Genomic DNA, 57,671 nt, shown 5'->3' with positions numbered 1-57,671 from the left:
TAGGAACTTTATAGCTTGCTAGTTTCCCAAAAAGAAAGCCCTTACATTCTTCCTCAATGTTTTCTACAGGTTGAGAGAGGACAATAAATGCTTTTACGGTTTCACCCCATTCTGGATGAGGAACACCTACTACAGCCACTTCTCCAATACTTGGGTGGGTAGTAAGAAGCTCTTCTATTTCTTTTGGATAAATATTGACGCCTCCAGAAATGATCATATCTTTTTTACGATCCACTACCCATATATACCCGTCTTCATCGTATCTAGCCATATCGCCTGTATATAACCAACCATCTTTTAAAGCCTCAGACGTTTTTTCCTCGTCCTTATAGTAGCCCTTCATGATGCTCTCACCTTTAAGAACAATCTCCCCGACTTCTCCGGGCTCGACAGGTTGACCCTTGTCATTGAATATCGCAATCTCTGTGCCGAGAGCTGCTCTTTTTCCAATGCTCCCTGCTTTATGTTCGTGCTCTTCTGCTAACAATAACGTTCCACTTGGCCCAGCTTCAGTAAGACCATATACGCAATATAAACTGTTCGTTTTAAAGCGTTGTTTGACAAACCCAACCTCTTTTTGTCCCAGAGGGGCTCCGCCATACACCCAATACTGCACAGAAGATAAATCATAGTCTTCGAGATTTGGTTGTTTTGCTGTGAACAAATAGGCCACTGGCGCACCAAAGAAATGGGTCACTTTCTCCTCGCTTACAAGTTTTAATAGAAGCTCTGGCGTGAATGTTGGTGCGACAATATGTGTAGCGCCTACAAACGTTCCAGCTACTAAAAATAAATGAAGTGGAGCTGAGTGACTTAAAGGCATTAAGTGTAAGATTCTACTCTCAGGCTTCATTGTCATTTCCACTGCCATCATTACAGCAACGGTTAAGATGTTGCGATAAGTAAATACGACTCCTTTTGGGTTTCCTGTAGTCCCCGAAGTATAAAGCATCGTTGACTCATCATCTTCTTTCAGACTGCAAAGTACCTCCATATCTCTTCCAGAGTCAAGCAGCTCCTCAAAGCTTTCCCAGTGTTCTACTCTTTGTCCAGTTTTATAGAGAGCTAAGGTAGAATGCAATTCAGGTAAGTCTTTTACTTGGTCAAAAAGCCATTCATGAACAAACAAAGACTTAGCATCACTATGAGTAAGAATGTAGGATAGTTCACTAGCCGTTAATTTTGCATTAACAGGCACAATGATTCCTCCCACTCTTAAAACGGCAAAATACGTTACAATAAACTCTGGCGTATTCGGCATATATAAAACTACTTTATCACCTTTTCCAAACCCTTTTTCCAAAAGAGCATTAGCCAATTTATTTACACGACTGTTTAATTCCTTGTATGTTAATCTAACGCGGTCAGAAACAACTGCCTCCTGTAATGGATACTTCCTCGAATTCCGCGAAAGTAGTTCAGAAATATTCATCTTCATTTCCCCTTATTAGATAATTTCTTTTCAAACTCGTTTAATAACTCTTCCATCTCCTCTTTTAACAATAAAAGCTCCTCTATTCTCTCATTCACCTCCTTAATCTTTTCCTTCCCAAACTCGATTGTTTTCTCTAATTGAACTTTACCGGAACGATCTTTATCAAAAAGTTCAATCATCTCTTTGATTTCATCTAGATGAAAACCATACCGCTTTCCTCTAAAGATCAGTTTTAGTCGGGTATATTCCTTTTTCGAGTAGGTTCTTCTACCACTTTCTGTTCGTTCTGGTACTAAAAGTCCAAGCTCTTCATAATATCGAATGGTCCTTGTACTTACATTAAATTCCTTTGCTAAATCGGAAATTGAATAATTCACTACTACCACCATCATTATTGTAATTTTCTGATATTTATTGTACCATTTACGTTAACGTAAACTTCAAGATATATAAAAAAAGAGAAATATATCTTGATTTGATAACTATAATGATAGTATAGTTAACAATTATGTTAAAATTAGCATAACTCAATAATTAGGTGTTCTAAATATGGAACTATTTCTGCATTTTTGTTATGATAGAATATATTTAGATAAGGTGTGTGAGATTAGATGATCGGTGATCGTGTAAAAAAGCTCCGTCAAGAAAAGAAGATGTCCCTATCTGAGCTTGCTGAGAGAGCCGGGGTAGCAAAATCTTACTTGAGTTCTCTAGAAAGAAACTTACAAACTAATCCTTCTATTCAATTTCTTGAAAAAATCTCTGCTGTACTAAATGTGCCGGTAGACAATTTAATACACGAGCAACCTAATCAAGATGATCTAGATTCTGAATGGCTCAAAATTGTTAAAGAAGCCATGGATTCTGGCGTAACAAAGGATCAATTTCGTGAGTATTTAGAGTTCAATAAATGGCGTGTTAATCAAAACAACAAATAGAAACCTGTCGTTTACGATGACAGGTTTTTTCATTTCTAATTAAAAATGCTCAAAAAAAATAAAAGCATCTCTCAAAAGAACAATCATCCCTTAAGAAACACTAAATTGGTTACCTTTTTTTTGTTCTTCTATCTCAGGAATTCTCAGCTACTAACTCCCCTACTCCTCTACTGTTCAGAAATTCTCTAATCTCATCTTTCTCAATTCCTAGACTTTTTGCTTCTAAGATCAGCTGCATCCATTCAGAGTCAAGCCCCTCGATGTTTACTTTTACATTAATCACATTCTTCCCCCCAAATTACTATTTGCACCCCTACAGCTAATCGCCTTAGTCCAATGAACTCAACTTTCTAATACCTGAGACATTACTTCCAATTTAGGTTTGCTTTGTTTCTGAGCATCATGGCTCATTCTTTCCCATCCCCTACCCATATTTTACCTCTTTTTACAACGACAAAGTGTAATATTTTGTCAATTCCAACTATTTTGTGAACCCTTTTTTACTACGATTCTCGTCATGCTTCTACATAAATCTTTTTTATCAGTAAGATACTCCTATGTATATTAGGAATATTGAATCATAATGAATGATGATTCATTATAGATATAGTCTGTTCTTGTCGATAAATACTTTTCCTGCTTCCTTACGAATGGTACTTTAGTCATTGACATTTTTGGGGACATGCTTATAATACGACTTTAATTTTTTCTGTAAAGGCAATATATGAATTCGTTCAAATGTAATAGCATCAAAGAATGGATAATCTGTTAGGTCATTCCCGCATATCGGGCAGATCCACTCTCCAAATTCGCTACTGCTGTATGAAGGTCTATGGCACTTATCACAATTCTTTCTATACACGGGCATCACCTTTACTATTTATTCTTTGGGATAGTAAGAAATACTTAGAATCGTTCTTTTTACTCACTTGTTTTGTTCTATATAAAGAATTATATATAATATCATGCTCTTAATTAAACCTTGAAATCAGCCATTTTTTCTCTTTAACGAACAAAAAACACTGATATTCTTCCAAATCCTTTCTTTATCTTACGATTTCAATTTTTAAAAAGCACAATTCCGTTTCTTTTAGTGAACAACACCTAGCCATATAGCCTGTAGACTTATTTACCATCTATACTATGCTTAATATAAAAAAATCAGCCCATACTAAAGGACTGATTTTTTGTATATTTTAGACTATCTCTGGACGTCTAGAGATCAACCCAATTTTCTATATAACTTTAAATCTCTCAGACAAACATATGTCAATACGCATTTTTAAATATTATGTGAATATTATTTGTCTATTTTGTGACAAATAGCATATAATGGAAGCAATAATCGTTTTATGAAGGAGTGAATTCATATGACAGTGGTACATGTAATTAACTACACGTTTCCTATTGCTTTCATGCTTTTCTTTGGCTTTTTCATGGATCGTATGTGTAAACCCGAGCCAGCTAAGAAAGAAGTTAATGAGTAATCTTTAGAATCAATCACTTTCGGTGATTGTATTTTTTTGTGTATTTATAGGAATAAAAAAAGACTAGCTGCCAAAGCCTAGTCTGCTGTTCTTGGTAATATTAAGATTTCAACTCTTCGATTTTTCCCTCTTCCTTCAGCTGTATCATTTGAAGCAATTGGTTTAAATTCACCAAAGCCTTTTGCACTAAACCAACTAGGATCTAATTTATCGTTTTGAAGAGTAATCTTCATAAAGTTAATTGCTCTCATTACACTTAACTCCCAATTCGATTCAAACCGAGCATTTCTAATTGGTACGTTATCGGTATGACCACTAATAATGATATTTCTTGGTGGGTTCATAACGAGTAATTCTGATATTTCTTTTGCAATTTGTAGATCCTGCGTTCTAACCTCGTCGCTACCTGATTCAAACAGTACATTATCTCTAATCGAAACGAGCAGTCCTTCATCGGTTAACGAAGTTTCCAATTTGTCAGCTAAATTTTTCTTTTTTATATATGCATTTACTTTTGCTTGAATGGATTGAAGTTCTAGTTGATCAGCCTGTTGTGCCTTTTCAGCACCATCCGGTTCTGGAGTAGTTGGTTCTTTTTCTTTCTCCTGTTCATCCATTTCAGTTGCCCCTTCTTGAGGCATTGGACTAGGAAACTCCATTACTCCTGTTCCACCAGTAAAGACTTCATTAAATGCTTTGGACAAAGCTTGAAACTTTTGAGCATCTACAGAACTCATTGCAAATAGCACGATAAATAAGGCAAGAAGAAGAGTTAACAGGTCCGCATATGGAATAAGCCATGATTCGTCTACATGTTCCTCATGATGATGCTTTTTCCCGCGCTTACTCATCCTTCTTTTCCCCACTTTCTGCTAAGATTTTTTTCCGCTCTGCTGCAGGTAAATAGGAAGCTAATTTTTGCTCGATGACCCTAGGGGCTTCTCCTTCTAAAATAGATAAAATCCCTTCAATCATCATGTATTTAATTTTTGCTTCTTGTTTAGATTTTCTCTTTAACTTATTAGCAAATGGGTGCCACAATACATATCCAGTAAAGATCCCCAGTAGTGTCGCGATAAAAGCTGCACTAATGGCATGACCCAATCCTTCCGTATCATTCATATAACCTAATGCAGCTATTAAACCTACAACCGCACCAAGTACCCCTAAAGTTGGTGCATACGTACCCGCTTGAGTAAAAATAAGTGCACCCGCCTGATGTCTTTCTTCCATTGCCTCAATTTCTTCTGATAAAACATCACGAATATAATCCGCACTCTGCCCATCAACAGCGAGTGATAGTCCATTTTTCAAAAAATCATCTTCGATTTCATTTGTCTTTGCCTCAAGTGCTAATAAACCTTCTTTTCTAGCTAACTGAGCCCAATCGGAAAACATTTTAATTAGGTCAGGAGGATTCATAAATTTCTGCTCTTTAAAGATGATTCCAAATAACTTTGGTACTCTCTTAATCTCATTCGTTGGAAATGCAATCGTAACTGCCGCTACCGTTCCTAAAATAATGATTAAAATGGCTGCAGGGTTAACTAGAGCAGAGGGACTAACCCCTTTAAAGACCATCCCTACACCTACCGCAATAATCCCTAAAATCAAACCTATCAATGACGTTTTATCCATTATGTCCACCTGTCTTTTCTTACGGCTGTATTCGTAGATTTTTGTTTTGTACTACTTGTGAGCCTGGCCCATTATCTAGTTTTCATTTTAATGCCAATTAGTTATTATGTAACATGACAAATTACCTAATTTTAAGACTCTCATGTTATTTATTTCGACAATTTCCACTATCTCTTTAGGCGATCATCAAAGAATTTTAAGTTTTTTAGTAAAAAAAGCCCCCATTGTTCGCTTCTAAAAGGCAAAAGCAGCGCTCTTGGGGAGAGAGCACTGCTTTTCATTGTTCTATTCCTTTTAAAAATTGTAAGGGGGATTACTATTTTTAGATTGGGTTTAGTTTGTGAATTACTGAACAAGTTGATTATAACACTTGCGGTTTGTTATTGGTATGAAAAATTTGTGAATTATTTCACAATATTGATTGGAGGTTAACCTCGTGTAACTTTTAGTCAGTTTCTCTCAGTATAGAACTAGGTATTTTATTTTTGGTGCTCTATATTTCCAAATTCCTCTAAATATAAATCACTATATCTTCATTGTGGTGTTCTATAATTCACTTTTCTCCAGATATAAATTATGGTATCTTAATGTTAGTTTTCTATATTTCCAATCCCATGATTTATGCTGCAGTTCCCAACTGTTATGCGGTGTTTATCTAAAATTATGCGTCATTTCAACTATTTTCTGCGGCAAAAAACTGGGTTTATGCAGCAATTTTAAGCTTTATGCGGATTTGTATGTATTGGTATAAACTAGAGATTGGAAAATTGAACTCCTCTGCAATACCACGCTAACCACCTGACCTCTATCCACCTACTACCAAAGACTCTCTCCATAACAAAAAGAAGCCTAAAGATTATCTCTTCAGACTTCGCTCCACTTATAGCTTAAACTTGTCGACCTTAGTTTTTAACTCTCTTGATAATTGCTCAACATAATGAACATTTTCAACAATCTGCGAAACAGCTATTGATTGTTCGTTTGATGAAGAAGCAACTTCTTCCGTTACTGCCGTATTTTCTTCTATGACTGCAGATACTTGCTCAATTGCACTTAGGACGTTTTTCGAGTCTTCTTGGATTTTTGTAAAAATGTGTTCGATTTGTTTTGTGTCCAATCCGGTTTGTTCTACCTTTTCTACAATAATATGAAGTGCTTTTTCCCCTTTATCAATTAAGCCTTCTTGCTTTTTAACAGCATCTAAGTTTGTTTCCATCGTGTACACCGTTTCGGTAGTCTCCGTTTGGATATGACCAATTAGTTCAATAATTTTGTTTGAAGCTGATTGTGTTTGCTCTGCTAGTTTCCTTACCTCACTAGCAACGACTGCAAAGCCTTTGCCATTTTCACCTGCTCTTGCCGCTTCAATCGCTGCATTTAAAGCAAGGAGGTTCGTTTGATTCGCAATATCTGATATGACCGTAATAATTTCTCCTACTTCATCAGAGCGTTTCGCCAAACTTTGAACCACTTCAGTTGCAGAGCTAACGGTTTTAACCAATTCATGAAGCTGACCGGTTGCCTGCTGCATCGCTTCCATTCCCTCTGCAGCTGCCTTTGATGAGATTTCAGCGTTTTGTACCGTCTTATCTATTTGTTGTTCACCATTTTTCAATAGAGATATCGTATTGTTCATCATTCCAAGAATATCATTTACTTCTTCAGACTGCTTGTTAATTCCAGCTGCAGCCTCCCCCATCGATTGTGAGATTTGTGAAGATGCATCACTAGTAGTTTTAACATTCCCAGACAACTCAACCGTTGTCCTCGTCATATGTAATGTGGTTGTATTAATATCAGAAATAAGTTGTTTCAATTCTGATGCCATATCTCTAAATGTGTTAGACAGTACACCAATTTCATCTTTCCTAGTTGTATCCACGATTACATTTAAATCCCCAGCTGAGATTTTCTTCGCTTGACTCGTTAGCTTTATTAAAGGGTTAGTCAATACTCTTGAGAATACATATATAACCCCAATGCTTATTAATAAAAACACGATCGTCATAATAAGCATATTTCGTTTGTTTGATTCTAATAGATTATAAATTTCTGTTGCATTATAATCTACTCCTACTACACCAATTACTTTACCCGCTTCATCTTTAATAGGTAAGTAGGTTGATAATAAGGCACCATATTCATCAGAGGTTAACTCTCCTCCACTGACTTTTCCTGTATTAAAGGCCTGTACCATTTTAACGTACTCAGAAGCTTCTTCTTCCACATCTCCTAGTCCTGATGCGTCCTCACTATCTAATGGCATTCCATCCACGACATAAAAATATTCTCCATCAATCTTAGCCATGGTATATATGTATTCGAGTCCATTTGCTTCTCTGATCTCATTTAACTTCACTCGAAGTTCTTTATAATACTCATTTTCTTGTTGATCAACCACTAAGGTATTAAATTCTGATACATCAATATTTTTAAGCGCGTATTCTCCTATCATTGTTGCCTGCTTATCTAGAGACTCAATTACGAGTTTAGTAGATGATGAGTACACAATGTACCCGATTAGTCCTCCCATAATCATAATCAAAAGTGAAAAGACTACTATCATTTTGGTTTTTATACTTTTCATCGTTGCTCCCCTATTTCTCGCTACTAAATTTTGGAATAAAGAAATTATAAGCCAATTTTCGCTAATAAAATAGTCCTATTTTCTACATTTTTTGATAAAATAAAATGAACACTTATTCACATACAGGACAAAATGCCGATATAGTAGTTAAAAATGAGATTAGGGGGAGATTTGTAGTGGAGTCTATTCAAACACTTAGGCGGAGCGATACGCGCAAGAAAAATACGTTAATGCTATCAACGTTTTCAGTATCACTCATTGCAGCGGCTGCATTTACGATTTTAAATGGGGATGAATTACTAAAAACAATCTTTTACTTAAGTGAGTTATTTTTGTTTATAGCCTTTTATTTTATCTTTCAAGTAGCTCTAAAGAAAGAAACTATCTTTCCTTATGCATCTATACTGATGATTTTTTCTTTTACCTATATTAATCTAGCAATTTACGGTGGGTCTGGTACGATGATGATGGTCGTTCTATTTCTCGCGATCTTCTCTGCTATTCATTTTGATTTAAAACTATTTTCAATGGGATACTTAATAGGCTTAGCCGCGTTTATATTAAATAAAACAACTGCGCCTGAATCAGAACAATTCTTAAATGAAGTGTTTTCTGCTGCGTTGTTAGTATACATATTGACTGGTATCGTTCTTTTCGTCTTAATTAAACTAAATGGAGAACAGTTCAAAAATCTTGAGAACTTCTTAGCCGCTTCTGAAAAAGAACAGGAAAGAAAAGAAGCTCATAGCCAACTTCTACAAACTGAAGTTGGGATTATTACGGATAGCCTTAATAAAATTAACGAGCAAATCCAAAATCATTTAACCTCTCAAGGGGAAATGAAAACAGCCGTATCTGAAATTTCTGCTGGTAGTCAAATTCAAACCGAACAGATTAACCATATTGCTGAGAATGCTGAATCTACGAAATCAAAAATGGATGAAATGTCACAACTATCGATTGCTCTTTCGGAAGAAACTACTTCAGCTGCGAATGCATCTCGAAGTGGTGCTGCTAAAGTCGAAGATCTACAAAAAGATATGCATGAGTTAGCGAGTTCCATCAGTGATTTAAGCGAAACCTTCTCTAGCTTAACGAGAAAAATTGAAGAGACAAACGGATTTATCGTAAACATCCAAAACATTACGGAGCAGACAAATTTATTAGCATTGAATGCTTCCATTGAAGCTGCACGCGCTGGGGAAGCTGGCAAAGGATTCTCTGTTGTTGCTGAGGAAATTCGTAAGCTTGCGGAAATTACAAGAGAGACCGCTGTTCAAATTACTGAGAACCTATCTGATGTTAACGCTACAAACTCATCAGCTTTTAGTAAAATGAATGCGAGTAGTGCTAAATTCCAGGAAAGCCTTCAAGCAGTTGATGATGTATCAGGTATTTTTAATCAAGTAGGTACTACCTTGAAGAATTTAGACAGCCAGTTTAATAAGTTTAAAGACTCTGTACTGAATGTAAAAGCTGATTCTACTGAGGTTGAGGCGGCTACGAAGGAACTTGCAGCGGTTATTCAAGAAGCGACTGCTGGATTAGAGGAAATGAACGCAACCATTGAAACACTGAACGAAGACCAAGCGAAGATTGCTCAATATGTTCATGAAACGGCAGCTTCTGCTGAAAAAATCAAGAGCATGGAATAAACGTATAAAAACGAAGTCTAGGACACAGCCTTGACTTCGTTTTTTTATTAAAGGCTGTTTTCGAATAGTTTGTTGCTATTGTTATATGGTCTCATGATAGGGTTCCATACTACTTCGTGGCACCTTTTTTTTCTAATTTGAAGAAAACAGCACCAATGCAGGTTCAAAGTACTTAAAAAGCAACGAATTTTCCTTATTAAAATAACTTTTTATTTATTTTTTCCTCGTAATTTCTAAACATAGCCGAGTTCGTTTTTCCACGTCTTTTTTCCATCATGCTGTTAAACCGAAGTAGCTTCTCGTTTAATTTCTTTTGAAGCTCCTGACGTTCTTCACTGTTTTCACAGCATTTTATTAAATCCTCAATCGTCATAATTTCTTGTTTTAGACTGTCTTGCTCAGGAGAAAAACCAGCATTTCTCATCACTCGATAGGCCATACGCAACTCTTCCGGTACATGGGACAAATCATCTGGCTTTAATGGTTTTCCGAACCCAGGGAGGTTTTTGAATTCACCGTTCTCATATGCTCTCTTGATACGATCTTCTGAAATGATTGTTGAAAAATCCATACGCTCCCCCTCCCTTTCTATCTATTATATCCTCATTTCATATTAAGTACGAAATGTTTGGGCATTCCATTGCATTACTGACCCGGAACCCAATTAGCTGGTACCCCTTCACCTGTTTGCTGATTATGTTGAAAAGCTTGAAGGAGTCGTACATGCTCATGTAAATTCCGACCTATCTCTTTTGGATACACTAGTTTTGCCGATATCACTTGTTCGGGGTCCACAAACACTGATGCTCGAAAAGAAGCACCCGTTGTATCATCTAACACTCGATACGCTATACTAATTTCATGTGTTCGATCACTAACAAGTGGATACGTAATATTTTTCAAGGAGGGTGATGATTCTTTAAACGTCTTATGTGCGTACACACTGTCTGTGCTTATTGCAAGTAGGTGACAATTTAAAGCCTGTAAATAAGGATGAATAGCAGCGACCGCTGCCAATTCCGTATGTCAAACGAATGTAAAATCACTGGGAAAAAAAAATAATAATACCCATTTGCCTTTAAAGTCATCTAGATTGATCTTTGTAATTTGACCATTATGGAAAGCACTCGCAGAAAAAAGTGGTGCTTGATCATCTCTTGTCGCACAAAAAACTTGAGATGTTTCCGTAAAATCCTTTGCATATAAATTGCCGCTCAACTGATTCCCCTCCTTTTATTTTTTCTCACTATGTTATTCATATGCCTCAATATGAATGAACTGTCCTATTTTTTTATTTGGGTCCTGATTAGAACCGAAAACAACCAAGATTCTTCATGCCTTGTACATAGAAGTGACCAATTCGGAAAGACTAATGTTGTAGAAAGGAGAGTGGAAATATGAGCCGTGGAGTAGGTTTTAACCATAAAAGAAAAGGTCATCCAGGAAACTTTCCTGAAAATACAATCGTTGAAAAGAAACAAAAAGAGCGTATTGAAGATGAAGAGTTGCTTGTAACCCAGCAAGCCTTCAAAAATCGAGTACAAACCAAAGAAATGGATTAGAAAATATAAAAAAGAATGACAAACTTCTGATTTTGTCATTCTTTTTGGCTTATTTTTAACTAGTGTGAAGCAGATATCAATCAAATTTTGAAATTTATCTAACAAAATTCAATATATATGCACGAATTCGGGCAACATATGCACGATTTTTCAGTCTTTATCGATTATTCGACAAAACCCGGTGTTACCCAACTTAACTAAACCCAACTGTACCTTAACCATTCTGATACGCGTTCAATATCTTTTGAAAACTGCCGATCCTTCGCAATGGTAGGAACAACCCTCCTTGCCTCATCAAAGTATTTACGCGTTGACGATGCCATTTTATCTACCCCTCTAAACTCAACAGCCTGTAGAGCACAGATTAGTTCAATCGCTAATACATGGTTTACATTTTTAATGATGTCGTATGCATGCCTTGCAGCAATCGTCCCCATGCTCACATGATCCTCTTGATTTCCGGACGACGGGATGCTATCCACACTCGCCGGGTGAGCTAACGTCTTATTTTCCGAAACGAGAGAAGCGGCACAGTATTGTAGAATCATCGCTCCGGATTGAAGACCGGGCTCTGGACTTAAAAATGGCGGAAGATCACTCAATTGAGGATTGACAAGCCTTTCAATTCTTCGTTCAGAGATATTGGCTAACTCAGCAATCGCAATTTTCATAAAATCCATCGCAAGGGCTATCGGTTGACCATGAAAGTTACCGCCAGAAATCACTTTCTCTCCGTCATCAAAAATTAACGGATTATCCGTTGCCGCATTGATTTCGATCTCGAGTTTTTCTTTTACATAATCCAGTGCCTGTAAGGAAGCACCATGAACCTGCGGGATACACCTGATGGAATAGGCATCCTGGACTCGCAGTTCGCCTTGTTTTGTAATCAGATGACTATCAGCTAGGTAATCTCTAATTCTTCTGGCCACATCAATTTGTTGTACATATCCCCTAGCTAAGTGAATATCTTCATCAAACGCGTCAATAATTCCCCTCAACCCTTCTATCGTAAGTGAAGCAATCCACTCACTTTGGTATGCGATGCGCTCTGCCTCTAAGTAGTCAATGACCCCCATCGCTGTCATCGCTTGAGTCCCGTTAATTAACGCTAACCCTTCTTTCGCTTCAAGAGTAAGAGGACTAATCCCTTCTTTGCTTAATGCATCGTTTGCAGAGCAAATCTCTCCTTTGTAAAACACTTCCCCTTCTCCCACTAACACAAGTGCCAAATGTGACAGCGGCGCTAAGTCCCCACTTGCCCCTAATGAACCTTGTTGGGGGACAACAGGATGAATTTCGTTATTGATAAGTTCTATTAAACGCTCAATTAACACAGGTCTAACACCCGAAAAACCTTTTGCTAACGCATTGGCTCTTAGTAAAAGCATGGCTCTAGAAACCGTTTCAGGAAAAGGATCTCCTACTCCACACGCATGAGACCTAATAAGATTCAGTTGCAAATCCTTTACATCGCCTTGGTCAATCAATACATCGCTAAACTTGCCAAACCCTGTATTGATCCCGTAAACCACCTTTTTATCAGCCACAATCCTTTTTACTGCTTCATGACTTTTTTCCACCTTTTGAGTACTTTCACTAGCCATTCCTACTTTTTCTTTATGGAAAACTACTCTTCGTACTTCTTCTAGCGTTAACGAATGTCCGGTTAAAACAACCATTGCCTTGCCTCCCTACCATATTAGTGAAATAAAGAAAAAGGCTGCTTCCTAACAACAGTTAGAAAACAGCCTTTTAAAAACATCTATTTGACGAGCTTGTATGCTTCTTTTCATAATTATCATCCTATTTTTTTTCTTAATATATGTTTCATTTAATTAATCTGTCAATCTAATATATATGAAGCGAAATCAATATTTAACATCAAATTTTTCAAACGTGTACCCAAGCAAAAGATTTAAGTGAAAGAGACAGGCTTTGTTCGCCTGTCTCTATTTACGAAACTGAGTAAGGACAAGACCGTGTCCCACTTCTATATCTCGAACTTTTTCAAAGCCCAACTTCAAATAAAGGGTCACTGCAGGTGTATTTTTCGCACCAGTACATACAACCATTCCTTGAGATGGAATATGTTCCTCAACATGGCCAATTAATTTTCGAGCAATCCCTTTTCGGAAATGATTGGGGTCCACCATCACCCGATGAATATCAATCTCGTTATCTTCTAGTTTATAGGAAAGAGCCCCTACGATTTCTCCCCCCTCATAATAACCAATAAACGTTTCCCCACAGTCCATCAACTCTTGTAAACTCTCCTTAAGGGGCGGAATCTCATATGTACCAATATATTCAGCTTCCACCTTATAAGATTCCTTTTGCATGGTTAATACTCGTTCCGCTGTCTTTGAGTCTGTTATATCCATTTCTACCATTGTTGATAGATCCATATATTCATTTAGTTTTTCCAAGATCAGCCTTGCTCTCCCTTCTAATTCCGGAAAGTCATGGAAGGCGAAAAACTGTAAATCTAGCCCTTCGTCGTCCCGAATTTGCAAGTTCCCATCCCATTCTTCCGCTACAAAGAGGGCAATCACATTGTAAACTTGGTCACCATTCGGGTATTGAAAATAGTAATCTTCCCCCGATAAAACATCTAATTTTCTTAGTTTTTTTACGGTCAAACCGGTTTCTTCGAATAACTCCCGCTGAGCGACCTCTTCAAATGTCTCTCCTAATTCCATTCCCCCGCCCGGCAGTCCCCAATTTTGGGTATCCTTTCGGAGCTGTAATAAAACTTCCTTTTTCTCATTAAAAACCAATATTGTTGAACCTGGTGAGAAAATAGGATTACTCCCTACGAAACTTCTCATCTCTTTTATATAATTTTTCACAAAACGACCTCCCCAATGATTTAATCATAATTCCTATTTGGAAAAATTTACAGTTTTATTTACGTGATTACCATTCATCCTAGAATTCCGTTATACTAATGAAAGCAAACTGAAATCAAAGGAGAAATTATGAAATCACTTGTACTTGCGGAAAAACCGAGCGTGGCACGTGAAATTGCACGCGTTCTTGGTTGTACCCAATCTCATAAAAGCTATATTGAAGGAAATCAATATATCGTAACATGGGCTCTCGGCCACTTAGTTGAGTTAAAAATGCCTGAGCAATATGATAAAAATTTTCAAACATGGAGACTCGAGGATCTTCCGATTGTTCCTGAACGAATGGGACTCCAGGTAATCAGACAAACGAGTCATCAGTTTAAAGCAATCGACTCGCTTGCAAAACGGAAAGACATTAAAGAATGCATCATCGCAACCGATGCTGGTCGTGAAGGGGAGCTTGTCGCTAGATGGATTTTAGAAAAAGTTCACTGGAAAAAGCCGATCCAACGATTATGGATCTCTTCACACACGGACCGTGCGATTCGGGATGGATTCAAGAAGTTAAAGCCTGGAAAAGACTACGAAGCTCTCTATGCTTCAGCCGTTTGTCGAGCAGAAGCCGACTGGCTCATTGGGTTAAATGTGACGAGAGCGTTAACGACGAAATACAATGATCCATTATCAGCAGGAAGAGTCCAAACTCCTACCCTATCGATGATTATGGAAAGTGAAAAAGTCATCCAAACGTTCGTCCCTAAAGAATATTGGACGATTAAAGCTGACATTGGGCCTTTAAAGGCTGATTGGGAACAAAATGGGGAGAAGCGTACATTTCATTCAGAAACAGCAAATCGTGTTGTTTCCAAAGTGAAGGACCAAAAGGCAACCGTTGCTAGTGTTACCCGAAAAGAAAAAAGTGAGCAACAACCATTGCCATACGATTTAACTGAGCTTCAACGGGATGCAAACAAACGCTTTGGATTTTCTGCAAAAAAGACATCCTCTGTTCTGCAAAAATTATATGAGCAGCATAAGCTTGTTACCTACCCAAGAACCGATTCTCGTTATCTAACGAATGACATGGAAGCAACAATGTTAGACCGACTACAAGCGATTAGTTCTGGGTATAGGGATGAGGTTAAACCGTTAATCGCCAATAGAGGGAAGGTACTGGCTAAACGCGTTTTTAATAACGAAAAAGTCACCGACCACCATGCAATTATCCCAACTGAACAACGGTTAAACCTTAGCGACCTTTCTACAGATGAAAGGAAATTATATGACCTTATCGTAAGGCGTTTCTTAGTGATTTTTTATCCTCCTTATAAATATGAGGTTGTTCATGCTGAACTAGATGTAAACGGGGAAACATTTGTTGCAAGAGAAACTGTCACGTTAGATGCTGGGTTCAAAGCGCTATCAAAAGGAGAAGAAGAGCAGCAGCAAAGCCTTGCTTCTATTCAAAAAGGACAATCTTTTTCTGTTAAAAGTGTTAGCTCAGAAAAGAAATTGACTGAGCCGCCGCTTCGTTATTCTGAAGCAGATATCCTTTCTCAAATGGAGAAGTACGGACTCGGTACTCCTGCAACAAGAGCTGATATCATTGAAAGAATTTTAGAAACGGAAGTCGTTGAACGACAGAACGGTAGACTCTACCCTACTGCCAAAGGTAAGCAATTAATCGAACTCGTAAATGATGAGCTGAAATCTCCTGAGTTAACTGCAAAATGGGAGAAGGAACTTGAACAAATCTCACGTGGAAAAAGTGATCCGAAAGCATTTTTACGAAACATTCGATCGTTAACTGGTCAGCTAATCTCTGAAATTAAGAAGAGTGATAAAAAGTTTAGAGCCCACAACTTAACTGGCTCAAAATGTCCTGAATGTGGAGAGTTCCTAAAAGAGCGTAAAACAAAAGAAGGTAAGGTTCTTGTTTGTTCGAATCTTGAGTGTAACTACCGTAAGCGCAAAGATCCGAAACTATCTAATCGTCGCTGTCCGCAGTGCCGTAAAAAGATGGAAATGCATAACGGGAAGGCCGGACTCTATTTCCAATGCCGCCCTTGTAATGTCGTGGAGAAAGCTGAAGAACGGAAGAAAGCCGTTAACAAACGCGAAGAACGCAAGCTTGTACAGAAGTATACGAAAGATGATGATTTTGGAACAAGCTTAGGTGATTTATTGAAAGCAGCAATGGACAAAAAAGATTGATTTTTGTTGAAGCCAAGCCTCTTTTTAGTGAGGGTTGGCTTTTCTATTTTACCGTAGTTAGTTTGAGCTAATGTTAGTGACAATTTTGATTGGTTTTTTGCTAAAACGGGTACTAAAACACCTTTTTCGTTCCCATGTTCTTTAAGCTCAATCTGGTACTAAGCTACTTTATTAGTACATACTTTTCGTACTGCAAGTTATTTTTTTGCACTAAGACACCCTATTAGTACCTTCTTTGCATGACTTTTAATAGAAATCGGCATCAACACTTTTTTCTAAAACGTTAAGAATATGTAAATGTTTCTTCTCTACTTGGAAAACACTATGTATGCATGTTATATTTTTAATATCGGTTTCCGATATCAATATACGATATCGACATTCTAAAATATGGAGGTGAAAGTTTGGAAGAGAAAGTTTTACGAAAGCTTTTTCTTGGTTTTATACACATACATGTTTTACATCATGCAAAGGATCATCCTATTTACGGTTCATGGATGCTCGAGGAACTGAGAGAGCATGGATATACGATTAGTGCTGGGACTCTCTATCCGATTCTTCACTCTATGGAATCAGATGGATTGCTTGCAAAAGAAGAAAAAAATGTAGGCGGAAAAATAAGAAAATACTATACGACTACCGAAAGAGGGAACGTTATTTTGGTGGAAGCACGAAAAAAAGCCTACGAACTTTTTAAAGAAATAAAATAATTAGGCTGTTTTCTTCAGATCCGTCCTTTTTATAATCGAAAATGTTATTTTTTCTTCGAAATTCACACATTTATAATCGAATTTTTCAATTTATCGATTATTCGACAAAACACACTCACACATCAACCATAAAGAAGGTGATCTAATGGAACAAAACAACACAAAAGGAGGCTTTAAGTCTCTTCTAGAAATTCTACTTGTATCTACTAGGCTTGGATTCACATCATTTGGTGGACCAGTCGCGCATCTAGGTTATTTCCATACTGAATACATTCGCAGAAGGAAATGGATGGATGAAAAAAGTTATGCTGATTTAGTGGCGTTGTGTCAGTTCTTGCCTGGACCAGCTAGCAGCCAAGTCGGAATCGGAATTGGTGTCATGCGTGCAGGTGTCCTCGGTGGAATTGTCTCCTTTTTAGGTTTTACCCTTCCATCGGTTATTGCCCTTATATTATTTGCACTTATACTTCAAGGTCTTAATATTGGCGATGCCGGTTGGATTCATGGGTTAAAGGTCGTTGCTGTCGCAGTCGTAGCACATGCCATTATTGGAATGGCCGAAAAGCTTACGCCAGACCTAAAAAGAAAGGCGCTCGCTTTATTTGCATTAGTGGTCACTCTTTTGTGGCAAACCGCCTTTACTCAAGTTGGAGTTATTTTAGTATCAGCTTTTATCGGTTACCTCTTATACAAACAACATAAAGAGGAAAACCAAGCGGAAGTACATTTCCCAATTTCTCGCCGTTTTGCGGTATTGTGTTTAGGTTTATTTTTCGGACTACTTTTTCTATTACCATTTTTGAGAGAAGCTACTTCTTTAAGCTGGGTTGCGATGTTTGATAGCTTTTACCGGTCAGGATCACTCGTATTTGGTGGGGGCCACGTTGTGTTACCATTACTAGAACGTGAATTTGTTCCGACTGGTTGGTTAAGTGAGGAAGCATTTTTAGCAGGTTATGGAGCAGCACAAGCGGTTCCTGGTCCCCTGTTTACATTTGCAGCGTACCTTGGAGCGGTAATGAACGGTTGGCAAGGTGGACTATTAGCAACGGTCGCGATTTTCTTACCAGCATTTTTACTCGTTTATGGTACGCTACCTTTCTGGAATAGCTTGCGTCGAAATCCAAAAATTAAAGGGGCCTTAATGGGAGTAAATGCAGCTGTTGTTGGAATCTTAATTTCTGCTTTTTATCAGCCTATCTTCACTACTTCCATCTTAGCACCTATCGATTTCGCTTTCGCTGCAGTACTATTTAGCATGCTCGTGTATTGGAAGCTGCCACCATGGATCGTGGTATTAACAGGAGCAATCGGTGGTTGGCTACTCACATTACTATAATAACGAAGAAGTCAGCAGAGGACTGCTTATGAAACAACAGTCCCTTGCTGACTTCTTTTTACTTGGTTTCTTCCAGAATTTTTAGCGTCATATAAAGCGGCATCTGCAAGTTCGATTAACTGTTTGGGTTCTTGATGGTCATTTGGAATGACAGTAGCTAAACCAACACTAATAGTAACAATAGGCTTAACGGTGGAATTGATATTTGGTATCTCTAGCGTCTCTATTTTAGCTCTTATTGTTTCGGCAATAAAATACGCCCCATCCTCGTCTGTTTGAGGGAGAATAATGGAAAACTCTTCTCCTCCATATCGAGCTACAAAGTCCCCAGCTCTATATGTCGATGTTTTTAATGCTGCTGCAACCATTTTTAAACACTCATCACCTTGTTTATGTCCATACGTATCGTTGTAAACTTTAAATTTGTCGATATCTAACATGATGAGCGAGAGTGGCTTCCCGTCTCTTGCTGCTCGTTTCCATTCCTTCTCAAGCGTTTCATCATAAAAACGCCGGTTAGGAATTCCTGTTAGTCCATCAAGCTTCGAAAGTTCTTCTAACATCTGATTGGCACGCATTAGTTTTGCTTCAGCGTTCTTTTGTTCCGTAATATCACGAATAATCCCCAGTATAGCAGGCTCACCGTCATAATCAATGAGCGCTACCCCTACCTCTGTATGAACAATTCTCCCATCTTTTTTGACAAACCTTAACTCTACGGTTGAAGAGTTTGTTCTATCATTTTGAAAGGCGAGCGTCATATAGTAGGCAGCTTTAGGTTTATCCTCCTCATGAAGAAAGTGATAAAAGCTCTTCCCCATAATCTCTTCTTTAGTATTCGCCCCTATTAGAGCTACTGCTCGGTCATTTACAAATTCAATTCGATGTCGACTATGCACAAAAACGACTTCAGGGTATAGCTTTATTAAGCTCTTGTAACGCTTTTCACTTTGACTCAGTTGATGTTCCGCTATTTTTTGCTTCGTTACATCAAGTGCAATCCCAATTGATCCCACTACCGTCCCATTTCTTTTTATTGGTGCCGTAATAATGTTTAGATGGACAATTTCACCTTTTTGATGGATCAATCTAACATTGATGTTATCTGGCTCCCCGCTATTAACTTTTTCAAAACCTTTCATTACCTTTTCAAGATCGCGCTTATGAATTAATGTCAGAAATGAAGTACCTATTAAATCAGCCTTTTTGTAACCGGAAATATCCTCCGCGGTTTTATTCACACTTATAAAATGACCATTAAGATCAATCATAAAGCTAGCGCCTTGATTATTCTCAAAAAGAGATTTATAGCGTTGCTCACTGTCCTCTAGCATTCTCTTCATTTCCACCTCATCCGTTATATCACGGAAGATGGAAGCAAAGAGTACAGGTTCTTGATTATCTTGTCCTATTGAAATAATTTGAGTTCTCTGGATAAAAACCTCACCATTCTTTTTACGGTTATAAAGCTCCCCTTCCCAGAAGCCATTTTTATGAACTTCTGACCAAAGTTCTATATAAAAATTGTCATCATGATGATCAGATTTTAGTATTCTAGGATTTTCCCCCTTAATTTCCTCAAAGGAGTAACCTGTTATTTTCTCAAATGCAGGATTGACATGAACGATTTCACCCTTAATATCTGTTACAAGCACTCCATCTAACGAGTGATCAAGAACATTTTTGGCTAGCATTAAGTCTTTAGACTTTCTATTTATTTCTGTTATATCACGTATATTTGCTAGTACATATCTATTATTTTCTGATTGTATTAGAGTCGCTCGCACCTCGACCTCAAGAACCTTTCCGTCCTTACATTTGTACCTTCTCTCACCTAAGAAGTGCTTATTATTATTTAGTACGATACTAATGTTTTCTTCCACAGATGTTAAATCATGTAATATAAATTCGTTGAGAGGGAGATTAACCATCTCCTCCTCAGAATAACCAAGCATCCTACAAAACTGTTGACTTGCCTCTATGACCTTTTTAGTGTCCGGGTTAAACGCATAGATTCCCTCGGTTGATTGCTTTACCATTAACCGATACTTGGATTCGCTTTCTGACAGGCGATCCTGAAGCTCTTTGCTGTCATATAGTTTTTTAGATAGCTGTTTTCTAATATTCTCAGTTAGTCTAGCTTCCGAAATGGTAATAATGGAAAAAAACAAGTAAAAACCCCCGAAAAAGAAGAAATCGGTTGACTCCCAATCTGTAAAATACATTTTCCCATTGATAGAAGTAAAATAATAGAAAAGGGATAAGCCACCAATAATTGCAAACAGAATGTTTTTCCAATCCCTATATACCATACTGATGATCCCTGGTAGCAAAAGAAATAATAAGTTCACATAATCAATTACATGTAAATTCAACGTAAATAAAACGGTTAGAATAGTGAAAGTGGTCATATACTTAATCCACTTCAGAAATAATTTATAGTATACAAGAAACGAAAGAATGAGTAATGGCGGGATTGATACTACTATTATTTCCTTTGTAACTTCTATCTCACTGAACATAAAATTATTCATAACGGTAATTCCGACAAATATCCATAGGAGTATGATTACTAGGTAGTTTTGCTTTTGTACTTCTGTATTCATCGCAGTTCCCCCTAATTTAACAGTATTTAACTGCTATAGTAAATTGTAGCATGTAAAAGAGCGATATTTCGACTAAATTCGCACAATCTTAAGAACGATATAAGGCATTTAAGTTTAAACAGCTTAGGTTAATAAGTTTCTTTTTCCAGATGAAAACGCTAAAATAAAAATAAGTTTTACTAAGGGGGTTTTTTATACATATGAGCAATTTTCAAAAAAACTTAGAAAAATATGCAGAGCTTGCTGTTAAAGTCGGCGTAAATATTCAAGAGGGTCAAACACTTGTCATTAACACGACTCTAGAGTCTGCAGAGTTTGTACGTTTGGTAGTTAAAAAAGCATATGAAGTTGGAGCATTAAACGTAGTTGTGAACTGGACTGACGATGTTGTTACTCGTGCAAAATATGACCTAGCTCCAAGTGAAGCATTCAATGAATATCCACAATGGAGAGCAAAAGAGATGGAAGAGTTAGCAGAGAACGGTGCTGCTTTCATGTCTGTGCTATCTTCTAGCCCAGACCTATTAAAAGGTGTAGACCCTGAAAGAATTAGCTCATTCCAAAAAGCTACTGGTCAAGCACTAAAAAATTACCGTAAATTTGTTCAGTCAGATAAAGTTAGCTGGACAGTCATTGCTACACCATCTCAAGCGTGGGCTGACATGGTGTTTCCAGATGCACCAGCTAATGAGCGCGTAGAACTGTTATGGGATGCGATTTTTAAAGCAACTCGTTCTGACCTTGAAAACCCTGTTGATGCATGGAAAGCGCATGATCAATCACTTCATGAAAAAGTAGATTATTTAAATGGAAAGCGTTATAAAAAGCTACATTACACAGCTCCTGGAACAGACCTTACGATAGAGCTTCCTGAAAACCACATCTGGGTTGGCGCTGGTAGTGTAAACGAAAAAGGCAACGAGTTCATGGCAAATATGCCAACTGAGGAAGTGTTTACGGTTCCTTATAGAACGGGTGTAAACGGTACTGTTTCTAGCACGAAGCCTTTAAGCTACGGTGGAAACATTATTGATAACTTTACACTTACGTTTGAAAATGGCCGAATCGTTGGTGTGAAGGCAGAGCAAGGAGAAGAAATTCTTAAGCGCCTTGTTGATACTGACGAAGGTTCTCACTACTTAGGAGAAGTTGCATTAGTACCTTTCAACTCACCTATTTCACAGTCAAATGTACTTTTTTACAACACATTGTTTGACGAGAACGCTTCAAACCACTTAGCGATCGGTAGCGCTTATGCATTCTGTATTGAGGGTGGTAAGTCTATGTCTAGTGAAGAGCTTAAAGAAAACGGTCTAAACGAAAGCTTAACACACGTGGACTTTATGATTGGTTCAGATAAAATGGACATCGATGGAATTACAGCAGACGGCACAACAGAACCTGTATTCCGTAATGGGGACTGGGCGTTTTAATTACGTAAGATCATGCTTTAAGGCATGATCTTTTTTATGTAAAAAAATTAATCAAACGTTTGATTGAATTGGGTCAATGCCTTGCTATAAAAGGGCTGAAGGCAATTTAATCAATCGTTTGATTAAATTCTATAGTTGAACTATGATATAGATAATACCCCTTCCCTACTACTCCTTAATAACTTCTTACAGCTTTATTAAAGGAATGACGTAACGGTATTACGCATAAAATGTTTCATCTATCATTTTTATCCCCTTTTCGAGGTGAGAGGTTTGGTTCAATTACATATAATGGTTTCAGGAAAAGTACAAGGTGTTGGGTACCGTTATTTTGCACAAATGAAAGCGGTTCAATATGGAATAAAAGGCTGGGTTAGAAATTCTGATGACAATTCAGTAGAAATTGTTGCAGTAGGTGAGCAAGAACAAGTTGACCAATTTGTCAAAGTTCTTCGAGAAGGAAATCCTTTTTCGAAAGTCACCAATGTGGAAATAAGTCAACTGGAAGAGAGCAGTTCTTTTCAGTCGTTTAAGATAAAATATTAGAATATCTAAAATGCTCATTCTTAAAAAACCCCACAGTAACGATTACTGTGGGGTTAAAAGCTATAACGGACGAACACCGATTGGTGCTTTTTCATTTTCTTTTTTACAAAGCTTAACAAACCAGTACACTAGTGGTGTGTCTATGATTGCTACAATGAACTTAAACACGTACTGCGTAAGAATCATCGCAAGTAATGCTCCCATTGGCATCGTTCCGTAGAAAGCCACCATAATAAACACAGATGTATCAATTAGTTGGCTAAGAACCGTTGATAAGTTGTTTCTTAACCAAAGCTTGTTTGATCCATGTTTTTCTTTTAACTTATGGAACACAAAGACGTCCAAGTTTTGACTAATAAAATAGGATAAAAGACTAGCAATCGTGATTCGAATACTACCACTCAAAATCGTTTCAAACTCAACCTGAGCTTGGAAAAACGGTGCAGAAGGTAGATGAATCGCCACAAAAATAAATAGACTTGCGATAATCTGTGTGACAAAACCAGCTAAAACGGTTTTTCTCGCAGCCTCTTTTCCGTACACTTCCCCAATGATATCCGTTATAGGGTACGTGAAGACGTAAACAATAACGGCAGCCGGTAAAACCGCCCAGCTACCAAAGCTGAACAGTTTTACTGCTAAAATGTTCGATAATATTAGTAAACCCGCAAATGCGGCATTTAAATACAACAGCACTACTCAATACCTCCAATTAGCGATTATCAACGGTTTCCGGATACAAATCATGATTCATTAAACGGTATTCCGCCATCTTCTCAAACTTTGTTCCAGGCTTCCCATAATTGCAGTAAGGATCAATGGAAATTCCGCCACGTGGAGTGAATTTCCCCCAAACCTCAATATATCTTGGATCCATTAATTCAATCAGATCGTTCATAATAATATTCATGCAATCCTCATGGAAATCCCCATGGTTTCTAAAGCTAAATAAATATAGCTTCAATGCCTTACTTTCAACCATTTTTTGATCTGGAATATAGCTAATATAAATCGTTGCAAAGTCCGGTTGACCCGTCATCGGACAAAGACTTGTAAACTCCGGACAATTAAATTTCACGAAGTAATCTCTGTTTGGATGCTTATTATCAAATGATTCTAGGATTTCTGGAGAATACTCAAATAAATACTTTGTCCCCTGATTTCCTAATAACGTTACGCCTTCTAATTCTTCAGCTTTTCTTCCGCCCATAAAAAAATGCCTCCCCATATATAAATGACCCGCGTCATCTCGGAAAGGCATAGCATATCAAAACCAAACTATAACTAAATGAAAAAAATAAAACCATATCTTTTCATAGATATGGTTGACTTTTCATCATCAGCCATAGTTTTTTATAGAGGGTTTTGTGCTATGAACCTCTCCCGCTTCACCACGGGATATTAAATTAATCAACAAAAGTTACTATAGAGAATTTTTGGTGAGTTGTCAACGGTCAAAAATGGAAGGATGCTGTTGTTGGTTATATTGTATTCTCGAGGGAGGGTGGGATATTCTTCGGTTTTTGTTTTATTTGCGGTTTATCAAGTTTTATTTGCGATTAAATGGATTTTATTTGCGAAAATTTTAGGTTTATTTGCGATAACTTAAAACACACCCAATTCTGAAGAATTGGGTGTGGAATATTTTACTTAGCTTTTTTAGCTTTTTTACTATTATTAGTTTTTAGATGAACTTCATACGTGAAATCAACAGGGTTCTTATCACTTGCCGGTGCAGCGTAAGAAGTAATCATATAGTTTTTACCATTTTGGAATAGCTGACGTAACTCTAATGCTTTTTCTTCAGTTACGTTAAATGGATCAACTTGGATTACTTTGTATTTTGTTTTCTTCTTACCAACTTCTCTTTCATTGATAAATGTAACTGTGTAATTTACATATTGTGATAGGACTTCATTAAGAGATTTAAATGCGTCCGTTGATGAACCATCATTACTGTATTCAATCTCCGGAATCTCTATGTTATCGACATACCAGCCACCTTCAGTAGTACCCCAGTCTGTTAGATAACGGAACGAAATAAGAACTTTTTGACCTGCATACAAACTTAAGTCAAACGATTCATTTTTCCAGTCGTCGTAAAGTCCTGTAAATCCTGGTAAATTTTCTTTAATCTTTGGATAGCCTTCCTCCACTACGTCCGAGCGAGTGTTTTCATTGCCTAAGCTACTCCATGTTTGACCATTATCTGTTGAAACCTGAACTACACCAAAATCCCATTGCTCTTCAATATCAATGTAGTTATCAAACTTTAATGTTGCTGTATCAACACCTGATAGATCAGCTTCAAAAATTAAGAAGTTATCCGCTTCGTCACCCTTATTTCCCCATAACACTTGGTTGTCAGAGCCCCTTGGATCAACAACTGATTGCCAAGGAGTTGATAGGAAATCAACGCCATCAAAAGAAATTGTTCTAATTTTATCTTCAAAATCCAGAACTTTGAAATCTCCACCCCAAGCAGGTACGCCATCTTTTTCAAATTTTAGTGCTTCATCATAGTTTACTGTTAAACCACGCTTTGTCCCCTCTTTATCAACAACCATTTCTCTTAAATCAATGCTATCAAAATCATAAATTCCACTACCTACCGCATCTGAATCAAGAGCTAAAGCGGTGATAAAGTTTTGATACAACTCTGTAAATGTTAAGTCGACTCCATATTTTTCAAGGGTTGCATTAACACTTTCGATCCCAACATCTGTTCTCGTAGCTAATTCACGAATAAATTCTCTTCCGAATTTGTCATACATGTAAAGAGTAAATAAGTAGACTTGACCATAGTCAGCAATGGTCTCTGGACCTGTAGCTGCTCCAGAGTGCTCATCCCAGTTAACAAGAGAGTTTTCTGGATGATCTAGGTAAAAGTTGATAGAACCCTCACCATGCCCATAGCCACCAAGGAACTCAGAGAATGTTGACATCCCTTCATTAATCCATGTTTCCTCTGCAAGATCATTATCAGCATGTATCAAATGCTGTAACTCATGGATAGTCGTTGCGAAAAAAGTATTCTCTAAACGTTCTTCCCAATTATTAGTGTCAATTGTAATAATGTTTCTATTAATATAGTATTCGAATGTTTGCCAGAAGAACCCTGCCACAAAGAATGGGTATGATGGATTATAGTAACCTTCGTCCTTTATATTATCAACTAACATAATGACTTTATCGCTACCTTCATAGTAATCGTCTGGTAAACCCACTAATCCTGGAAGTGGAGCTTGGGAACCATCAAGAACATCAGGCGTTCCAAAGAACTCAGTAGCAACTGGATACATATTACTATCAAACTCATCGCGTAATTTATCAACCTGCTCCTGTGTAACTACATGAGCTGGACGCTCATCTGGAAAAGAAAGGTCATTTGCAACCCAAATTTCAACATTTTCCCCTTCACTACGAAGAGTGAATTCTTTAAAAGCTAAATCTCGATCAAGGAATAACTTCGTTCCCCCATCATATGTAAACGTACTATCTGCATTGCTCTCATCACTGCCCTCAGCCTCATCAAAATTAATCTGACTAGCTTGTTCCTTCAACTTAGCTTCAGCATTCTGTAAGAAAGACTCACTCTGTGAAAGCGCATTCAATTGTCCATCAATATCAATCCGATCCCCATACCTCTCCACATTCCAATTAGGACTCGATGTTTCTGCACTTACCTTCTGACCTCCTCCTATAGGTGCCAATAGTGATAGAGCTAGAGCACCAGTGGAGAGAACAGATAAGAGTTTCTTTTTGCTATTCATAACATTTCCCCTTTCAAAATAGTAGTTTTGCCACCTATTCAATGGTAACATACCGAATTTTCAGAATTAACAAAAACTAGAACAAATATTTAGACAATTACTACTCTCTTTTTACATAAACCGAAACATTTCTTAAAAAGATTGAAGAATGGTAAAATAACCTATCGGATTACGATAGATTTTATACTAGAAGAAATTAGGAGGTTAGAACATATGTGGTCAGAGTTTAAGAAGTTTGCCCTAAAAGGAAATGTCATAGATTTGGCTGTTGGGGTTGTGATTGGTGCAGCTTTTGGAAAAATTGTTACTTCTCTTGTAAATGACCTTATTATGCCATTAGTTGGTTTATTACTTGGAGGCGTCGATCTTACAAAGCTTGCTGTGAAAGTCGGTGAAGCGGAACTAAAGTATGGCTCCTTCCTTCAAACGGTGATTGATTTTGCCATTGTCGCCTTCTCTATTTTTATGTTCGTTCGCTTCTTTAATCGTTTTAAAAAGAAAGAGGAAGCTGTAGTAGTGGCTCCTAAAGTAGATAAACAAGAAGAGCTTCTTACCGAAATCCGGGATTTACTAAAAAATAAATAATGACTAAGTCATGAAGCTTCCCTTGCCTCTATACGTATATATGGACAAGAAAAATAATGAGGTGAAGTGAAGTGTATGCACATACAGCGAATGAATTTTTACCTTCCGTATTAAGGACGTTTGCTATTTCCCTAGCCATCGCCTTTGTAGGGACGATGGTAGGCGTTTTTGTTCCGCCAACGCTATTTCTTCCATTAATGATTCTTGAGTTCGTCATGCTTTTAGGTGCGTTTTTTTTACGAAAGAGAAAGTCGATTTCTTATACATTTTTGTATATCTTTACGTTCATATCAGGGATTACGACATATCCAATTGTAGCCTACTATTTAGCGACTGCTGGGGCTAATGTAGTATTGATGGCACTAGCAACCACTACGACCGTTTTTACTGGATTGGCCATTTATGCTTCAACAACGAAACGTAACTTGTCATTTCTTGGTGGAATGCCTTGCTAGCTTTAATCGCCATTTCAATTTTCAATATATTCTGGCCTTTAAGCTCTACAGCTATGCTAGCATTTTCTTTTATTGGAGTACTTGTATTTAGTGGATATGTTTTATATGACTTTAATAGAATGAAGCAATACGGGGTAAGTGCGGATGAAGTTCCATTAATGGCTCTTAACCTGTACCTTGACTTTATTAACTTATTTATCAACTTCTTAAGGATTTTTGGAATTCTTGCAAATAGAGACTAAAATAGGGGTGACAATATGAACTATTTATTAGAACAAGTTGACCGTGAAGAACAACTTTCATTGCAGGATCTAATTAAACAGCAGCATACGATGGTTGTCTTTGTCAGACATTTAGGCTGACCGATTTGTCGTGATTATCTTGCGCAGTTGCGTGAGGATTATAGTAAAATTACAGCAAAAGGTTTTCAAGTTGTTGTCGTTGCTCCTTCAAGAGGAAGTTTTATTAAACAATTCTTAGAAGCATTTGGACCATTCCCATTCCCTATTCTGGGTGACCCTTCTCGAGCAGCTTACCGAGGAATGGGACATCAAACACCTCCCAAATGGAAGCTCCTTGCTAAAGTTGGGGTAGGCCTTGTCACTGGAAAACTAAAAGGAATGATTCCAACAGATGAGAAACAAAAAGAAATCGTCATGAAATCCATGAAAACACAGGACGTTTACATTCAAGGTGGAACATGGCTTTTCGCTCCTGATGGAACAATTTTATGGAAACATATTGATACGTCACCAGAGGATCATGCGAAGATTGACAAAGTACTAGAAATTACTGACACTTTGAATTAAGGGTTTACAATTATATAAAGAATACTAATCCCGTACAAGACTACGGGATTTTTTTAACCGTTTAAGGAGACTTTACATGAAATTAACTGTTCTAGTTGATAACAATACCTACATCGACCGCTACTTTATCGGAGAACCTGCTGTATCCTACTTTATTGAAGTGGATGGGATGAACATTCTATTTGATTTAGGATACTCAGATGCTTTTATTAAGAATGCATTTAAAATGAATATTAATCTAAGGTTGCTAGATTACGTGATATTCTCCCACGGGCATAGTGATCACACTTGGGGATTAGACCCTTTTATTAGGCTATTAAGCGAGGCTTCATTAGAGTCTATTCCATTTAAACGTCCAACTTTTCTATCTCATCCAACTGCTTATGAAAGTAAGTTATTCGAAGGAAACGAAATTGGCAGCATCGTTTCGGCAAGCAAACTGCAAAAACAATTTGATTTAAAATTTTCTAAGGAACCGATCCAGCTTTCAGAGCGGTTTTTCTATCTAGGGGAAATTGAAAAAACAAACCGTTTTGAAGGACAAACACCGATTGGGGAGACCTATATTGATGACAAACTAGTCGAGGATTACATAATTGATGATACCGCTCTTGTGTATAAGGGACAAGATGGTTTAGTCATCATCGCTGGTTGCTCTCATGCCGGAATCTGTAACACGATTGAATATGCTAAAAAGGTGACTGGGGAGAGCCGTGTTCATGATGTGATTGGTGGTTTTCATCTTCAAAATCCATCCGACACTCAACTTTCAGGTACTGTAGAATACTTTAAAAAGCTAAACCCTAATTTTATTCACGCATGCCACTGTACCGACTTACATTCAAAAATTGCACTTGCAAAGGTTGGAAATGTTAAGGAAGTTGGCGTTGGACTTCGGTTGGAATATAAATAAAGGTGTTTTCGAATAGATTGTCGCTATTCGTATACGGGCTCCAGCACGGGTTCTATGATGTTTCGTGGCATCCTTTCTCGCATAATAAAGAAAACAGCACCATAAACCGTCAAATGCAGTTTAAAGTATTTAAATAGCAACAAAGTTTACGAAAAGAACCTAAAAAAAAGGAGTTGCGAGACTCCTTTTTAACTGTCTTTATCCATATATTCTTTTATTTTTCGTTCTTCCCAATCAGCTCCAAAGCCTGATGAAAAGACTGTTATGCCATGAATAGCTAATCCAATCCCCCAGCCTGCTAGTGGATATAAAGACCACCAATTTCCTGCATCAGAAGTAAAGTTAATTACAAAAAGCATAATGTTTACTAAAATAAAAACAGTCAAATGAATATAAAATGCCTTGAGATTCTGAACTTTCCTTCTTGCTCTTAAATATTTTTCATTGTCCTCCATACTACCGCTCCTCTATAAAACTATATATAATTTGATAATACCTCAAAAATACAATTTATACATAATTTTACACAAATAAAATATTTTGGAGCTATTTTTCTTTTGTTAAGTTCCAGATGTCTCTTAAGACCGGCATTTCCTCCATCTCTTCTTCCGTTACAAGATCCCACTGAATTCCCGTCGGCTTTTCGTAAGGTGAGTTTGTTTCAATCAATTCTTTTTCGGTTGCAATCCAATCAACCGTAAGATCAAATCGATCGATTGGAATTTCATCCTCTACCACTTGAGCACTATTTACCGTTCCAATGACAGGTACGGCTGGATTCCCTAACTCTCTAATGATGGCATATTCTCGATCCGCATAGCCCTCACCTTTCCCAACTCTTCTTCCATCCTTATGTAAGGCAACGGAACCAGCAAAAATAAGATCAATCTTTGGCATGTCTGAAAGAGGAATTTCTTTACCATACGTATGAATATGCTTTAAACTCGCTGCTTTACGTTCCTCCCCTGCTGGTACCCATTCAGGTTTTACCATGATAAAACCGGCTTTTAACCTCGGTGTTGGCACTAAGATGGTTTTACCGTCCCTCAATGCTTGAGCTCTAATAGGAAGCTGCGGCGAGTCAGGGTTCACTTTAATAATCTTTGCATTTTTATATTCAGGCATGTTGAACACAAAATGAGCAGCTTTTTCCGCTCCCTTAAAATTAGGGATTCTCCCTTTTAGAGGAAAAGGAAACCGACCTAGTTTCTCTTCTTCAAGCTTGTTCCAAATTTTTTCGCGTATTTCATTTTTGGTTATCATAAGACTCCACTCCACTATTTTATAATTTCATTTTGCCATATTTTCATGTTTCATAGCCAATTCAAATAAAAACAGACCAAAACCTATAGTCTTGGCCTGCTTTAAATTTAATCTACCGTTACAGATAATTCCTTAATTACTAGCGATGGTGATCCAATATAGCCGGGAGCTACAAAGGACATCGCAAACTCTAGGTCCGAACCAACTTCTTCTACATTCTTCAATAACTCATAAAAATTGCCCGCAATCGTCATTTGCTTGACTGGTGTCTCTACTTTTCCACCTTTAATGTAGAAGCCGTTTGCTGCTACAGAAAAGTCACCAGATACGGTATTTGCACCTGAATGTAAACCTGACAATTCCGTAATAATAATTCCTTCCTCAACTCCAGCTATTAAATCATCATAGGATTTTTCAGCAGGCTGGATAAATAAATTGGTAGGAGCAACCTCTAATGTGCTTTTATACGAACTTTTGTAGGCGTGGCCTGTTGATTCCGTTTTATCCTTTTTTGCTGTCTTTCGGTTGTGTAACAACGTAACAAGCTTTCCGTCCTTTACAATATCTTGTTTACTTGTTGCTACTCCTTCGCTATCAAACGTACGACTTAAGAGCCCTTCACTTAATGTCGGATCATCCACGATTTGTAAAAATGGAACCGAGATTTCCTCTCCTACTTTATCCTTTAAAAGCGACTGCCCCTTTTGAGTACTTTCAGCAGAGAATATAGGAGAGAACGTGTTTAATAGACTTCCAGCAGCATCGTGACGTAGCAGGACGCGATAGTCTTTGCTCTCAACTGACTTAGCCCCCAATTGCGATAGAGCTTCTTCAACCGCATGCTTAGCAATATCAGCTGGGTTCAAGGATTGGAAATCCTGCGTAAACTTTGAGTAAACCCCGGTCTTAATTTCGTCCCCCTGTTTGACGACAACAGAAATATACATGCCTAAATAGTTCTGCTTCTCATTTAAAGATAACCCTTTGTTATTTAAAATCGCTCTCTCTGTCTCTGCACTATTAAAAATAAAGTAATCCGTCCCATCTACTCTTTCGTCATATGCATAAATATGCTTTTCAATCTCTTTTAGGAAATCAAGCTTTTCCGCAATGGACACTTCTTTTAATGTTTCTGAATAGAAGTTTCCTTCCTCGTATTTCTCACTGCCCGGAAAAATCTCTTCCTGTTCTTCGTCTTCTATAAAATGTGAGTTCTCCTTCGCATTCTCTAGTAAAAATACAATGGACTCTTCGTCTAATTTTTCTGTGTAAGCATAGCCCATTTTTCCATCTAGTAAACCACGGAATGAAACTCCGAATACTTCAGATGTTTCGTAAGAATCGATCTCACCCTTATAAAGACCGCAGCCAAACTTCTCTTCTCTTTCGTAATATAGCTCCATGTCTGTAAACCCTTGTTCAGACCCTTGAGCGAAAAGTTGGTCTTTAAACTCTAGTAGATTCATATTATTCATCCCCCTTTCTACCACCGACTGTCATCTCACTAACACGAATCATCGGCTGCCCAACATTAACTGGTAAGCTACCACTTAATGAACCACACATTCCAGCACCGTGGGCTAAATTGTTTCCTACCATGTCAACTAACTGTAGCGTCTTCGGTCCATTTCCGATTAATGTGGCTCCACGAACTGGCTTGCCAAGTTTTCCATCCTTAACCATATAAGCTTCCATAACCGCAAAGTTATAATCACCTGTAGTTGGATTCACTTGTCCTCCACCCATGTATTTCGCATAGATACCATGTTCAGTATTTGAAATAATTTCTTCAGGAGTCGATTTACCAGGAGCAATATACGTATTTGTCATCCTAGAGGTTGGAGCAAAACGATAATTTTGACGTCTTCCAGATCCGGTAGAAGGCATCTCCATTCGACGAGCATTAAATTTATCAATCAAGTAACCTTTTAAAATACCATTTTCAATGAGAACATTTTTACGAGCAGTTTCGCCTTCATCATCGATGTTGATTGAGCCCCACTCATTTTGTAATGTTCCATCATCGATATATGTAACCACATCAGAGGCTACCTTTTCCCCAATTCTGTTAGCAAACACCGAATTATTTTTAGCAACCGCCGTAGCCTCTAAGCCATGACCACACGCTTCATGAAAAATAACTCCCCCAAACTCGTTGTCGATGACAACAGGGAATTTCCCACTAGGACATGGTGTAGCACCTAACATCGTAACAGCAATTCGGGAAGATTCCGTTGCATAGTGATCCAGGTCAAGGTTTTCCATAAACTCAAACCCACTATGTGCACCAGGTCCATAAAAACCATTCTGCATTTGCTGCCCGTCTGAAGCGATTGATTGAATAGCAAGTCTGCTTCGAATTCTACGATCTTCCACAAACTTTCCTTCTGAGTTAGCAACTAGGACATTTTGTTCTTCATCAAAATACCTGACTGTTACTTGTTTAATAGAATCATGGTAGTTTTTCGAAATTTCATAGGCTTTCTTCATGACATTGACTTTGCGGACTTTTTCAACTTCTCTTGGGTGAATAGGAATTGGATGTGAGGTAACTACTAGCTGATTAACAAATGCTTGAGGCTGAATAATCGTATTTCCCTTAATGGCTTGTGCTGCATTACGGGCTGCCTTTAAAAGTCCCTCTTTAGAGGAATCCGTTGTATAGGCATAGACACTTTGTAGGCCCTTAAAAATTCTAATTCCAATACCGAAGTCTCTACCTGACATACTACTTTCTACTTTGCCACTCTGCAGGCTTAGATTATTGGTATAACGGTCTTCAACAAATACTTCTGAAAAGTCTCCCCCAGTCTCAAGTGCAGCCGAGAGAACATCTTCTATGACTGATTTCGCAAGCATAAAACCCCTCCTTAATTTCAACATTCAGAATATTTTAATGATAACATTCTATTGCCTATTATAGTATAGAATTTCCAATAATTAGACCATAGAGAGGTGGATTATTTCTCCGTCTAGAGGCGTAAATGGATATCTCCAGGGGTTGGTATTGATATCTTATAAAAAGGTTATTGATTATTTTGACCACGTTGCCGCATTCCTGCATTTAAGCTCTATCGCACCCTCAACAAACAAAAAACTCCCGCCTCAACTATTAAAAGGTCGGGAGATGATCTAAGTTATTGGTTGGGTCACCATCTGGATTACTTCTTAATGTTTTATGTGGATGGTCCCCGCGAGTTGCACCTGTGTTAACGTTCGCTATTTGGTCCGCTTCAGCCATTCGAATAGCTGTTTCCAAGTCGGCTACTTCTCCGTTATTAAACTTAACCTGTTCAATATTTCCTTCACCATTTTTTCTAACAGCCACTATATGAAGGCCCTGTTCATTTGACATAAAAAAACTCCTTTCAGATACTTAGTTGGATGATTCCGTTTCTTAAGGTGCACTTTTCCCTTTACCACGGAAGATCCGTACCATACTTCTTCGCGAACTCTTCGCTTTCTTTTCTCCGCTTTTTCCGATTCGTTGCCCGGTCTTTTGCTGTTTCATAAAGGCTCTTCTCTTCATCCGTTTCAGGAATTACTTTTGGAACCTCTGTTGGTTTTCCATTTTTATCGATGGCGACCATCGTTAAAAACGACAACGCACACACATTTCTATCCCCGGTAAGAAGATCCTCCGCTATCACCTTCACGAACACTTCCATTGAAGTTCTTCCCGTATATGTGACAAAGGCTTCTAAACAAACAGAGTTCCCCTCAAAAATCGGATGAAGAAAATCGACGGAGTCCGTTGAAGCTGTCACAATGCTTTTTCTCCCATGTCGCATGGCAGATATAGCTGCAACATCATCGATATAAGCCATTAGCTTTCCGCCAAACAGTGTTCCATAGTTATTCGTGTCTGGTGGAAGCACAATACTGGTTTTCACCACAAAAGATTCCCGACAATACTTTTCTTTCATAGGTTGCCTCCTCTAGGGTTCTTACTTTTTAACCTATTATTTGTGTTTTTGTACAGTATATACTTGCGAAAGCCTGTTTTAGGTGGATTTGGAAAAATTTTTATTTTGCTATTGCCAACTTGAGGAAATTATTATATTATCTAATTGACCAGTGTTCAATAAAAAAATCTAAACCCAATCTACTACTTTGTTCCTCCATGAACTTTCTATCATCTTAGATTCAATGAACTACTAATTTTGAAGGGTGATCAGTTTGGCTCCTAGAAAATCTTCACAAGATGAACTTTCAAAAGATGCAATTTTAGACGTCGCTAGGGAATTATTCGTCTCAGAAGGCTATGCATCCATTTCAATGAGAAAAATAGCGAATTTGCTTAAGTGCAGTCACGGAGCGATTTACTATCATTTTAAAAACAAAGCTGAGTTGTTCTATGAAATGATTGCTCATGACTTTAAAGAATTAGATCAAGAGCTCGATGATGTACTGAATGATAAAAACATGACAAACGATGAAAAGCTTTTCTCAGTCATGTATCGGTTTATTCACTTTGGTCTAACCCACCAAAATCAATATGAAGTGATGTTTTTACTAAAAGATGAAGAAGTTAAAAGCTACCTCATTCAAGAACCAAGTCAAAGCTATCAAAAGTTTGCTGAAGCTATCGTGTCCTTAAGTAATAAAAGGCTGCACACAAAAGAAATTTGGTCCCTGTTTATCAGTTTACATGGCTTTGTTACCCAATATTGTCGCACGGATGCTACATTTGAGGATGTTAAGGAACTTGCCAAATCTCATGTAGAATTTTTATTAAAAGCTATAAAGTAAAAAAATAAGAAATGGCCCTGTCATTTCTTTTCTAATACACCTATTTGAACACTGGTCAATAAAATATTAAAGGAGAGTATTATTATGAAAAAAGCACTTGTTTTAGGAGCATCAGGAGGAATGGGATTTGCTTTAGTTGAAGAGCTAGTCAGCAGAAATATCCCTACAATTGCATTTGCACGCTCACAAAAGAAATTAGAGGAATTTAAATATGAGTGGGGTCCATTAGCTGAAATATATGCGGGCGATGTTATGAACTCTTCACATCTAAAGGAAGCCATCTCAAAAGCGGATTATGTTTTTCACTCATTAAATATTCCTTATGAAAAATGGGATCCTACCCTGTTTACGATGCTTCAAAATATTTTAAATGAGTGTCAAAACCAAAATAAGCCCTTCATTTACGTAGATAATATTTATGCTTATGGGCGCCAGGCTCGTAAAGTGACGGAAGAAGCTGAAAAGAACCCTCATACAAAAAAGGGAAAATTTCGATTAAAGTTACAAAAAGAAATTGAACAATCAGGTGTACCTTATATCATTGCTCATTTCCCAGACTTCTACGGCCCTAAAGCGGAAAGTACACTCTTACAGTATACATTCGAACAATGTCTTAAAAAGAATTCAGCAGGTTTTGTCGGCTATACAACTATACAAAAGGAATTTATTTATACGAAGGACGGTGCAAAGGCACTAGTTGAACTTGCTTTACGAGATTATACCTATAACCAAACCTGGAACATTGCTGGAGCAGGAACGATTACTGGCGAAGAAGTTGTAAAGATCGCTTCCAAACATCTTAATAAAGACATTAAAGTAATCCCTATTCATAAATGGATGATTCGTCTACTTGGAATCTTTAATCCTTCCATGAAAGAAGTGGTCGAAATGATGTACTTAAATGAGGTTCCTGTTATATTAGATAGTTCAAAATATGAAAGAGAAGTTGGACCACTTCCTAAAACTCCATACGAGATTGGCATTGTAGAAAACCTACACGAACTATCCAAAGAATCACTAGTTGAAGTATAAAATACCGTTTCCACACGGTATTTTTTATTTGAGCTTACTGGTAAAAATTAGTTCTACTAATCTTGTTTTCATTTACTAGATTCGGGTATATAGATAATAAGAAATCTAAAGGAGATGAATGTAACATGAATAAACCGAAAAATTCCGTTTTAGCTGGTGTAGGGATCGGAAGTATTTTGCTCCTTTCAGTCACTCCTGTTCGTACAAAGGCCATTTCAATGGCTAAACGTCTAAAGGACAAGTTATCATCATCTGATTCCGGCGGTGGAACGCCTCCGATAGAAAAAGCTGGTCATTCAAATCCACATGACCTCGAAGATAATAAAATGTTGGATGAAGGTGCTACTTATTCGGTTAAATACTACAATAAAAAAGAACAAGCCTAAAGAGCTTTAGGCTTGTTCTTTAGGAATTTACTTCCTTTTTTCGTAATAAATCAATTCCCTCTTTACACACTCCATATGACAACCAGGAGCATCCTTCACATAGATAATCCAAATCATCGCTTCTCACTTTTGCTGCTGTTAATGATACAAGAAAAGATTTTTGGTAGGATTTGTTCTTCTCTAACCCTAAATGCTCGATTACTTTTCCGTCCATTGATAAGACATGTTCGTTTGAATCCTCATTTGCTTCACATTTTGTTTTTCCTCTATGTGGGCATGACATGCAAGCATCATCAAAGGCCGCTACTACTTTAATCGGGAAATCCTTTTGATCATTTCGAATATCTGTTACGATTTCCTCCATCTTTTTCACAAAATCAGGGCTATATCCCATCCCTCTAAAACCATGTACACAAAGAAGATGATGCCCGCGAAGTACTTTTTCCAATCTATAACCTCCAAAACAAAGACTATTCATATAGTTTCTATATAACTAGTATAATCTCCTCTTAAACTCTTATGTTCTCGTTCGAAAGCCTTCTTAAGGATATAGATGAAACCCCTATCTTTTTACAAATGGTCATATAATGCATCAGTGTGAGTAACACTGCCCCGGTATTCATCCCAATAATGACACCATCCATTTGAAAATCATGCATAGAACCTAAGAAATACATAAGTGAAAACTGAATGACATGTGACCATAGTGTATGGTAAAACGCATCCTTCATTAACCCTAAGCCAATTAAATAAGCTTGCATCGGAATAACAAAAAAGTGAAGCAAGAAATATGGCCATAACAACTGTAAGAAGTTCGCTGCTACAGACGAATGAAAGAACATGTTTGTTAATGGTTCAGCAAAGAAATAGAACACCATGACGGCAGGTACACCATATAGAAACGTAATTCCCATAACCTGCTGTAAAATTTTCTGAAGCTTAAATAGATCTCGATCCGCATATGCCTTTGATACCGTTGGAATGAGCATAATGAGGAGTGAGTGAGCGATAAACGCTGGGAAGAATCCAATTGTCATCGCAACACCAGCAAGCATTCCAAATTGCTCAGTAGCAATCCCTTCACTTAACCCTGAATGAACTAAGGCTATTTTGATTAAAAAAGGTTGGATAGCATGTGTCAGAGAGTGAAAAATTCTTAGTCCTGTTGTTGGAATAGACACAGCCATTAAGTTTTGTCGTACATTTTTTGACGTTATGAATTCAGATGGTCGATGTTTCAACTGCTGAAATTGAATATAGAACATATGAATTAAGTAAATGACAATGACAAATTCACTACCTACAAAGGTACAAAAAGCAATCAGGATTGAGGTACTCATGTCAAATTCAAATAGCTGAAATAGGACTACAAGTAAGGCCAGCTGCAAGATCTTTCTTAAGAAATGAGCGGATGCGATCTTGCTCATCTGTTGTTTCCCCATGAAAAACCCTCTAGCAATCGAGGAAAAAGAAATCATCGGGATAAGAAGGACAACTAGCCATCTGAACAACGGATGATATTGATCAAAGGTTGGAATTAATGGCATCGCAATGGATGCTAAAATCAACAGTACGGCTGTGAAGATAATGGTTAGACGAATAACATGCTGCAACATGCTCTTATGGTACTTATCCTCTTTTTCAGCAATAAACTTCGAAATCGATATTGGAAGCTCAAAACTCGCAAGGAGGACAATGAGGAACACAGTTGGAAGGATGGACATATATAATCCTAGCCCTCTCTCCCCTAGTTCCTTAGCTAGTACCATGTTGACGATAAACTCTACACACTCACCTAAAAAGGTAGCGACTATTAACAATAAGGTTCCTCTTAAAAACATGCTCATGTTGTCTCTCCTAACTATTCACTCTTAATAAAAATACAATTCTTTAAGATGTTCACATACTAAACATATGAGACAAGTTAGGAGAATATTTTAATTTATGGGCCAAAAAATGCTCTCAAGCATGAAAATTTTAGAAAAAATGTATTTACTATGAAAATAGTAATAACTTCCCCGGACCAAAAGTATTATAATGTAGGATATACATAGGAAAAAGGAGGTGGGACTTAATGACTCTATATGGAACGATCGTTTTAATTCATGTAATCGCTGCTGTTGTAGGGTTGGGGGCTAGCTTTGGAATGCCAGTTGTTATGAAAGGACCCAAAACTGCTAGTGAAGCAAGATTTGCTTTAGACTTAAACCACAAGATTGAAATGTTTGCAAAAGTGGGTAGTATTGCTCTTCTTCTTACTGGACTTATTCTTGGATTTTTAAATACTCAACTGTTTACTACAGGCTGGTATATTACTTCAATCGCTATTTATATTGCTGTTCAATTTATCGTAGCTGGCATCATGCCGAAGAAAATTAAGAGAATGGCTGAGATTATTAACGCTCATAAAGGTGAAGACATTCCTGAAGACTACCAAGCTATTAACAAAGAGTTACGTCCTTATAATGCTGTACTTCATACTTCTGTTGTTGTACTCATTCTATTAATGTCTATTAAACCGTTTTAATGAAGAAATCAGTGGGGCAAGCAATAAGCCCCACTGGTTTTTTAATGGGTAATGTTACTTTTCTTCTGACTTCTCTTTATTCCCCAATAAACAAGCCCCACACAGATCATTAGACCTGAAATAGCTGGGATCATAATAGACTTTCCAGACTCTCCTGCGAAAATAACACTCCATCCCATTTTCCCTAATGCAATAAACACAATAACGGTTAATCCGATCATGACATTTCTTTTCCAAAAAGCTACTGCTAGTGCAGTTAAAGAGATTGGAACAATTGATGTGATTAAGATTTTTCCAATTCCCCACTCCCCTGTTAAATAATCTACTTCAAATTGAAGAAAGTCTTTCACTTGATTGCTTACTGTATTAGGCTCCGGGAACCAGAACATACTGGTTAATAAGCAGAAAATCGTTACCGAAATTCCAGCAAGACTTCTTTTGTATGCAAAGTAGCAAAAAGGCAATATAAATAATGGTCGGATATACCAACTTAGTTGGTTATGATGGCGTGCAAACGCCCAATCAAGGAAATCTTTATTCGTAAAAGCAATCACTAAAAACACCAATGTTAGGAAGCCAAAAAGAACTGCTAACGGTTTATCATATTTTTTTAACATCATTTTCACCCTCTTATTTTACCTGAGATTCCATTTGCTAAAATGGCTAGCATTTTATCAACAGCCCCTACTAGGCTGTCATCATCATAATTCATATTTGTTTTTTCCATAAAATAATCTACAAACGTGGTATTCAATGAATTGATTAAAAATAAAAGCATCTCCTCATCAACTTCTTTCGCTATCTCTCCTTTTTCCTTGCGTTCTTTAATTAATTGCAAGAAATACATATTGCTAATTTGCTCACTCTCACCGAGGACGGATTTTTTTACTTCTTTGTCTTTAATGGAAACAAACTCAGTCGCCACAACTGCCATCCTTGGAAAAGCCCTATAGAATTGGATTCCTGAGATAAATAACTCTTTAATAATTTCAATAAATCCTAACTTCTCGATATCGGCCAAGACCGTTCCAGAAAATTCATGCTTTCTACGACCAATCACATCGACAATAATGTATTTATAAAGATCTGTTTTCCCATCAAAATACTGATAAAAGCTTCCCCTCGGGATTCCTGCTCGTTCTATTACCTTTGCGATACTTGTTTTTTCAAAACCCATCTTATAAAACTCTTCAATGGCAGCATCAATGATTTGGTTTTTCTTATCCTCTGGTAGATTGATAAACGTTTGAAAAGGCATCTGAAAACCTCCTATACTATTATGACACTATTGTCATATGACGATACTGTCATATTACTCCTCTTACTAATTTTTGTCAATAAAATCCATTAAAGTTTTATTCGACATAATCCAACAAATGGACTCAACTCTTAATGGTATGATGGAAAAATAATCTATCTAAAGGATGAATGTTTATGGCTAACATGCTAATTAGTAGCTCATTAAAAGTATTACTCGTTACAGATCTTGAAAAATCGAAAAGGTATTACAGAGATGTCCTCGGATGTGAAGTTACAGATTGGTGGGTCATTAGAGATGGCTTTACCGGACTTGGGTTAAAGCTTCTTCAAGCAAATACACCCGATGATGTTAAACCAAACAAGCCAGCTGAAGGGGCTGATATAGGATTTGAACTCTATTGTTACGTGGATGATTGGGAATCCCTAGATAAACTCTATGATGAATTTAAGGGTAATGGAGCAAATATCGTGATCGAACCTTGGATTGATCCAGATAATGGTCCGTGGAAAGAATTTGCCCTACAGGACATAGACGGTTACTGTATAGCTTTTGGCGGGACAAATAAAGGTAAACAAGAATAATGCAAGTGCCCGCTTGGGATCAATTCCAAGCGGGCTCCTGTACCTTAATCAACTTTTTCTAGTCTAGTGTATAACTCTTCCCACTCAACCTCTAGCTGTTCCTTTTCTTTAAAATATCTTTGTATACAATCTAAATCCGTTTCCTCATTAAGAAGTTCGTCTAGTTTTGAAATCTTATTCTCAAGCTCCTCTAAATCCTTTTCTAGATTCTTCGTAACGTATTCATTTTTAGCCTTCGGTACCATTTTTACTGGAGTTGTCTCAGGTTTTACAATGACGAGCGAAGGAGCTTCCCTCTCCCTTTTTTCCATCATCTTTGCTTTTGCCCAATTATAGTTACCTTCGAACGAGTGGAGTTGCTTAGATTCAATCCAGTATATTTTTTCAAATAGTTTATTTAAAAAGTATCTATCGTGGGAAACAGCTAGGATGGTTCCATTAAAATCTTCAAGCGCTTCTTCTAACACTTCCCTCGATTCAATATCTAAGTGATTGGTAGGCTCATCTAAGATTAAGAAATTAATATCCTGATACATGAGCTGCGCCAAACGAAGTCGCATTCTTTCGCCACCACTTAGCTGAGAGACCTTCCTGAAAACAGCATATCCGTAGAATAGAAATCTCGCTAATATATGCCTAGCTTCCCCTTCCGTTACCCTAATTTCATTTCGAAAAGCTTCAATTACTGTTTCATCTTCAGCATCAGCAAAAATATGTTGCGACAGATAGCCGATTTTTACATTGCTCCCAATTCTAACGGTTCCTTCATCCGCCTCAATTTGGTTCAGGATCATTTTTAATAAAGTCGATTTCCCCGTCCCATTTTCTCCAACGATTGCCACTCTTTGTTGAAATTTCACGTCCAAATTCACATTTTTGAATAGTAATTGTTCACCATATCCTTTTGAAGCTTCTTTAATCGTCACAACATCTTTTCCGCTACGATCCGCCGAATCCATTTCCAGGTTCATTTTTTTTCGATTTAAAATGGGTCTGTTCAGCTTCTCCATTCGTTCTAATGCTCTTTCCATATTTCTTGCACGTTTATGAAGACCAGCATTCGGTGGGTTGGATTGATTGGCCCATTCTCTCAAACGCTTGATTGCTTCTTTCATTTTCTTAATTTTCTTTTGCTGCTCCTCGTAAGCTTGGAATTCCCTAAGCAGTCTCTCTTCTTTTTCTTTTACAAACCCTGAAAAGTTCGTTAAATAGCCCTGAATCTCGCCATCTTCTAAATCCAACACCTTGGTTACGACTTCATCAAGAAAATAACGATCATGCGAAATGACCACCACCGTACCGTCATAATCTTTTAAAAATTGCCCTAACCACTCAACTGCCATCAGATCAAGGTGATTGGTCGGCTCATCGAGTAATAGAAAATCTGGGCCTTTTAAAAGAATTAATGCTAGACCAACCTTGGTCTTCTCTCCTCCACTTAAGTTCATGAACTTTTTATCAAGTAAATCTTGTATATTTAGACCGTGGACAATCTTCTGGATATTCGACTCCATTTCGTACCCACCCTGTAAAGAGAATTGGTCCTGAAGCTTTCCGTATTCCTCAATTAACCTTTGAAGCTTATCCCCATCTGTTTCGGTTCCCATTTCCACTTCATACTTTTTCATCTTTTTCTCTATTTCAATAAGCTGTGAAAAGGCTGTATGGAGAACGGCCTTTGTTTCCATTTCTTTCGGGTATTCTGGAATTTGCGCAAGATAGCCAATTTGTGAACCTTTTTTCCAGTGGATTTGACCGCTGTCAGGCGTTTCGTCCCCTGCTAATAACCGAAATAGAGTCGTTTTTCCGCCTCCATTTCGCCCCACTAATCCAACTCGATCCTTCTCACTTATTTCAAACGAAATATCTTCAAACACTAGATTCCCGCCGTACATTTTGCTAATTTTATTCACGCTACATGCGATCATTGTTATTTCCTCCTATAGTTTGTGAGTTTGTGTATAACTCAGTAGTTTTTTAATGTAGATGATCAACTCAGAAATTAACTTAGTCATGAATTGTAGATAAACGATTAGAAATTGTTGATAAACTTTATTTATTCGTTTTGAGCTCTGAATAATTGTTGATAAATTGTAATTTTCGTTTAAAAACTTCCTAAAATTGTGTATAACCTTTAAATAGGATAAAAATCCCCTGTGGATATGCTGGCTACACCTCAAATTCCGCCCCAGTTATCCAAGTTTTGTGCACAATTTGATCAAAACTGTTTATAAGCTTCCTTAATCGATGAGTTATATAAACATCCAGCTCCCACACTTTTAGCAGGACTGAACATATTAAAATTGCATACAAAAAAGCCATGGAGAATACACGACTCCCCATGGCTTTAGAAAAAGAACATAAGAAAAGGAGAGCATGAAAAAGCTCTCCTTTAACCGTCCTTATATAATGTGGGTTAAGAGATGTTTTCACCGTTTTGGAATTGCTATTCAGTTGCTAAAAAAGGGCATACGTATCCCGTTAGCAGCTGCAACAGCAAATTTTGCACGGCAAAAATATAGGAATTCCCAATATCCGCGCACCAAAACAGTATTCATCATCTTTAACCCACCTCCGTTTCATATATATTCCATATTATTGTATTATTTTCAAGCTAATATTGCAACCATTTCCTAGAAATTCTCTTGAAGCCTACGTACAGTGGGAACGTCCGCAGGTGCCCATTCTAATTTGTGGAGATCACCTAGTGGTAACCACCTTAGCTCTTCGTGTTCCTTTGGTTTCGGAATACCGCTTACCAATCTTGCCTTATAGGTAATGAGGTTAATGATGGCTCTTTCCCCATTAAAAAATGTGTTTTCTATTTGCTCTAGCACTTTGATCTCACACTCTAACTCTTCGATAATTTCTCTATGTAAAGCTTCCTTGTGTGACTCTCCATTCTCTACCTTTCCTCCCGGGAACTCCCACAAATTTGGTGACGACATTTCACTAGAGCGAAGGGCACATAATACCTGATTCTGTTCATTTAAAATAACCGCACCTACTACTAATATCGTTTTTTTACCCATCTACTCACCTTTTTAAAATTTAATCAAACGATTGATTAAATGGTTTAGATTTTCATAAGACCTATTTTGCCCTTCTACTCAAAAAATAAAAAGCTTACTGAATCCCGTGTCAGCAAGCTTCATCAAACTATTCAACTAATGAGTGTTTAAACGCATAGATAACGGCTTGGGTTCGATCTTGAACTTGAAGCTTACTTAGAATATTACTAACATGTGTTTTAACCGTTTTTAAAGCGATGAACAGCTCATCCGCAATCTCTTGATTTGACTTCCCTTCTGCCATTAACAAAAGAATTTCCATTTCCCTCGTAGTCAATTCTTCATGAGGAAGGAGCGTATTTTTTTGGCGCATCTTCACCATCATTTTTCCGGTCACTTCAGGTTCTAATACAGGTTGACCATTGTAAGTAGCACGAACTGCATCTGCAATCGCACTTGCTTTAGAGGTTTTAAGCATGTAGCTAGTTGCCCCTGCTTCAAGGGCTGGGTACACTTTTTCATCATCTAGAAAGCTAGTCACAATAATAATTTTAGCATCAGGCCATTGATCAATGATGTTTCTAGTCGCTTCAATCCCATCCATCTCTTTCATGACTAAGTCCATCAATATGATGTCTGGACGTAACTCTAACGCCATATCAATGGCCGTTCTTCCATTATCCGCTTCCCCCACCACTTCAATATCGGGCTGTGCAGATAGATAGGAAGACACTCCAATCCTAACCATCTCATGGTCATCAACAAACAATACTTTAATCATCGGCCTCACCCTTTTCCTTCATTACTGGTACTTTCACTTCTAGACGTGTTCCTTTATTTTTCACGCTGATCACCTTGAGGCTTCCACCAATTTCAACAGCTCGTTCATACATATTTTGCATTCCGTACGAGCCCGCTTTAGACTCTTCAACGTCAAAACCAACACCATCGTCAACCACTCTTAAAATGATTAAATCATCTCTTTGAATCAACAATACTTCTAATTGAGAAGACTTTGAATGCCTCAACGTATTAGAAACTGATTCTTGTAAAATTCGAAAAAGATGGTCTTCTACTCCTTTATCAAGAGCGAACTCTTCCACCTTCCAAGATATGTTCATGGTTACCTTTTGTGATAATTCGATTAACAGCTCTTCAATCCCTTCTTGAAGCGTCTTCCCTTTTAACGCAGCTGGTCTTAAATGAAGAAGCAACGCCCGCATTTCAAGCTGGGATTGATGAATCATTTCTTCTACCATTTTCATTTGTTTCGCTTCTCGGTCCGAAGAATCCACCTTCGTTTCATTAATGGCAGACATAAGCATGGATGCAGCAAAAAGTTGCTGACTTACGGAGTCATGAAGTTCTCTAGCAAGGCGATTACGTTCCTGAGAGATAATTTCTTGGATACGGCTTTCTGTATCCTCAGCCTTTTCGTTCGCAAGCTTTTGGGACAGCTTCACTTGATCAGAAATTTGCCTTTGAATCTTTGCTACTCGTTTGCTAATCGTATTCATCTCTGCTACAGCACATTCTTTAAAATCCACATTCCTACCCTCTTCAACTTGGTGGAGTAGATCATCGATAGCCCGGAAGTTTTTTCTCCAATAGATGCCTGAGATAAAACCAAAGATAATTCCTAACGCTAGACTGACACTAGGAACAAATAATATGAATGGGATATCTAATAAGTCACGTTTCCATAGCTCATGCCAGTCATTGATAGGAAAAACGATAAGATAAGAAGCTGACAATAGAGCAAACACCGTTAATGATAGGAGAAATCCCCAAATGATTTGACGCTGTACGATACTCATACTCTTTTCACCTCTATGTCCCCTACCATCATTGAGGTGTAGATCTTGATTGTGTGAGTAGCATTATCGTATTCTGGGGTTTGAATTTGAACGGTTTGATTATACATTTTTTCGTCCATATAATTCAGAATGTTAGTTGAACCAGCTAGAATGGAATGATTAATAGACAACTCAACATCGTACGGAATAAGAACCGTTACGTTCCCAATTAATTTCCGAATAATGATAGTGGTTTCCCCTTTAGGTAGTACTGTGTAGCTTAAATCAATCACCGTATCACCGATACCCGTTTGGATATTGACATCATTCCACTCGTATACATGCTCTGGTGTTCTTTGCTCACCAAAAATGACGTTATCGAATAAAGGCTTCTTTTTTATAAGAGTCCCTTCTGGCTTCGTTTCTATGTTTGGTTCCTTTACAATTGGGCGAATTCTTTCAGGCTCTTTTCTAGATTTTGCAAACTGAATCAGTAAATGAACTAGAAGAGCCAGTAGGAAGAATTTAAAGGTCATCATATTAAAAATACTTATAGAAAAGAAGATGATCCCTACCCAAAACAATAATTTACCTGATGTTCTCGGCATCCATTTTCGACCGATGTAGACCATTCCTATCGATACAAGTAGAGAGAAGATTAGGCCACGGTTAAAAAATGAGACTTCTAGCAATAGCACAATGATTCCAATTAACAAGGCCCAGCTAATAAAGTCACTTTTGATTTTTGTCATTTTGATCCTCCCCCTTCTTGACAATAGTTTTTATGTGGTCTCACTATCTATTAAGGATTTAATTTTACACTTAAAAGGCGCAGTGTCCACGCCTTTTTAGAATACCATGTTTTTTATTGGAATAGCTTTATTAAGATGAAAATTTTACCTATATGTTAAAAAGTTTGGGATAGATAGAGTTTGATGTTCCTCAAACTTGATTTTTCAATATTAAGCGGAAAAGTGCAAGTTTTAAGGGTTTCTTATGCACTTTTCCGTAGGGACTTAGTTTTGCTTAGGCTTTATAGATTTGCTGCTGTTTCTTCTTTTTTCATCTCTTTTTCTAATTGAGCGATACGAGCATCGATTGTGTTGCGGTGGTAAGAACTGTTTACTTGATGTTCAATTCGGTCCAGATAAGCTTCAATTTCATGGAAACGAGAGTAAGATCTATCTGAATATGTGCTGTTATCTAACACTTTGTTGATTTGATGCTGAGCTCTTGAAATATTTTCTCTTCCCATAAGCTCTAGTCGACGAATATTCATATCTTTTAACTTGTGCTTCATTTCTTCATATTTCTGTTCTAACTCAAGTAATTGTTTAGAAGCTTGTTCTAAAGCTTCTTTTAATCGAATTGCTCGATCCTCGTATTGTGCCTGTTCCTGTACTGCAAAAGTGTATAATTCAACTTCGCCAGCATTTTTAGCAACATCTGCTTGGTGCTTTCTTTTCTCAGCTAATTGTGTAGCTTGGTGATATTCACGTGTAAATCCTTCTTTTAACGAGTACTGTCTTTCAACTAACTTTCTTACCTTTTCTGTTTCTAGCTCACACTCACGTAAGTACTGGTTTAATAACGCGATTGGATTCTTTTGTTCCTTCTGATCTAAAGCCTCGTTTAAATCTGCCATAATCGTGTTCTTAATGCGAGTAAATAAATTTGTCATAATCTTTTTTCTCTCCTTTTTAATGAGTAAATTAGTTGCCGCTGATTTAGCGGTTTAAATCAATTAGTTTTTGTTTAGTTCTGACCATTGCTTTTCAAAGTTTTGAAAAGGGTCGTTTCCGTCTTTTACAACGGTTTTTTCTTGGTTCCATTTTTTATACACAACGTATAGGATGTAAGCTGCTACGATCCCAACGATTGCTGGTGCGTTAGAGATTGAGGCCATCAAGATGATGAACCCTAAAATTCCTAAACCGATTTTCCATCCTGTAGAGTCTGTTTTTAAGAACTGTTTGATAATGAAGTAAAGTATCGCTAAGCTGACGATTAACCCCACCATCGGTCCAAGATTCGCTAACAATACTAACGCTGAAATTCCTCCTACTAAAAGCAACCCGAATTTTTTCATTTGTTGTTGCCTCCTTCCTTGATTACATCTTACCTAGATTTCAAACTTCTCATAACGAGCCTTAGCTTTATTTTGAAATAAGACTTGAGTCTTAGTGGATGATAGGACTGAGCTTTAAATAGGTGCTGGTAGGGATTTTGCACACTATAGTTCCGGTTTTGAATGTGGTATTGATTTCTAACTTTGCTCACTTTTTAGCTTCCTTTGTTCGAACTTGCTCCGACTTCGGACAGCACCGTGCCTTTTGGAGGTTTCTACTGTCTGAAGGGGTTCCTGCTTCGGACTCATCTCCACTCATATCACCTTCAACTGCCAGAACCTACTCTGACTTCTGACAGCACCACGCATTAAGATGCTTCTCATGTCCAAACACTGTTCCTACACCTCCAACTTCCCGCTCCCCCCCATCAAAATTGGTAAATATAAACGGGGTATCCCTTCCTCCCAATGAGGGCAGTTTAAACATTAAATGCTTGTCCTATTCGACTAATTAGAGGAGGACGAGAAATGTTTGGAGTTAATGATTTCTTGAAGTTTATCACTGCTTTTTTTATCATTTTTCCAGTCGTCACATTCATCCATTTGTTTGGACATATCTTTTTTGTACTCCTGTTTAGAGGGAAAGGAATTAAAATCATTATCGGGAGTGGGAAAAAGTTATTTTCTGTTGGGGTTGTTGAAGTTAGACGGTTTTATTTTTCGAGTGGTGGCTGTGAGTATTCTTATCTTGAAGTGGACACGAAAGTATCGAACTCTCTTGTATTTCTTGGCGGCTCACTTTTCAACATTCTTAGTATCTTAATCATCAACAAACTAGTTGGAATGGGCGTGTTAAGCTCATCTATTATGTGGTATCAATTTGCTTATTTCTCCTTTTACTTTGTGTTCTTTGCTTTGTTTCCAATGGATTTCCCAGATGGGTATCCGAGCGATGGAAAAATTGTTTACCGCATATGGAAGAACCAAACCGAGAAGAGATCTTCAGAGGATTGCCATTGGCGAACGAATTAATTTAAAAAGAACTCTCTGAACGATAGAGAGTTCTCCTGCTATTATGATAAGTACTTATTCTTATAATGACTTAACGCCAACAATGGCCATATATAACGATAGCTGTGATAATGTATATAAAAGAAATTGGCCATTCCTTGACCCTTGGGGTAGGACGTCGTCCAGTCTTCCCTTTTCCCTTCCCTAATTAGAAAGGCAATCGCTTTTTTGATTTCAGGAGTCGGGTTTTCTGACACTGAAATTAGTGCATCAAGTGCCCAGGCGGTATGAGTTAATGTACTTTCCTTAAGAGGAATGTATCGCTTTTCAATATCACTATAGCAGGACTCTCCCCATCCCCCATCATGATTTTGAATGCTCTTTAGCCACTCCACGCCATCGATGATTTCTTGAGATTCCGGATGTTGACCAGCTGCCATTAGCCCCGTTATTGCTGCCCAAGTCCCGTAAATATAGCAAATTCCCCATCGACCATACCAAGATCCATCTGTCTTTTGCTCTTGATGAAGCCAATGAACTGCTTTCGATATTAACTTATTTGTAGGTTGAATTTGCGTATAATTCCCTAAGAATTCCAACGTCCTTCCTGTTAAATCAGGAGTTGAAGGATCGGTTAATATAAACTCTGCACCTTGAATGGGGATAAGGTTTAGTAACTTATTATCCACATCCCGCTCAAACGCTGGCCATCCCCCATCACTGTTTCTCATAGAGGTTACCCAATTTAATCCTCTAATCCATTCACTCTCGTATTGATTCTTAAACCTATACAGGCTACGAAGAGACGCAGTTGTATCATCCACGTCAGGATTAATCGTGTTCAAATCGGAAAAGCCCCATCCCCCTGGTATGGCTTTATGGTTGTGAATAATCCAGTCTCCATATTTTTTATGTTGGCGCAATAACAAGTACTCATTTGCTTTCGTGATGCTAGAATGATTTTCGCCCACTCCTGCTTCTTGCATAGCGTGACTAATAAGTGCCGTATTCCATACATTTGCTGTTGTATATTGGATGTGAGTATGACCGTCAATCTTCACAGCCATTTCGATAAGCCCATCAACTGCTTTTTGAATTATGGGATGCTTGCTTGGATATCCGAGCGATAATAAAGAAAAAATCATATAATATGTTGAACTAAAATAATTGTAGAAGGTACCATCTGGCTCAATTCGATCTAGCATATATTTTTCAGCATTTTTTAGAGCCATCGCATGCAATTGGGAAGGCAGTCCTACCATTTTTTTCACCAATCTTTTTAAGGTAGAGATTATGCTCTTCCATTCATCAGAACGGTATTCTTCCCAGTATTCCTCATTTTCAGTTCTATAACTATACAACTTGCTTAAATCTGGACTTTGGGATGTTTTACGTGAGAATTTCTGGTTACCTAAGAGGATGACTGGTATGAGGTTGGCACGTCCAAAAACAGATAAATCATATATGTCTATTAGGGGATTTTGCGGAATTAGCATTACTTCAATAGGGACAGGAAAGATGGTTGGCCATGGATATTGTCCAGTTAGGGCGAGCATAATTTTTGTAAACATGGTGGCTCTTTTAAGGCCTCCGTTTTCAACGATGAATTTTCTAGCGGCGGCAATATTAGGATCACTTTCATTTCGATAGCCCGAATAAAGTAAAGCATAATAAGCATCAATCGTTAATGATAAGTTCCCTTCTTTTTCATCGTAAAATAGCTTCCAACTCCCGTTTTGTCCTTGCTTACTTTCCAGTCTTTCAACTAGCTGCTTTATTAACTCTTCTTTATCAATTTTCAATGTTCTTAAAAGGATAATCATGTACGCATCCGTCATAATTCCTGTATCAAACGGATATGCCCAAGATCCATCTTCTGACTGATCCTTTTTTAAAAGGGTAACAAGCCTTTCAATCTCAGCATTAATTATCTCCATTGAATCATTCCTCTACCTCTAATTACTTTTACAGTGAAATATATTCTGTTGGTCAGAAATGAATTCAAGAAAATACGACTATCCTAAAAAGAAAAAATGCCGGGAGCTCCCGACATCTTTCTTATTTTGAGATAAACATTTGAGTCCAATAGTGTCTCATGTTTCCACCCTTAGCATATCCCACTCCAATATGTGTGTAATTAGGGCTAAGGATGTTTTTTCTATGGCCTTCGCTGTTCATCCAAGCTCTTACAACTTCTTGAGGAGTTGTTTGACCAGCAGCAATGTTTTCTCCAGCACTGCGATAAGAAACGCCAAAACTCTTCATCATATCAAATGGTGATCCATAAGTTGGGCTAGTGTGAGAGAAATAGTTTTTATCTCTCATATCAGCAGATTTGTATCTTGCAACCCTTGAGACCTGCCAATCAGCTGCTAATGGCTTTAATCCATACTTCGCACGTTCTTGATTGGTTAACTGAATGACTTGATGCTCAATGCTTTTTACTGCATCATAATCTGGTATCGTTACTTTTTGACCAGGGTAGATTAGATTAGGGTTTTTAAATTGTGGATTAGCTTCAATAATTTCAGATAAGCCCACTTGATACCTAACAGCGATTTTCCAAAGGCTATCTCCTGGTTGTACCGTATACACCTGTTGTGCGAACGAAATAGATGGTGCAGCAAAGATTGAAATTAATAAGGTCATGCTTAATAGTAATTTTTTCAGCATTTTTTCACTCCTCCTCGATGTATAGAATTCGACTTAATCCGAAAAAAATCCAAGGTTAATTTTTCCATATTTAGTCTTTAACCTATACACCAAGAAAGGTGAATTTTTTGTTTAGCGAAGTTCTTCTTTTGCTAGAACAATTCCATCCTCATCCGCGTACACGTAGTCCCCAGGGGTCCAGTCCAATCCTAGGAAAGTCAGAAGAATATCTCTTTCTCCTTTCCCCTCTTTTTTACTTTTTAATGGCATGCTTCCTAATGCGAAGATTCCTATGTCTAATTGACCGAGCTCAACTGTATCGCGAACATATCCGTTTATAATGATTCCTGCTAAGCCTCTCGATTGAGCGATCTCACCTAGTCGATCCCCTAGCAAAGCACATTTCTTCGACCCACCACCGTCGACTACTAGAACACTACCAGCTTCTACTGTTTCAAGTGCCTCTTTAACTAAAACATTATCTTCAAACACTCTTACCGTACGAATAGGGCCCGAAAAGCTTTTCTTTTTTCCATAAGACTGAAATTCAGAACCTAAGATTTGGACCTTTTCTGAAAAATCATCACATAAATCTGCTGTTTTATAGCTCATTTGATCTCCTCCTTTTTTATATGTATTTCTTGAAGAGGATGACTTTTTCCTTTTAACTAGGCTTCTTTTTTACATTGTTAAAGTCGTTTAATAGCAATATTGCACTGTAGTCAGCATATACCTTCTATAAAGGGAGGGATTCTCATGGCTTATATGTGGATTACTACAGTTAGCTTTGCGGTTTGTTTAGGGTTAGTTGGAGGTGTATTTGTTTACTACCTAAAAGTAGCTTTAAACTCAGAAGACTCGAATAGAATTGATCCTTTACCTAAAGACCACTCAGAGTAAAGCTTAAATATATGGAAAAAGTGGCTGCATCGGTAGTGACCCCAAAAAGTTAGTTTTCTTCTCTAACTTTTGGGGTGCAATACCATCATGCAAGCCACTTTTTTAATCTCTTTGACAGTTCGGACAGTAAAATGTCTTTCGTGAGGAAATCTCTTCTTTTACTATTTTACCACCGCAATTATGGCAAGGTTCCCCTTCCCTGTCATACACAAAACAGTGATCGTTATATCCGCCTGTTAACCTATCACCCTTAAACAACGGATTCTCCATATATCCACCGAGTCCAATAGCTCTATTTAGGACCGACTGAATCGCATTATATAATTCTAGAGTTGTTTGTTCGTTGAGAGCATCAGCCTTTTTGGTGGGCATCATCTTCGCGCCATAACAAATTTCATCCGAATAACAGTTGCCAATTCCAGAAATAAATTGTTGATTCACAAGAGTAGTTTTTAACATCCCTCTCTTATTGCCAATTAATTTCTGAAATTCAGCTAAGGAAAGATTTCCATTAAGCGGCTCTGGTCCTAGGTCAGCTAATTCCTTTTGAAGATTCTCCTCGGTTAATAGGTGAAGGTACCCCAGTCTTAAACCAATAAAATAAAGCTCGAGGCCACCAAACGAAATGATGACTTGCTTCGTTCTGTCAGGGTTATCATTTTCATTCCCTAAGTACATCCAACCACCTAGCATTAGATGCAGCAACAAACTTTTCCCTGAGCTTAATTTTATAATCAAGTGCTTTGCCCTTCGATGAATTCCTACTACACTAGCTTGGACTAGTTCTTTTTCAAAAACCTCTTGGGCTACATTAATGGACTTTTCACGGTTAACGACTACGTTTGTTATAACTTTCCCTCTAACTTTTTCGCTTAATAATTTTCGATACGTCTCCATTTCTGGTAGCTCAGGCATTTACTCGTTCTCCTTTGCATTCACATATCCTTAGTATGAATGCTAGAAGAAGAATCATTCATTAAACCTCTATAGCTCTAATTTAGGATGATTCTTTGTTTCTTCAATTCGTTTAATTAATAATTCCTTAAGCTTTCCATCGTATCCAATTTCATCACAAAGCTCTATACCTGGATTGGATTCAATAGATTCCGCCATACTTTCTAAAAATACCCCTGCAAAAAGTAGGTAAGGAATCACATAGATTTTATTAAAGGATTGTCGTAAAAGTTCCTCCGCTTTGTCCTTATATAGGGGTGGTGTGGTCAAATATGCAACCTCAACTGTACATTGATTGATACTCGAAAACCATTCTGCCATTCGTTTAAATTCTTGATCAGCTTGAGGGTCGTGGCTACCGTGAGTGACCAATAAAACCGCGTCCTGACCAGACGTTGAAAATGACTTTCTCTCTAGTCTTTCTTTTAAAAGGTCAGCCATAATCGGATTATTCCCCATAGGCTCACCGAACTTTATCTTCATTTCTGGATACTTTTGTTTCCACTTTTTTAAAATCTCAGGTATTTCAACATTGGTCTGTACACCAGGAAGCAGCAATACAGGAACAACAATGATTTCTGTACCGCCCTTAGTTATACAGCTCTCGATTGCTTGATCTAGATTCGGTTCATATCTCTCAAAAAAGCAGTACTCTTTTATTGGAATTTCAACCTTTTCTATTACTTCAGAAATAAACTTTACAAATAACTCTGTTCCTTTCGGTGCTCTGCTACCATGACCTATAAAAATAATGGATTGCATTCGATGATCCTCCTGTAAGCTTGTCATTGTCTATCTTTTATTTTAAGACTCTGATAGTCATTCCGTTTATGAGAGAAGTCACACTCTCACTCTTTTTGTGAAACAGTTCACAAAAAAGACGAAAATAAAAGCCGTTGATTTGAGATACAACGACTTCTTATATCTATTTACTTTTCTCCGTTAATCGCTGGATAATTGTTGCTAGTAATAATGAGCGTTCCACCAATGTAGGAACTTTAAGATACTCCTTATCACTATGAGCATTTCCACCTACTGGACCTAGACCGTCAATAGTAGCCACCCCAAGTGCTGATGTAAAAGAAGCATCTGACCCGCCGCCAGTTGCAGTGTCCTCGATTTCAACACCAATTTCATTGCCTACATCCTGAATGATTCGAAGGAGTGCGCGTGTTTTTTTGTTCTTTTCCATCGGAGGTCGGTTCATTTCTCCTTCTAATACAACTTTGGTGCCCGCTACGTCCGTTGAAGAACAAATCTCCTCTAGTTTCTCTTCAATAAGTTCCACTTGCTCCACTTCAGCAATTCTTACGTCAATTTGTGCTTCGGCATGGTCTGATACTGTATTGGCACTTGACCCACCTTCAATTAAACCAACGTTTACACTGATTCCTTTTTCATGATCAGATAGCTCATGCAACTGAATGATTTTATAGGCTAACTCCTCTATGGCACTTCTTCCTTTTTCCGGTTCAATTCCAGAATGTGCTGCCTTGCCTTCAACGATTAAAGTATAGTTGCCTTTTCCTCTTCTTGCAGAGACAATGGATCCATCTTTTCTAGCCGGTTCCATCACAAGTGCGTACTTTTTCCCTTTTGCTTCCCGTTCAATGATAGCGCGAGACGTTGTCGATCCAATTTCCTCATCACTATTAAGGACTATTTTGATATTTTTAAAACAATTCTCATCTTTATGAATGAGTGCCTTTACTGCGTATAATAACGACACCTGACTTGCCTTCATATCAATTACACCTGGTCCATATGCACGATCCCCTTCTATTGTAAAAGGTCGTTCTGCTGCTGTTCCTTCAGGAAATACTGTATCCATATGGGCAAGTATAATTATTTCCGGGTTTACAGCATCTCGGTGCTGGATGACTAGATGATTCCCTAGTTCCTCTTGTTCGACGACTTCTACCTCAAATCCTAGTTTGCGGTATTCTTCTGTTAATATCTTCCCAACCTTGTCTACGCCCTCTTTAAAATAAGAACCACTATCGATGTTCACAAGCTTTTCTACTAATTTGAGCATTTCATGTTCACGCTCGTTATAAAACGATTCCATTTCCCTATTTCCTACTTTCTAGAACAAACATATTTTTCGTTTCAAATTATTTACTTAAATTTTACCAAAAGAACATAGAAATGTGTATGTGTGTAAACATTCCACTTTTGAGTAACCTACCATTCTATCGGGAAGCACCGTTTATAAAAAAAATAAGAGGACCAACTATTCATATTGGCCCTCTTATCATTATTTATATTTGGTCAGTGCACATGGAGGGTATTGTAGGTCGCGTGCGTAATATGAAAGTTTGTTCATAAAATAACACGATTCAGGGAAGTGGTGCTCAAGGAATCTTAATGTGGCTTGGTTAATTAACTCATCGTCTTTGAATAGATGGACTGCATGTGATACCAATTCATTAAATTGGATGACGGATTCTGCTACTTCGTATCCAAATCGAATTTGAATCGGAAAGCCTTCCTGCGTTACCCTTAAATACCCCTTAATCGCATTATTTTTTACGATATGTTGTGAAAACTTCCCCTTCAATGCTGTTGCGCTTTGAATGATATCGAATTCAACTCCATCCACTAAACGAATAAGCAATGCAGCATGACCTAACTGATCCTCTAGCCACAAGTCTAGCAAGTCAGTTAATGCTAAAGGTTGATATGCCTGCCCTTTCATATAGTAAGAAAGAATTCGTAAGTACTCCATGTTCTCATTTAGGGTCCCATTAAAATAAGTTGGTGTTAAATTAATATTAATTTTGTTATATAATCGGAGGTTCATAATTTGTCCCTCGAACAATGAATAATTGTAGGCTACGTCGTACGCATTTCTTGAAAATGCCATCATTTCATTCGATTGGACTTGAGCATTAGGTGAGATTCTAGATAATTGTGTTTCTACTTGTTCAAACCACTTAATAAATTGGTTTGCTTTTTCTACCCATTGGATCTCCGCGGGAGATAAGTAATCCCTTACAAAATAAGCGTGGTCCTTTAAGATTTCTAACCAAAATCGATGTTCTTCCCATGGTGATATTTCTTGATATGCCACAATACCGCCCCTCTCTTTATGCTCCCTCCATAAAAAATATGATAGAAACCACTTTTTATACTAAAAGATTTCTCCGGACAAAGGATCAATTTTATGGATGATCAAGAAAACATACATGTTTTTCTCTAACTTGGAAAAATTATCAACTGAGAAGTTCCATACTAGGAGGAGTTAGAATGTCTACTTATCAAATGCCACAGTTCCCAGAGCCCTTCTGGAGAGATATGGATTTACCCATTTTCAACAAAATGATAGAGGATAAAGAGTTCGATGTAGCAATTGTTGGCGGAGGAATCACCGGTATTACTACTGGTTATTTACTTGTAAAAGAAGGTGTAAAGGTCGCCATTATTGAGGCAGGACGAATCCTTAATGGGACAACTGGTCATACAACTGCTAAAGTAACGGCTCAACATGGATTAATTTATGATGAGTTTATCAGTCATCTAGGAGAAGAAAAAGCAAAGTTATACTATGAAGGTGCAACAGATGCACTAAACTTCATTCGAAATACGGTAAAAGAACATGGGATTGATTGTGATTTTGAGGAACAGGATGCGTATGTGTATTCCATATCTGAAAAAGATGCAAACAAGGTAGAGAAGGAAGCACGAGCGTATCAAAAGCTTGGCATTGATGGAGGTCTTGTCGATAGCATTCCTTTCAATATCGATACTAGGTCCACGATCGTTATGCGTAATCAAGCACAGTATCATCCGTTGAAGTACTTAAATCACTTAGTGAGAATGTTCCTTGAAGCGGGTGGGGAAATTTATGAGAATACAACCGCAGTCGATATTGAGGATGGACCTCGTCCGAAAGTGATGTTAAGAAACGGAAAAGAGATTTCCTGTAAACATTTAATCG

The 57,671-nt window shown here is 37.6% G+C and carries 58 protein-coding genes and 2 pseudogenes (2 of these 60 running past the window's edge); 20 read left to right on the top strand and 40 right to left on the bottom strand.

Annotation, left to right across the window (positions count from 1 at the left end; all coding sequences use genetic code 11):
• Both ACFYKX_RS12725 and ACFYKX_RS12720 read right to left on the bottom strand, forming a co-directional pair.
• Window positions 1–1,432: the 5' portion of a class I adenylate-forming enzyme family protein gene (locus ACFYKX_RS12725; RefSeq protein WP_389361423.1), read on the bottom strand. The gene continues 89 nt to the left of window position 1, outside the view; only the first 1,432 of its 1,521 coding nucleotides appear in the window; the start codon lies at window positions 1,430–1,432; its stop codon lies beyond the left edge, outside the window.
• Between the two features lie 2 nt (window positions 1,433–1,434).
• Entirely contained in the window at window positions 1,435–1,824 is a 390-nt protein-coding gene (locus ACFYKX_RS12720) for a MerR family transcriptional regulator (protein WP_389361519.1), read from the bottom strand.
• A gap of 222 nt (window positions 1,825–2,046) precedes the next feature.
• Here ACFYKX_RS12720 and ACFYKX_RS12715 point away from each other — a divergent pair, with 222 nt between their 5' ends.
• Window positions 2,047–2,373 carry a helix-turn-helix domain-containing protein gene (locus tag ACFYKX_RS12715; protein WP_389361422.1) on the top strand — a complete coding sequence of 109 codons (327 nt, stop codon included), beginning with the start codon at window positions 2,047–2,049 and terminating at the stop codon, window positions 2,371–2,373.
• A gap of 133 nt (window positions 2,374–2,506) precedes the next feature.
• On the opposite strand, the gene ACFYKX_RS12710 is transcribed toward ACFYKX_RS12715, so the two are convergent.
• The 4 genes from ACFYKX_RS12710 to ACFYKX_RS12695 all read right to left on the bottom strand — a co-directional run bounded on the left by ACFYKX_RS12710 (window position 2,507) and on the right by ACFYKX_RS12695 (window position 8,085).
• A complete protein-coding gene (locus tag ACFYKX_RS12710; protein WP_389361421.1) occupies window positions 2,507–2,656 on the bottom strand; it encodes an anti-repressor SinI family protein in 150 nt (49 codons plus the stop codon).
• Between the two features lie 1,281 nt (window positions 2,657–3,937).
• Window positions 3,938–4,711 (bottom strand): flagellar motor protein MotB, encoded by a 774-nt coding sequence (motB, locus tag ACFYKX_RS12705; RefSeq protein WP_389361420.1) that lies wholly within the window; start codon window positions 4,709–4,711, stop codon window positions 3,938–3,940.
• Window positions 4,704–5,498 carry a flagellar motor stator protein MotA gene (gene motA, locus ACFYKX_RS12700; RefSeq protein ID WP_389361419.1) on the bottom strand — a complete coding sequence of 265 codons (795 nt, stop codon included), beginning with the start codon at window positions 5,496–5,498 and terminating at the stop codon, window positions 4,704–4,706. The genes motB and motA overlap by 8 nt, the downstream gene beginning before the upstream one ends.
• Before the next feature lie 880 nt (window positions 5,499–6,378).
• The gene (locus tag ACFYKX_RS12695) at window positions 6,379–8,085 is read right to left on the bottom strand and encodes a methyl-accepting chemotaxis protein (protein ID WP_389361418.1); all 1,707 of its coding nucleotides are present in this window, start codon (window positions 8,083–8,085) and stop codon (window positions 6,379–6,381) included.
• Between the two features lie 176 nt (window positions 8,086–8,261).
• Here ACFYKX_RS12695 and ACFYKX_RS12690 point away from each other — a divergent pair, with 176 nt between their 5' ends.
• Window positions 8,262–9,740 (top strand): methyl-accepting chemotaxis protein, encoded by a 1,479-nt coding sequence (locus ACFYKX_RS12690; protein WP_389361417.1) that lies wholly within the window; start codon window positions 8,262–8,264, stop codon window positions 9,738–9,740.
• 196 nt (window positions 9,741–9,936) lie between these two features.
• On the opposite strand, the gene ACFYKX_RS12685 is transcribed toward ACFYKX_RS12690, so the two are convergent.
• A complete protein-coding gene (locus ACFYKX_RS12685) occupies window positions 9,937–10,311 on the bottom strand; it encodes a DnaJ family domain-containing protein (protein ID WP_389361416.1) in 375 nt (124 codons plus the stop codon).
• Between the two features lie 74 nt (window positions 10,312–10,385).
• Window positions 10,386–10,958 carry a peroxiredoxin gene (locus ACFYKX_RS12680; RefSeq protein ID WP_389361415.1) on the bottom strand — a complete coding sequence of 191 codons (573 nt, stop codon included), beginning with the start codon at window positions 10,956–10,958 and terminating at the stop codon, window positions 10,386–10,388.
• Between the two features lie 179 nt (window positions 10,959–11,137).
• On the opposite strand from ACFYKX_RS12680, the gene ACFYKX_RS12675 reads away from it, so the two are divergent.
• On the top strand, window positions 11,138–11,302 hold the full coding sequence (locus ACFYKX_RS12675; protein ID WP_389361414.1) for a hypothetical protein: 165 nt from the start codon (window positions 11,138–11,140) through the stop codon (window positions 11,300–11,302).
• Window positions 11,303–11,499: 197 nt separating this feature from the next.
• Here ACFYKX_RS12675 and hutH read toward each other — a convergent pair whose 3' ends face one another.
• The 3 genes and pseudogenes from hutH to ACFYKX_RS12660 form a co-directional block, all read right to left on the bottom strand.
• A complete protein-coding gene (hutH, locus tag ACFYKX_RS12670) occupies window positions 11,500–12,984 on the bottom strand; it encodes a histidine ammonia-lyase (protein WP_389361413.1) in 1,485 nt (494 codons plus the stop codon).
• A 270-nt stretch (window positions 12,985–13,254) separates the two neighbouring features.
• Window positions 13,255–13,644: a GNAT family N-acetyltransferase gene (locus ACFYKX_RS12665; protein ID WP_389361518.1), complete on the bottom strand. Its 390-nt coding sequence runs from the start codon at window positions 13,642–13,644 to the stop codon at window positions 13,255–13,257.
• A 78-nt stretch (window positions 13,645–13,722) separates the two neighbouring features.
• A pseudogene (locus ACFYKX_RS12660) lies at window positions 13,723–14,133 on the bottom strand (NUDIX hydrolase); the annotation flags it as partial.
• 150 nt (window positions 14,134–14,283) lie between these two features.
• Here ACFYKX_RS12660 and ACFYKX_RS12655 point away from each other — a divergent pair.
• The 3 genes from ACFYKX_RS12655 to ACFYKX_RS12645 all read left to right on the top strand — a co-directional run bounded on the left by ACFYKX_RS12655 (window position 14,284) and on the right by ACFYKX_RS12645 (window position 18,417).
• On the top strand, window positions 14,284–16,368 hold the full coding sequence (locus ACFYKX_RS12655; RefSeq protein WP_389361412.1) for a DNA topoisomerase III: 2,085 nt from the start codon (window positions 14,284–14,286) through the stop codon (window positions 16,366–16,368).
• Window positions 16,369–16,772: 404 nt separating this feature from the next.
• Window positions 16,773–17,078 carry a PadR family transcriptional regulator gene (locus tag ACFYKX_RS12650; RefSeq protein WP_389361411.1) on the top strand — a complete coding sequence of 102 codons (306 nt, stop codon included), beginning with the start codon at window positions 16,773–16,775 and terminating at the stop codon, window positions 17,076–17,078.
• 145 nt (window positions 17,079–17,223) lie between these two features.
• Window positions 17,224–18,417 carry a chromate transporter gene (locus ACFYKX_RS12645; RefSeq protein WP_389361410.1) on the top strand — a complete coding sequence of 398 codons (1,194 nt, stop codon included), beginning with the start codon at window positions 17,224–17,226 and terminating at the stop codon, window positions 18,415–18,417.
• Between the two features lie 26 nt (window positions 18,418–18,443).
• Here ACFYKX_RS12645 and ACFYKX_RS12640 read toward each other — a convergent pair whose 3' ends face one another.
• Window positions 18,444–21,023 (bottom strand): sensor domain-containing diguanylate cyclase, encoded by a 2,580-nt coding sequence (locus tag ACFYKX_RS12640; RefSeq protein WP_389361409.1) that lies wholly within the window; start codon window positions 21,021–21,023, stop codon window positions 18,444–18,446.
• Window positions 21,024–21,223: 200 nt separating this feature from the next.
• Between ACFYKX_RS12640 and ACFYKX_RS12635 the strand changes: the two genes are divergently transcribed.
• Together ACFYKX_RS12635 and ACFYKX_RS12630 are read left to right on the top strand one after the other, a co-directional pair.
• A complete protein-coding gene (locus ACFYKX_RS12635; protein WP_389361408.1) occupies window positions 21,224–22,456 on the top strand; it encodes an aminopeptidase in 1,233 nt (410 codons plus the stop codon).
• Window positions 22,457–22,729: 273 nt separating this feature from the next.
• Window positions 22,730–23,002 carry an acylphosphatase gene (locus ACFYKX_RS12630; RefSeq protein WP_389361407.1) on the top strand — a complete coding sequence of 91 codons (273 nt, stop codon included), beginning with the start codon at window positions 22,730–22,732 and terminating at the stop codon, window positions 23,000–23,002.
• A gap of 60 nt (window positions 23,003–23,062) precedes the next feature.
• On the opposite strand, the gene ACFYKX_RS12625 is transcribed toward ACFYKX_RS12630, so the two are convergent.
• The 3 genes from ACFYKX_RS12625 to ACFYKX_RS12615 form a co-directional block, all read right to left on the bottom strand.
• Window positions 23,063–23,698: a queuosine precursor transporter gene (locus tag ACFYKX_RS12625; RefSeq protein WP_389361406.1), complete on the bottom strand. Its 636-nt coding sequence runs from the start codon at window positions 23,696–23,698 to the stop codon at window positions 23,063–23,065.
• A 16-nt stretch (window positions 23,699–23,714) separates the two neighbouring features.
• A complete protein-coding gene (queF, locus tag ACFYKX_RS12620) occupies window positions 23,715–24,212 on the bottom strand; it encodes a preQ(1) synthase (protein ID WP_389361405.1) in 498 nt (165 codons plus the stop codon).
• A gap of 436 nt (window positions 24,213–24,648) precedes the next feature.
• Window positions 24,649–26,775, bottom strand: a complete 2,127-nt coding sequence (locus tag ACFYKX_RS12615) for a peptidase M6 (protein ID WP_389361404.1) — start codon at window positions 26,773–26,775, stop codon at window positions 24,649–24,651.
• Window positions 26,776–26,988: 213 nt separating this feature from the next.
• Here ACFYKX_RS12615 and mscL point away from each other — a divergent pair, with 213 nt between their 5' ends.
• The 4 genes and pseudogenes from mscL to ACFYKX_RS12595 all read left to right on the top strand — a co-directional run bounded on the left by mscL (window position 26,989) and on the right by ACFYKX_RS12595 (window position 29,537).
• On the top strand, window positions 26,989–27,360 hold the full coding sequence (mscL, locus tag ACFYKX_RS12610) for a large conductance mechanosensitive channel protein MscL (protein WP_389361403.1): 372 nt from the start codon (window positions 26,989–26,991) through the stop codon (window positions 27,358–27,360).
• Window positions 27,361–27,431: 71 nt separating this feature from the next.
• Window positions 27,432–28,057: pseudogene (locus ACFYKX_RS12605) on the top strand (Bax inhibitor-1/YccA family protein).
• A gap of 123 nt (window positions 28,058–28,180) precedes the next feature.
• Complete coding sequence (locus ACFYKX_RS12600) at window positions 28,181–28,624, top strand: AhpC/TSA family protein (protein WP_389361517.1); 444 nt, start codon at window positions 28,181–28,183, stop codon at window positions 28,622–28,624.
• 76 nt (window positions 28,625–28,700) lie between these two features.
• The gene (locus tag ACFYKX_RS12595) at window positions 28,701–29,537 is read left to right on the top strand and encodes an MBL fold metallo-hydrolase (protein WP_389361402.1); all 837 of its coding nucleotides are present in this window, start codon (window positions 28,701–28,703) and stop codon (window positions 29,535–29,537) included.
• 188 nt (window positions 29,538–29,725) lie between these two features.
• On the opposite strand, the gene ACFYKX_RS12590 is transcribed toward ACFYKX_RS12595, so the two are convergent.
• The 6 genes from ACFYKX_RS12590 to ACFYKX_RS12565 all read right to left on the bottom strand — a co-directional run bounded on the left by ACFYKX_RS12590 (window position 29,726) and on the right by ACFYKX_RS12565 (window position 34,726).
• Entirely contained in the window at window positions 29,726–29,992 is a 267-nt protein-coding gene (locus ACFYKX_RS12590) for a 2TM domain-containing protein (protein ID WP_389361401.1), read from the bottom strand.
• 91 nt (window positions 29,993–30,083) lie between these two features.
• Entirely contained in the window at window positions 30,084–30,800 is a 717-nt protein-coding gene (locus ACFYKX_RS12585) for a 5-formyltetrahydrofolate cyclo-ligase (protein WP_389361400.1), read from the bottom strand.
• A 107-nt stretch (window positions 30,801–30,907) separates the two neighbouring features.
• Entirely contained in the window at window positions 30,908–32,266 is a 1,359-nt protein-coding gene (locus ACFYKX_RS12580) for a TldD/PmbA family protein (protein WP_389361399.1), read from the bottom strand.
• A gap of 1 nt (window position 32,267) precedes the next feature.
• Window positions 32,268–33,659, bottom strand: a complete 1,392-nt coding sequence (locus tag ACFYKX_RS12575; RefSeq protein ID WP_389361398.1) for a TldD/PmbA family protein — start codon at window positions 33,657–33,659, stop codon at window positions 32,268–32,270.
• Between the two features lie 253 nt (window positions 33,660–33,912).
• Window positions 33,913–34,155: a DUF3892 domain-containing protein gene (locus tag ACFYKX_RS12570; protein WP_389361397.1), complete on the bottom strand. Its 243-nt coding sequence runs from the start codon at window positions 34,153–34,155 to the stop codon at window positions 33,913–33,915.
• A gap of 61 nt (window positions 34,156–34,216) precedes the next feature.
• Window positions 34,217–34,726: an acyl-CoA thioesterase gene (locus ACFYKX_RS12565; protein ID WP_389361396.1), complete on the bottom strand. Its 510-nt coding sequence runs from the start codon at window positions 34,724–34,726 to the stop codon at window positions 34,217–34,219.
• 253 nt (window positions 34,727–34,979) lie between these two features.
• Between ACFYKX_RS12565 and ACFYKX_RS12560 the strand changes: the two genes are divergently transcribed.
• The 3 genes from ACFYKX_RS12560 to ACFYKX_RS12550 all read left to right on the top strand — a co-directional run bounded on the left by ACFYKX_RS12560 (window position 34,980) and on the right by ACFYKX_RS12550 (window position 36,970).
• Window positions 34,980–35,552 carry a TetR/AcrR family transcriptional regulator gene (locus ACFYKX_RS12560; RefSeq protein WP_389361395.1) on the top strand — a complete coding sequence of 191 codons (573 nt, stop codon included), beginning with the start codon at window positions 34,980–34,982 and terminating at the stop codon, window positions 35,550–35,552.
• 84 nt (window positions 35,553–35,636) lie between these two features.
• Complete coding sequence (locus tag ACFYKX_RS12555; RefSeq protein WP_389361394.1) at window positions 35,637–36,584, top strand: SDR family NAD(P)-dependent oxidoreductase; 948 nt, start codon at window positions 35,637–35,639, stop codon at window positions 36,582–36,584.
• A gap of 125 nt (window positions 36,585–36,709) precedes the next feature.
• Entirely contained in the window at window positions 36,710–36,970 is a 261-nt protein-coding gene (locus ACFYKX_RS12550; RefSeq protein WP_389361393.1) for a hypothetical protein, read from the top strand.
• 19 nt (window positions 36,971–36,989) lie between these two features.
• Here the strand turns inward: ACFYKX_RS12550 and ACFYKX_RS12545 are convergent, their stop codons facing one another.
• Both ACFYKX_RS12545 and ACFYKX_RS12540 read right to left on the bottom strand, forming a co-directional pair.
• Window positions 36,990–37,364, bottom strand: a complete 375-nt coding sequence (locus tag ACFYKX_RS12545; protein ID WP_389361516.1) for a DUF1284 domain-containing protein — start codon at window positions 37,362–37,364, stop codon at window positions 36,990–36,992.
• Window positions 37,365–37,479: 115 nt separating this feature from the next.
• The gene (locus tag ACFYKX_RS12540) at window positions 37,480–38,817 is read right to left on the bottom strand and encodes a polysaccharide biosynthesis protein (protein WP_389361392.1); all 1,338 of its coding nucleotides are present in this window, start codon (window positions 38,815–38,817) and stop codon (window positions 37,480–37,482) included.
• Window positions 38,818–39,044: 227 nt separating this feature from the next.
• Between ACFYKX_RS12540 and ACFYKX_RS12535 the strand changes: the two genes are divergently transcribed.
• Window positions 39,045–39,497, top strand: coding sequence for a DUF2269 family protein (locus ACFYKX_RS12535; protein WP_389361391.1), 453 nt, complete (start codon window positions 39,045–39,047; stop codon window positions 39,495–39,497).
• 41 nt (window positions 39,498–39,538) lie between these two features.
• Here ACFYKX_RS12535 and ACFYKX_RS12530 read toward each other — a convergent pair whose 3' ends face one another.
• Complete coding sequence (locus tag ACFYKX_RS12530; RefSeq protein ID WP_389361390.1) at window positions 39,539–40,117, bottom strand: hypothetical protein; 579 nt, start codon at window positions 40,115–40,117, stop codon at window positions 39,539–39,541.
• Window positions 40,118–40,119: 2 nt separating this feature from the next.
• Window positions 40,120–40,755, bottom strand: coding sequence for a TetR/AcrR family transcriptional regulator (locus ACFYKX_RS12525; protein WP_389361389.1), 636 nt, complete (start codon window positions 40,753–40,755; stop codon window positions 40,120–40,122).
• A gap of 176 nt (window positions 40,756–40,931) precedes the next feature.
• On the opposite strand from ACFYKX_RS12525, the gene ACFYKX_RS12520 reads away from it, so the two are divergent.
• On the top strand, window positions 40,932–41,339 hold the full coding sequence (locus ACFYKX_RS12520) for a VOC family protein (protein WP_389361388.1): 408 nt from the start codon (window positions 40,932–40,934) through the stop codon (window positions 41,337–41,339).
• A gap of 44 nt (window positions 41,340–41,383) precedes the next feature.
• On the opposite strand, the gene abc-f is transcribed toward ACFYKX_RS12520, so the two are convergent.
• The 8 genes from abc-f to ACFYKX_RS12480 all read right to left on the bottom strand — a co-directional run bounded on the left by abc-f (window position 41,384) and on the right by ACFYKX_RS12480 (window position 48,235).
• On the bottom strand, window positions 41,384–43,267 hold the full coding sequence (gene abc-f / locus ACFYKX_RS12515) for a ribosomal protection-like ABC-F family protein (protein WP_389361387.1): 1,884 nt from the start codon (window positions 43,265–43,267) through the stop codon (window positions 41,384–41,386).
• Between the two features lie 522 nt (window positions 43,268–43,789).
• The gene (locus ACFYKX_RS12510) at window positions 43,790–43,900 is read right to left on the bottom strand and encodes an RAxF-45 family protein (RefSeq protein WP_389361386.1); all 111 of its coding nucleotides are present in this window, start codon (window positions 43,898–43,900) and stop codon (window positions 43,790–43,792) included.
• Window positions 43,901–43,972: 72 nt separating this feature from the next.
• Complete coding sequence (locus ACFYKX_RS12505) at window positions 43,973–44,371, bottom strand: (deoxy)nucleoside triphosphate pyrophosphohydrolase (protein ID WP_389361385.1); 399 nt, start codon at window positions 44,369–44,371, stop codon at window positions 43,973–43,975.
• 127 nt (window positions 44,372–44,498) lie between these two features.
• Window positions 44,499–45,131, bottom strand: a complete 633-nt coding sequence (locus ACFYKX_RS12500; protein WP_389361384.1) for a response regulator — start codon at window positions 45,129–45,131, stop codon at window positions 44,499–44,501.
• Entirely contained in the window at window positions 45,124–46,167 is a 1,044-nt protein-coding gene (locus ACFYKX_RS12495) for a sensor histidine kinase (RefSeq protein WP_389361383.1), read from the bottom strand. Before ACFYKX_RS12495 ends, ACFYKX_RS12500 begins: the two co-directional genes overlap by 8 nt.
• Window positions 46,164–46,898, bottom strand: coding sequence for a cell wall-active antibiotics response protein LiaF (gene liaF, locus ACFYKX_RS12490; RefSeq protein WP_389361382.1), 735 nt, complete (start codon window positions 46,896–46,898; stop codon window positions 46,164–46,166). Before liaF ends, ACFYKX_RS12495 begins: the two co-directional genes overlap by 4 nt.
• Before the next feature lie 281 nt (window positions 46,899–47,179).
• Window positions 47,180–47,827, bottom strand: coding sequence for a PspA/IM30 family protein (locus tag ACFYKX_RS12485; RefSeq protein WP_389361381.1), 648 nt, complete (start codon window positions 47,825–47,827; stop codon window positions 47,180–47,182).
• A 63-nt stretch (window positions 47,828–47,890) separates the two neighbouring features.
• The gene (locus ACFYKX_RS12480) at window positions 47,891–48,235 is read right to left on the bottom strand and encodes a lmo0954 family membrane protein (RefSeq protein ID WP_389361380.1); all 345 of its coding nucleotides are present in this window, start codon (window positions 48,233–48,235) and stop codon (window positions 47,891–47,893) included.
• A gap of 507 nt (window positions 48,236–48,742) precedes the next feature.
• Here ACFYKX_RS12480 and ACFYKX_RS12475 point away from each other — a divergent pair.
• Window positions 48,743–49,246, top strand: coding sequence for a hypothetical protein (locus ACFYKX_RS12475; RefSeq protein WP_389361379.1), 504 nt, complete (start codon window positions 48,743–48,745; stop codon window positions 49,244–49,246).
• A gap of 41 nt (window positions 49,247–49,287) precedes the next feature.
• Here the strand turns inward: ACFYKX_RS12475 and shc are convergent, their stop codons facing one another.
• From shc to rraA, 3 genes are all read right to left on the bottom strand, one after another.
• Window positions 49,288–51,162 carry a squalene--hopene cyclase gene (gene shc, locus ACFYKX_RS12470; protein WP_389361378.1) on the bottom strand — a complete coding sequence of 625 codons (1,875 nt, stop codon included), beginning with the start codon at window positions 51,160–51,162 and terminating at the stop codon, window positions 49,288–49,290.
• 121 nt (window positions 51,163–51,283) lie between these two features.
• The gene (safA, locus tag ACFYKX_RS12465) at window positions 51,284–51,898 is read right to left on the bottom strand and encodes a SafA/ExsA family spore coat assembly protein (protein WP_389361377.1); all 615 of its coding nucleotides are present in this window, start codon (window positions 51,896–51,898) and stop codon (window positions 51,284–51,286) included.
• Window positions 51,899–52,009: 111 nt separating this feature from the next.
• Window positions 52,010–52,489: a ribonuclease E activity regulator RraA gene (gene rraA / locus ACFYKX_RS12460; protein ID WP_389361376.1), complete on the bottom strand. Its 480-nt coding sequence runs from the start codon at window positions 52,487–52,489 to the stop codon at window positions 52,010–52,012.
• A gap of 144 nt (window positions 52,490–52,633) precedes the next feature.
• Here rraA and ACFYKX_RS12455 point away from each other — a divergent pair, with 144 nt between their 5' ends.
• Window positions 52,634–52,777, top strand: a complete 144-nt coding sequence (locus ACFYKX_RS12455; RefSeq protein WP_389361375.1) for a hypothetical protein — start codon at window positions 52,634–52,636, stop codon at window positions 52,775–52,777.
• A 102-nt stretch (window positions 52,778–52,879) separates the two neighbouring features.
• Here ACFYKX_RS12455 and mutM read toward each other — a convergent pair whose 3' ends face one another.
• The 4 genes from mutM to ACFYKX_RS12435 all read right to left on the bottom strand — a co-directional run bounded on the left by mutM (window position 52,880) and on the right by ACFYKX_RS12435 (window position 56,804).
• Entirely contained in the window at window positions 52,880–53,692 is an 813-nt protein-coding gene (mutM, locus tag ACFYKX_RS12450) for a bifunctional DNA-formamidopyrimidine glycosylase/DNA-(apurinic or apyrimidinic site) lyase (RefSeq protein WP_389361374.1), read from the bottom strand.
• A gap of 69 nt (window positions 53,693–53,761) precedes the next feature.
• Window positions 53,762–54,493: a sirohydrochlorin chelatase gene (locus ACFYKX_RS12445; RefSeq protein WP_389361373.1), complete on the bottom strand. Its 732-nt coding sequence runs from the start codon at window positions 54,491–54,493 to the stop codon at window positions 53,762–53,764.
• Window positions 54,494–54,656: 163 nt separating this feature from the next.
• Entirely contained in the window at window positions 54,657–55,799 is a 1,143-nt protein-coding gene (locus tag ACFYKX_RS12440) for a M20 family metallopeptidase (protein WP_389361372.1), read from the bottom strand.
• A gap of 189 nt (window positions 55,800–55,988) precedes the next feature.
• Window positions 55,989–56,804, bottom strand: coding sequence for a DUF2935 domain-containing protein (locus ACFYKX_RS12435; RefSeq protein ID WP_389361371.1), 816 nt, complete (start codon window positions 56,802–56,804; stop codon window positions 55,989–55,991).
• A 176-nt stretch (window positions 56,805–56,980) separates the two neighbouring features.
• On the opposite strand from ACFYKX_RS12435, the gene ACFYKX_RS12430 reads away from it, so the two are divergent.
• On the top strand, window positions 56,981–57,671 hold the beginning of the coding sequence (locus ACFYKX_RS12430; protein ID WP_389361370.1) for an FAD-dependent oxidoreductase. 836 nt of this gene lie beyond the right edge of the window; the window shows 691 of its 1,527 coding nt (coding positions 1–691); the start codon lies at window positions 56,981–56,983; its stop codon lies beyond the right edge, outside the window.

It is taken from the genome of Cytobacillus spartinae (genome assembly GCF_042865285.1).
Classification (GTDB): Bacteria; Bacillota; Bacilli; order Bacillales; family Cytobacillaceae; genus Robertmurraya_A; species Robertmurraya_A spartinae.
The sequence above is the reverse complement of the archived record's forward strand: the minus strand, read 5'-3'. Positions and strand labels throughout refer to the sequence as shown.

Coding starts and splice junctions, on each gene's coding strand:
- ACFYKX_RS12720 (WP_389361519.1), bottom strand. CDS start 1,824: ATGGTGGTAGTAGTGAATTATTCAATTTCCGATTTAGCAAAGGAATTT.
- ACFYKX_RS12715 (WP_389361422.1), top strand. CDS start 2,047: ATGATCGGTGATCGTGTAAAAAAGCTCCGTCAAGAAAAGAAGATGTCC.
- motB (WP_389361420.1), bottom strand. CDS start 4,711: ATGAGTAAGCGCGGGAAAAAGCATCATCATGAGGAACATGTAGACGAA.
- motA (WP_389361419.1), bottom strand. CDS start 5,498: ATGGATAAAACGTCATTGATAGGTTTGATTTTAGGGATTATTGCGGTA.
- ACFYKX_RS12695 (WP_389361418.1), bottom strand. CDS start 8,085: ATGAAAAGTATAAAAACCAAAATGATAGTAGTCTTTTCACTTTTGATT.
- ACFYKX_RS12685 (WP_389361416.1), bottom strand. CDS start 10,311: ATGGATTTTTCAACAATCATTTCAGAAGATCGTATCAAGAGAGCATAT.
- ACFYKX_RS12675 (WP_389361414.1), top strand. CDS start 11,138: ATGAGCCGTGGAGTAGGTTTTAACCATAAAAGAAAAGGTCATCCAGGA.
- hutH (WP_389361413.1), bottom strand. CDS start 12,984: ATGGTTGTTTTAACCGGACATTCGTTAACGCTAGAAGAAGTACGAAGA.
- ACFYKX_RS12665 (WP_389361518.1), bottom strand. CDS start 13,644: ATGCAAAAGGAATCTTATAAGGTGGAAGCTGAATATATTGGTACATAT.
- ACFYKX_RS12655 (WP_389361412.1), top strand. CDS start 14,284: ATGAAATCACTTGTACTTGCGGAAAAACCGAGCGTGGCACGTGAAATT.
- ACFYKX_RS12645 (WP_389361410.1), top strand. CDS start 17,224: ATGGAACAAAACAACACAAAAGGAGGCTTTAAGTCTCTTCTAGAAATT.
- ACFYKX_RS12640 (WP_389361409.1), bottom strand. CDS start 21,023: ATGAATACAGAAGTACAAAAGCAAAACTACCTAGTAATCATACTCCTA.
- ACFYKX_RS12635 (WP_389361408.1), top strand. CDS start 21,224: ATGAGCAATTTTCAAAAAAACTTAGAAAAATATGCAGAGCTTGCTGTT.
- queF (WP_389361405.1), bottom strand. CDS start 24,212: ATGGGCGGAAGAAAAGCTGAAGAATTAGAAGGCGTAACGTTATTAGGA.
- ACFYKX_RS12615 (WP_389361404.1), bottom strand. CDS start 26,775: ATGAATAGCAAAAAGAAACTCTTATCTGTTCTCTCCACTGGTGCTCTA.
- mscL (WP_389361403.1), top strand. CDS start 26,989: ATGTGGTCAGAGTTTAAGAAGTTTGCCCTAAAAGGAAATGTCATAGAT.
- ACFYKX_RS12595 (WP_389361402.1), top strand. CDS start 28,701: ATGAAATTAACTGTTCTAGTTGATAACAATACCTACATCGACCGCTAC.
- ACFYKX_RS12590 (WP_389361401.1), bottom strand. CDS start 29,992: ATGGAGGACAATGAAAAATATTTAAGAGCAAGAAGGAAAGTTCAGAAT.
- ACFYKX_RS12585 (WP_389361400.1), bottom strand. CDS start 30,800: ATGATAACCAAAAATGAAATACGCGAAAAAATTTGGAACAAGCTTGAA.
- ACFYKX_RS12580 (WP_389361399.1), bottom strand. CDS start 32,266: ATGAATCTACTAGAGTTTAAAGACCAACTTTTCGCTCAAGGGTCTGAA.
- ACFYKX_RS12575 (WP_389361398.1), bottom strand. CDS start 33,659: ATGCTTGCGAAATCAGTCATAGAAGATGTTCTCTCGGCTGCACTTGAG.
- ACFYKX_RS12570 (WP_389361397.1), bottom strand. CDS start 34,155: ATGTCAAATGAACAGGGCCTTCATATAGTGGCTGTTAGAAAAAATGGT.
- ACFYKX_RS12565 (WP_389361396.1), bottom strand. CDS start 34,726: ATGAAAGAAAAGTATTGTCGGGAATCTTTTGTGGTGAAAACCAGTATT.
- ACFYKX_RS12555 (WP_389361394.1), top strand. CDS start 35,637: ATGAAAAAAGCACTTGTTTTAGGAGCATCAGGAGGAATGGGATTTGCT.
- ACFYKX_RS12550 (WP_389361393.1), top strand. CDS start 36,710: ATGAATAAACCGAAAAATTCCGTTTTAGCTGGTGTAGGGATCGGAAGT.
- ACFYKX_RS12545 (WP_389361516.1), bottom strand. CDS start 37,364: ATGGGATATAGCCCTGATTTTGTGAAAAAGATGGAGGAAATCGTAACA.
- ACFYKX_RS12540 (WP_389361392.1), bottom strand. CDS start 38,817: ATGAGCATGTTTTTAAGAGGAACCTTATTGTTAATAGTCGCTACCTTT.
- ACFYKX_RS12535 (WP_389361391.1), top strand. CDS start 39,045: ATGACTCTATATGGAACGATCGTTTTAATTCATGTAATCGCTGCTGTT.
- ACFYKX_RS12530 (WP_389361390.1), bottom strand. CDS start 40,117: ATGATGTTAAAAAAATATGATAAACCGTTAGCAGTTCTTTTTGGCTTC.
- ACFYKX_RS12525 (WP_389361389.1), bottom strand. CDS start 40,755: ATGCCTTTTCAAACGTTTATCAATCTACCAGAGGATAAGAAAAACCAA.
- ACFYKX_RS12520 (WP_389361388.1), top strand. CDS start 40,932: ATGGCTAACATGCTAATTAGTAGCTCATTAAAAGTATTACTCGTTACA.
- abc-f (WP_389361387.1), bottom strand. CDS start 43,267: ATGATCGCATGTAGCGTGAATAAAATTAGCAAAATGTACGGCGGGAAT.
- ACFYKX_RS12510 (WP_389361386.1), bottom strand. CDS start 43,900: ATGATGAATACTGTTTTGGTGCGCGGATATTGGGAATTCCTATATTTT.
- ACFYKX_RS12505 (WP_389361385.1), bottom strand. CDS start 44,371: ATGGGTAAAAAAACGATATTAGTAGTAGGTGCGGTTATTTTAAATGAA.
- ACFYKX_RS12500 (WP_389361384.1), bottom strand. CDS start 45,131: ATGATTAAAGTATTGTTTGTTGATGACCATGAGATGGTTAGGATTGGA.
- ACFYKX_RS12495 (WP_389361383.1), bottom strand. CDS start 46,167: ATGAGTATCGTACAGCGTCAAATCATTTGGGGATTTCTCCTATCATTA.
- liaF (WP_389361382.1), bottom strand. CDS start 46,898: ATGACAAAAATCAAAAGTGACTTTATTAGCTGGGCCTTGTTAATTGGA.
- ACFYKX_RS12485 (WP_389361381.1), bottom strand. CDS start 47,827: ATGACAAATTTATTTACTCGCATTAAGAACACGATTATGGCAGATTTA.
- ACFYKX_RS12480 (WP_389361380.1), bottom strand. CDS start 48,235: ATGAAAAAATTCGGGTTGCTTTTAGTAGGAGGAATTTCAGCGTTAGTA.
- ACFYKX_RS12475 (WP_389361379.1), top strand. CDS start 48,743: ATGTTTGGAGTTAATGATTTCTTGAAGTTTATCACTGCTTTTTTTATC.
- shc (WP_389361378.1), bottom strand. CDS start 51,162: ATGGAGATAATTAATGCTGAGATTGAAAGGCTTGTTACCCTTTTAAAA.
- safA (WP_389361377.1), bottom strand. CDS start 51,898: ATGCTGAAAAAATTACTATTAAGCATGACCTTATTAATTTCAATCTTT.
- rraA (WP_389361376.1), bottom strand. CDS start 52,489: ATGAGCTATAAAACAGCAGATTTATGTGATGATTTTTCAGAAAAGGTC.
- ACFYKX_RS12455 (WP_389361375.1), top strand. CDS start 52,634: ATGGCTTATATGTGGATTACTACAGTTAGCTTTGCGGTTTGTTTAGGG.
- mutM (WP_389361374.1), bottom strand. CDS start 53,692: ATGCCTGAGCTACCAGAAATGGAGACGTATCGAAAATTATTAAGCGAA.
- ACFYKX_RS12445 (WP_389361373.1), bottom strand. CDS start 54,493: ATGCAATCCATTATTTTTATAGGTCATGGTAGCAGAGCACCGAAAGGA.
- ACFYKX_RS12440 (WP_389361372.1), bottom strand. CDS start 55,799: ATGGAATCGTTTTATAACGAGCGTGAACATGAAATGCTCAAATTAGTA.